Annotated in this window: 56 protein-coding genes and 1 riboswitch (1 of these 57 running past the window's edge); of the genes, 11 read left to right on the forward strand and 45 right to left on the reverse strand. The window is 40.9% G+C overall.

What is annotated here, in order from left to right; all coding sequences use genetic code 11:
* Positions 1-540: 540 nt before the first annotated feature.
* A complete protein-coding gene (locus B5G52_RS01530) occupies positions 541-1,398 on the reverse strand; it encodes a tetratricopeptide repeat protein (RefSeq protein ID WP_087530946.1) in 858 nt (285 codons plus the stop codon).
* Positions 1,399-1,483: 85 nt separating this feature from the next.
* Between B5G52_RS01530 and B5G52_RS01535 the strand changes: the two genes are divergently transcribed.
* Complete coding sequence (locus B5G52_RS01535) at positions 1,484-2,794, forward strand: M20 family metallopeptidase (RefSeq protein ID WP_087530947.1); 1,311 nt, start codon at positions 1,484-1,486, stop codon at positions 2,792-2,794.
* Between the two features lie 13 nt (positions 2,795-2,807).
* On the opposite strand, the gene B5G52_RS01540 is transcribed toward B5G52_RS01535, so the two are convergent.
* The 4 genes from B5G52_RS01540 to pomA all read right to left on the reverse strand — a co-directional run bounded on the left by B5G52_RS01540 (position 2,808) and on the right by pomA (position 7,097).
* The gene (locus B5G52_RS01540) at positions 2,808-4,718 is read right to left on the reverse strand and encodes a DNA topoisomerase III (RefSeq protein ID WP_087530948.1); all 1,911 of its coding nucleotides are present in this window, start codon (positions 4,716-4,718) and stop codon (positions 2,808-2,810) included.
* Between the two features lie 51 nt (positions 4,719-4,769).
* Complete coding sequence (locus B5G52_RS01545) at positions 4,770-5,255, reverse strand: hypothetical protein (protein ID WP_087530949.1); 486 nt, start codon at positions 5,253-5,255, stop codon at positions 4,770-4,772.
* Positions 5,256-5,406: 151 nt separating this feature from the next.
* A complete protein-coding gene (locus B5G52_RS01550; protein WP_087530950.1) occupies positions 5,407-6,327 on the reverse strand; it encodes a flagellar motor protein MotB in 921 nt (306 codons plus the stop codon).
* 2 nt (positions 6,328-6,329) lie between these two features.
* On the reverse strand, positions 6,330-7,097 hold the full coding sequence (gene pomA / locus B5G52_RS01555; protein ID WP_087530951.1) for a flagellar motor protein PomA: 768 nt from the start codon (positions 7,095-7,097) through the stop codon (positions 6,330-6,332).
* A gap of 302 nt (positions 7,098-7,399) precedes the next feature.
* Between pomA and B5G52_RS01560 the strand changes: the two genes are divergently transcribed.
* From B5G52_RS01560 to dxs, 3 genes are all read left to right on the forward strand, one after another.
* Positions 7,400-7,642 carry an exodeoxyribonuclease VII small subunit gene (locus tag B5G52_RS01560; protein WP_087530952.1) on the forward strand — a complete coding sequence of 81 codons (243 nt, stop codon included), beginning with the start codon at positions 7,400-7,402 and terminating at the stop codon, positions 7,640-7,642.
* Positions 7,643-7,645: 3 nt separating this feature from the next.
* The gene (gene ispA / locus B5G52_RS01565; protein ID WP_087530953.1) at positions 7,646-8,533 is read left to right on the forward strand and encodes a (2E,6E)-farnesyl diphosphate synthase; all 888 of its coding nucleotides are present in this window, start codon (positions 7,646-7,648) and stop codon (positions 8,531-8,533) included.
* Between the two features lie 104 nt (positions 8,534-8,637).
* Positions 8,638-10,500, forward strand: coding sequence for a 1-deoxy-D-xylulose-5-phosphate synthase (gene dxs / locus B5G52_RS01570; RefSeq protein ID WP_087530954.1), 1,863 nt, complete (start codon positions 8,638-8,640; stop codon positions 10,498-10,500).
* Between the two features lie 34 nt (positions 10,501-10,534).
* Here the strand turns inward: dxs and B5G52_RS01575 are convergent, their stop codons facing one another.
* The 14 genes from B5G52_RS01575 to yaaA form a co-directional block, all read right to left on the reverse strand.
* The gene (locus B5G52_RS01575) at positions 10,535-13,621 is read right to left on the reverse strand and encodes a ligand-binding sensor domain-containing diguanylate cyclase (protein WP_087530955.1); all 3,087 of its coding nucleotides are present in this window, start codon (positions 13,619-13,621) and stop codon (positions 10,535-10,537) included.
* A 30-nt stretch (positions 13,622-13,651) separates the two neighbouring features.
* A complete protein-coding gene (locus B5G52_RS01580) occupies positions 13,652-14,137 on the reverse strand; it encodes a phosphatidylglycerophosphatase A (protein WP_087530956.1) in 486 nt (161 codons plus the stop codon).
* Positions 14,134-15,108, reverse strand: coding sequence for a thiamine-phosphate kinase (thiL, locus tag B5G52_RS01585; protein WP_087530957.1), 975 nt, complete (start codon positions 15,106-15,108; stop codon positions 14,134-14,136). The genes B5G52_RS01580 and thiL overlap by 4 nt, the downstream gene beginning before the upstream one ends.
* Before the next feature lie 45 nt (positions 15,109-15,153).
* Positions 15,154-15,564 carry a transcription antitermination factor NusB gene (gene nusB / locus B5G52_RS01590; protein WP_087530958.1) on the reverse strand — a complete coding sequence of 137 codons (411 nt, stop codon included), beginning with the start codon at positions 15,562-15,564 and terminating at the stop codon, positions 15,154-15,156.
* A 15-nt stretch (positions 15,565-15,579) separates the two neighbouring features.
* Positions 15,580-16,044 (reverse strand): 6,7-dimethyl-8-ribityllumazine synthase, encoded by a 465-nt coding sequence (ribE, locus tag B5G52_RS01595; protein WP_087530959.1) that lies wholly within the window; start codon positions 16,042-16,044, stop codon positions 15,580-15,582.
* Positions 16,045-16,125: 81 nt separating this feature from the next.
* The gene (gene ribBA, locus B5G52_RS01600) at positions 16,126-17,238 is read right to left on the reverse strand and encodes a bifunctional 3,4-dihydroxy-2-butanone-4-phosphate synthase/GTP cyclohydrolase II (protein WP_087530960.1); all 1,113 of its coding nucleotides are present in this window, start codon (positions 17,236-17,238) and stop codon (positions 16,126-16,128) included.
* 69 nt (positions 17,239-17,307) lie between these two features.
* Complete coding sequence (locus B5G52_RS01605) at positions 17,308-17,961, reverse strand: riboflavin synthase (RefSeq protein ID WP_087530961.1); 654 nt, start codon at positions 17,959-17,961, stop codon at positions 17,308-17,310.
* 22 nt (positions 17,962-17,983) lie between these two features.
* Entirely contained in the window at positions 17,984-19,108 is a 1,125-nt protein-coding gene (ribD, locus tag B5G52_RS01610) for a bifunctional diaminohydroxyphosphoribosylaminopyrimidine deaminase/5-amino-6-(5-phosphoribosylamino)uracil reductase RibD (RefSeq protein WP_176372481.1), read from the reverse strand.
* Between the two features lies 1 nt (position 19,109).
* Positions 19,110-19,559 (reverse strand): transcriptional regulator NrdR, encoded by a 450-nt coding sequence (gene nrdR / locus B5G52_RS01615; RefSeq protein WP_054552576.1) that lies wholly within the window; start codon positions 19,557-19,559, stop codon positions 19,110-19,112.
* Positions 19,560-19,675: 116 nt separating this feature from the next.
* Positions 19,676-20,932, reverse strand: coding sequence for a serine hydroxymethyltransferase (glyA, locus tag B5G52_RS01620; protein ID WP_087530963.1), 1,257 nt, complete (start codon positions 20,930-20,932; stop codon positions 19,676-19,678).
* A gap of 773 nt (positions 20,933-21,705) precedes the next feature.
* Positions 21,706-23,007: an N-acetylglucosamine MFS transporter NagP gene (nagP, locus tag B5G52_RS01630; RefSeq protein WP_087530965.1), complete on the reverse strand. Its 1,302-nt coding sequence runs from the start codon at positions 23,005-23,007 to the stop codon at positions 21,706-21,708.
* A 317-nt stretch (positions 23,008-23,324) separates the two neighbouring features.
* The gene (locus B5G52_RS01635; RefSeq protein ID WP_087530966.1) at positions 23,325-23,513 is read right to left on the reverse strand and encodes a DUF1289 domain-containing protein; all 189 of its coding nucleotides are present in this window, start codon (positions 23,511-23,513) and stop codon (positions 23,325-23,327) included.
* Between the two features lie 167 nt (positions 23,514-23,680).
* Entirely contained in the window at positions 23,681-24,592 is a 912-nt protein-coding gene (locus B5G52_RS01640) for a mechanosensitive ion channel family protein (protein ID WP_087530967.1), read from the reverse strand.
* A gap of 104 nt (positions 24,593-24,696) precedes the next feature.
* Positions 24,697-25,476, reverse strand: a complete 780-nt coding sequence (yaaA, locus tag B5G52_RS01645; RefSeq protein ID WP_087530968.1) for a peroxide stress protein YaaA — start codon at positions 25,474-25,476, stop codon at positions 24,697-24,699.
* Between the two features lie 224 nt (positions 25,477-25,700).
* On the opposite strand from yaaA, the gene tal reads away from it, so the two are divergent.
* Complete coding sequence (gene tal, locus B5G52_RS01650; RefSeq protein WP_087530969.1) at positions 25,701-26,651, forward strand: transaldolase; 951 nt, start codon at positions 25,701-25,703, stop codon at positions 26,649-26,651.
* 190 nt (positions 26,652-26,841) lie between these two features.
* Entirely contained in the window at positions 26,842-27,030 is a 189-nt protein-coding gene (locus B5G52_RS01655; RefSeq protein WP_087530970.1) for a DUF3545 family protein, read from the forward strand.
* Between the two features lie 49 nt (positions 27,031-27,079).
* Here the strand turns inward: B5G52_RS01655 and ung are convergent, their stop codons facing one another.
* From ung to B5G52_RS01760, 21 genes are all read right to left on the reverse strand, one after another.
* Positions 27,080-27,742 (reverse strand): uracil-DNA glycosylase, encoded by a 663-nt coding sequence (gene ung / locus B5G52_RS01660; RefSeq protein WP_087530971.1) that lies wholly within the window; start codon positions 27,740-27,742, stop codon positions 27,080-27,082.
* Positions 27,739-28,596, reverse strand: a complete 858-nt coding sequence (locus B5G52_RS01665) for a cobalamin-binding protein (RefSeq protein WP_087530972.1) — start codon at positions 28,594-28,596, stop codon at positions 27,739-27,741. The genes ung and B5G52_RS01665 overlap by 4 nt, the downstream gene beginning before the upstream one ends.
* A complete protein-coding gene (gene cobO, locus B5G52_RS01670; protein ID WP_087530973.1) occupies positions 28,596-29,195 on the reverse strand; it encodes a cob(I)yrinic acid a,c-diamide adenosyltransferase in 600 nt (199 codons plus the stop codon). Before cobO ends, B5G52_RS01665 begins: the two co-directional genes overlap by 1 nt.
* An 11-nt stretch (positions 29,196-29,206) precedes the next feature.
* Positions 29,207-30,682 carry a cobyric acid synthase gene (locus B5G52_RS01675; protein ID WP_087530974.1) on the reverse strand — a complete coding sequence of 492 codons (1,476 nt, stop codon included), beginning with the start codon at positions 30,680-30,682 and terminating at the stop codon, positions 29,207-29,209.
* Positions 30,682-31,206, reverse strand: coding sequence for a bifunctional adenosylcobinamide kinase/adenosylcobinamide-phosphate guanylyltransferase (gene cobU / locus B5G52_RS01680; protein ID WP_087530975.1), 525 nt, complete (start codon positions 31,204-31,206; stop codon positions 30,682-30,684). The genes B5G52_RS01675 and cobU overlap by 1 nt, the downstream gene beginning before the upstream one ends.
* The gene (locus B5G52_RS01685; RefSeq protein ID WP_087530976.1) at positions 31,203-32,012 is read right to left on the reverse strand and encodes an adenosylcobinamide-GDP ribazoletransferase; all 810 of its coding nucleotides are present in this window, start codon (positions 32,010-32,012) and stop codon (positions 31,203-31,205) included. Before B5G52_RS01685 ends, cobU begins: the two co-directional genes overlap by 4 nt.
* A gap of 3 nt (positions 32,013-32,015) precedes the next feature.
* Complete coding sequence (gene cobT, locus B5G52_RS01690; RefSeq protein WP_087531181.1) at positions 32,016-33,077, reverse strand: nicotinate-nucleotide--dimethylbenzimidazole phosphoribosyltransferase; 1,062 nt, start codon at positions 33,075-33,077, stop codon at positions 32,016-32,018.
* Positions 33,077-34,087: an iron ABC transporter permease gene (locus B5G52_RS01695; RefSeq protein WP_087530977.1), complete on the reverse strand. Its 1,011-nt coding sequence runs from the start codon at positions 34,085-34,087 to the stop codon at positions 33,077-33,079. The genes cobT and B5G52_RS01695 overlap by 1 nt, the downstream gene beginning before the upstream one ends.
* Positions 34,071-34,892 (reverse strand): ABC transporter ATP-binding protein, encoded by an 822-nt coding sequence (locus tag B5G52_RS01700; protein WP_087530978.1) that lies wholly within the window; start codon positions 34,890-34,892, stop codon positions 34,071-34,073. Before B5G52_RS01700 ends, B5G52_RS01695 begins: the two co-directional genes overlap by 17 nt.
* 86 nt (positions 34,893-34,978) lie before the next feature.
* Positions 34,979-35,110, reverse strand: a riboswitch (cobalamin riboswitch).
* 27 nt (positions 35,111-35,137) lie between these two features.
* The gene (locus B5G52_RS01705; RefSeq protein ID WP_087530979.1) at positions 35,138-35,755 is read right to left on the reverse strand and encodes a histidine phosphatase family protein; all 618 of its coding nucleotides are present in this window, start codon (positions 35,753-35,755) and stop codon (positions 35,138-35,140) included.
* Between the two features lie 72 nt (positions 35,756-35,827).
* Positions 35,828-36,040, reverse strand: coding sequence for a (Na+)-NQR maturation NqrM (gene nqrM / locus B5G52_RS01710; protein ID WP_087530980.1), 213 nt, complete (start codon positions 36,038-36,040; stop codon positions 35,828-35,830).
* 84 nt (positions 36,041-36,124) lie between these two features.
* Positions 36,125-37,156, reverse strand: a complete 1,032-nt coding sequence (locus B5G52_RS01715; protein ID WP_087530981.1) for an FAD:protein FMN transferase — start codon at positions 37,154-37,156, stop codon at positions 36,125-36,127.
* Between the two features lie 97 nt (positions 37,157-37,253).
* The gene (gene nqrF / locus B5G52_RS01720; RefSeq protein ID WP_087530982.1) at positions 37,254-38,483 is read right to left on the reverse strand and encodes an NADH:ubiquinone reductase (Na(+)-transporting) subunit F; all 1,230 of its coding nucleotides are present in this window, start codon (positions 38,481-38,483) and stop codon (positions 37,254-37,256) included.
* A 19-nt stretch (positions 38,484-38,502) separates the two neighbouring features.
* Positions 38,503-39,111, reverse strand: coding sequence for an NADH:ubiquinone reductase (Na(+)-transporting) subunit E (gene nqrE, locus B5G52_RS01725; RefSeq protein WP_016708692.1), 609 nt, complete (start codon positions 39,109-39,111; stop codon positions 38,503-38,505).
* A gap of 10 nt (positions 39,112-39,121) precedes the next feature.
* The gene (locus B5G52_RS01730; protein ID WP_087530983.1) at positions 39,122-39,754 is read right to left on the reverse strand and encodes an NADH:ubiquinone reductase (Na(+)-transporting) subunit D; all 633 of its coding nucleotides are present in this window, start codon (positions 39,752-39,754) and stop codon (positions 39,122-39,124) included.
* Complete coding sequence (locus B5G52_RS01735; protein ID WP_087530984.1) at positions 39,754-40,503, reverse strand: Na(+)-translocating NADH-quinone reductase subunit C; 750 nt, start codon at positions 40,501-40,503, stop codon at positions 39,754-39,756. The genes B5G52_RS01730 and B5G52_RS01735 overlap by 1 nt, the downstream gene beginning before the upstream one ends.
* Complete coding sequence (locus tag B5G52_RS01740) at positions 40,496-41,698, reverse strand: NADH:ubiquinone reductase (Na(+)-transporting) subunit B (protein ID WP_087530985.1); 1,203 nt, start codon at positions 41,696-41,698, stop codon at positions 40,496-40,498. The genes B5G52_RS01735 and B5G52_RS01740 overlap by 8 nt, the downstream gene beginning before the upstream one ends.
* Positions 41,699-41,702: 4 nt before the next feature.
* A complete protein-coding gene (locus B5G52_RS01745; RefSeq protein WP_087530986.1) occupies positions 41,703-43,046 on the reverse strand; it encodes a Na(+)-translocating NADH-quinone reductase subunit A in 1,344 nt (447 codons plus the stop codon).
* Between the two features lie 381 nt (positions 43,047-43,427).
* Positions 43,428-44,621 (reverse strand): enoyl-ACP reductase FabV, encoded by a 1,194-nt coding sequence (fabV, locus tag B5G52_RS01750; protein WP_087530987.1) that lies wholly within the window; start codon positions 44,619-44,621, stop codon positions 43,428-43,430.
* A 100-nt stretch (positions 44,622-44,721) separates the two neighbouring features.
* The gene (locus tag B5G52_RS01755) at positions 44,722-45,033 is read right to left on the reverse strand and encodes a BolA family transcriptional regulator (protein ID WP_087530988.1); all 312 of its coding nucleotides are present in this window, start codon (positions 45,031-45,033) and stop codon (positions 44,722-44,724) included.
* Between the two features lie 60 nt (positions 45,034-45,093).
* A complete protein-coding gene (locus tag B5G52_RS01760; RefSeq protein ID WP_087530989.1) occupies positions 45,094-45,693 on the reverse strand; it encodes an alpha-ketoglutarate-dependent dioxygenase AlkB in 600 nt (199 codons plus the stop codon).
* Between the two features lie 43 nt (positions 45,694-45,736).
* Here B5G52_RS01760 and B5G52_RS01765 point away from each other — a divergent pair, with 43 nt between their 5' ends.
* From B5G52_RS01765 to B5G52_RS01780, 4 genes are read left to right on the forward strand one after another with little or no spacing between them, the layout of a single operon-like run.
* Complete coding sequence (locus B5G52_RS01765; RefSeq protein ID WP_087530990.1) at positions 45,737-46,885, forward strand: methyltransferase; 1,149 nt, start codon at positions 45,737-45,739, stop codon at positions 46,883-46,885.
* Between the two features lie 2 nt (positions 46,886-46,887).
* Positions 46,888-47,445: a YajG family lipoprotein gene (locus B5G52_RS01770; protein ID WP_087530991.1), complete on the forward strand. Its 558-nt coding sequence runs from the start codon at positions 46,888-46,890 to the stop codon at positions 47,443-47,445.
* Positions 47,446-47,447: 2 nt separating this feature from the next.
* A complete protein-coding gene (locus tag B5G52_RS01775; RefSeq protein WP_087530992.1) occupies positions 47,448-48,068 on the forward strand; it encodes a peptidylprolyl isomerase in 621 nt (206 codons plus the stop codon).
* A 58-nt stretch (positions 48,069-48,126) separates the two neighbouring features.
* Positions 48,127-49,512: an MFS transporter gene (locus tag B5G52_RS01780; protein WP_087530993.1), complete on the forward strand. Its 1,386-nt coding sequence runs from the start codon at positions 48,127-48,129 to the stop codon at positions 49,510-49,512.
* Between the two features lie 54 nt (positions 49,513-49,566).
* On the opposite strand, the gene B5G52_RS01785 is transcribed toward B5G52_RS01780, so the two are convergent.
* The 5 genes from B5G52_RS01785 to B5G52_RS01805 all read right to left on the reverse strand — a co-directional run bounded on the left by B5G52_RS01785 (position 49,567) and on the right by B5G52_RS01805 (position 56,210).
* Entirely contained in the window at positions 49,567-49,806 is a 240-nt protein-coding gene (locus B5G52_RS01785; protein ID WP_058560149.1) for a helix-turn-helix domain-containing protein, read from the reverse strand.
* A 508-nt stretch (positions 49,807-50,314) separates the two neighbouring features.
* Complete coding sequence (locus B5G52_RS01790) at positions 50,315-53,395, reverse strand: efflux RND transporter permease subunit (RefSeq protein WP_087530994.1); 3,081 nt, start codon at positions 53,393-53,395, stop codon at positions 50,315-50,317.
* A 3-nt stretch (positions 53,396-53,398) separates the two neighbouring features.
* Positions 53,399-54,490: an efflux RND transporter periplasmic adaptor subunit gene (locus B5G52_RS01795; RefSeq protein ID WP_087530995.1), complete on the reverse strand. Its 1,092-nt coding sequence runs from the start codon at positions 54,488-54,490 to the stop codon at positions 53,399-53,401.
* Positions 54,491-54,624: 134 nt separating this feature from the next.
* Positions 54,625-54,963, reverse strand: coding sequence for an iron-sulfur cluster insertion protein ErpA (erpA, locus tag B5G52_RS01800; protein WP_054205543.1), 339 nt, complete (start codon positions 54,961-54,963; stop codon positions 54,625-54,627).
* Positions 54,964-55,097: 134 nt separating this feature from the next.
* A complete protein-coding gene (locus B5G52_RS01805) occupies positions 55,098-56,210 on the reverse strand; it encodes a DKNYY domain-containing protein (protein ID WP_087530996.1) in 1,113 nt (370 codons plus the stop codon).
* 134 nt (positions 56,211-56,344) lie between these two features.
* Here B5G52_RS01805 and B5G52_RS01810 point away from each other — a divergent pair, with 134 nt between their 5' ends.
* Positions 56,345-57,671 carry the 5' portion of a chloride channel protein gene (locus B5G52_RS01810; protein ID WP_087530997.1) on the forward strand. 356 nt of this gene lie beyond the right edge of the window, so 1,327 of the gene's 1,683 nt are visible here — the first part of the coding sequence; the start codon lies at positions 56,345-56,347; its stop codon lies off the right edge, out of view.

The following is a 57,671-nucleotide window of genomic DNA, read 5'->3' on the forward strand; positions in this document are numbered from 1 at the left end:
GTTTCAATTGAGACTCTAAATTTTTTGCCTTGCTTAGCTATCTAAAAGAAAGTTAAGCTCGGCTGTTAGAACTCAATCTGTACGAGTGCCCACACAGATGATTGCTTTATATTGTTAAAGAACGTTGCGATTAAAGCGCTTTGCTTTACGTCGCTAGGGCTGCGCATGTTACGCCTTCCTATTTTTTTGTCAACACTTAATTTTAAACTTTTTTTTAAAAATCTAAACTCAAGTTTTACTCGACTTACTAAGTGACTTGCTTGCCTCGCTAAGCGTTGCCTGCTCTGCCGTCTCAGTGGGGTCGCATTATAGGGAGAACAGATTTTTACGCAAGCGTTTTTAGTCAGAAACTTAAAAAAAGAATCTATTCGTTTGAAAAACAAACTAAAACACCTAAAAGGTGTCATTAACTGATTAAAATATCAGCAAAGATTTCTAGAGAGGAATTTAAGTATTATCTAATTTTTGTATTTATCAAGTTTTAGATATAAAAAAGCGCCATTAATTAACAGCGCTTGAGTTTATGATGCTTAAAATTGATTAATACAGGATACTGTAGAGCTTTCTTCTATATTTAGCTGCTAAGCTATCACCATCAGGTAATGATGCTATAACTGCAAGATAGGTTGCTTTGGCATCTGCAAAGTTTAAGTCTTTCTTTAAAATACTAAACAATGTTTCTAATGCTTCTTCTTTGCGCCCTGCTGTGTCAAGTGCAGTAGCTAGCTCAACTTTAATTTCTAAATCATTCGGATGCTGCTCTGCTTTTAATTGCAATGCTTTTATCTCTGGCGAATCGGTCGCTTCAAGCGCTTGTTCGTACTTAGCACGAATATTTGTGTAATACGCATCACGCTCACTTTCACCAACTGTATCAAGTAAAGCTTGAGCATCATCTAGTTTATGAATTTGAATACAAATATCTGCTAGCACTAATTTAATACGTGCATTAGTCGTATCTAGTTCGTAAGCCTGCTTTGCAAAATTAAATGCACTATTTAAATCTTGCGCAACGAGAGCTTGCTTTGCTTGTTCCAATAATAACTCATGTTGTGCCGGTAAGTGCTTTGATAAAACGTCTCTAACTTGTTGCTCTGTTTGCGCACCAGGCAACATATCTACCGGAGCGGAGTCTTTTAAAAACACAAGTGTTGGTAGTGTTTGCAAGCCTATTTGCTGAGCTAATTGAGCTGCTAACTGTTGCTCTACATCGCAATCAAGTGTCGCAACAAGTAAATGCTCGCCATATTCACTAGCTATTTTATCTAAAATAGCAGCTTGCGACTGACACTCAGGGCTTTGTGCCGAATAGAAACTAAGCAGAACAAGCTTTTCTTGAGAAGTTTCACCTAATACTTGCTGAAGGTTTTGTGGATTAACATTTACCATATTATTCATTGCGATTGATTGCCATATCAGACTATTTAGGGTTTTATATGGTGTCGATAACAATAATTACAAGCCACCAGCCAAAAGGTCTTTTATGAAATTTCACAAAGTATATGCAGCCTTACTTTTTATTAGCCCGTTAACGGGTGCCACAACGTTAGATCTGAACCTAGATAAAACCATGCCCGCTCTCGAAAAGTTTTATTTAGATTTACACCAATCTCCTGAACTTTCATACCACGAGAAACAAACTGGTCTAAAAATTTCTCACCAACTAAAACAACTTGGTTTTAAGGTTACTGATAATGTAGGTGGTTTTGGTGTTGTCGGAGTTTATAAAAATGGTAATGGCCCAACAGTGATGATCCGCACTGACACTGATGGCTTGCCGATTATTGAACAAACAGGAAAATCCTATGCATCTAACGTCACGGTTACTAATGATGAAGGTGCAACAGTTGGTGTTATGCATGGCTGCGGCCATGATATTCATATGAGTTCATTTATTGGCACGGCACAACAGCTCGTTCAGCATAAAGATTCCTGGCAGGGAACATTAATGATGGTCGCGCAACCTGCTGAAGAAGTCGGTGGTGGTGCAAAAGCGATGCTAAAAGAAGGCTTATTCTCTAAGTTCCCTACACCTGATCACGTGATTGCCTTACATGTAAGCGCTAGTGTTCCGGCTGGTAAAGTGAGTATGAAAAACGAATACACTATGGCCAGTGTTGACTCTGTTGATATAACAGTAAAAGGGAAAGGCGGTCACGGCGCTTACCCACACACGACTATTGATCCTGTCGTTATAGCATCACGTATTGTATTAGCACTACAAACTGTGACTAGCCGAGAACTTTCTCCGCTAGAACCTTCTGTTATAACCGTTGGCTCTATTCATGGGGGTTCTAAGCACAATGTGATCTCTGACGAAGTAAAACTACAACTTACATTACGCAGCTATAACCCAGAAGTACGTTTACAGCAAATTGCCGCGATTAAACGAATCTCACAAGGAATTGCTTTAAGCGCAGGCTTAGACAAATCGCTCATGCCAGAAGTATATGTACATGAAGATGAGTCAATTCCATCAACATATAATAACCCTAAGCAAACTAATATTGTACGTAATGCGATTAGCTCAGCCATTGGCAAAGATAACGTGCTAGAAACGCAAGCGGTTATGGCTGGCGAAGATTTTGGTTTATATGGCCGAACCGAACAAAATATTCCTATCACGTTATTTTGGCTCGGTGGCGTAGAGCAATCTCAATATACTGCAGCACAAAAATCCGGGCAGACTCTACCGTCATTGCATTCGAGTAAGTTCGCCCCAGATTATAAGGTCGCTCTTCCTACTGGTATTAAAGCGATGAGTAATGCAGCCGTTGCGCTGTTTAATAACTAAATCGAGTTTGTAATTAGGCCGATTTTGTTTTTGGTTTAGCTTTTCTCTTAAAACGTCGCTTTTGCGGCGTTTTTGGTAATTGCGCAAAGGCTTGGCTATTACATTGGCCTGCTTGTCCAATAAAATGTGATAAATCATTTAATAACGGAGTTAAAAACTGTTGGTAGCTCATACGCTGTTCTGCAATGTCACCTAATGAGGCTTCCCATTTTGCCGTTAAATCTGGGCTTGCTAAACCTTCAGGTAATACTCCTATAAGAGCTTTTCCTGTTTCAGTGGCTAAAATAGTTTTACCTTGGCGTTGTAAAAACTGGCGCTTGAATAAAAGCTCCAAAATACCTGCACGGGTTGCTTCAGTCCCTAAGCCATCGGTGTCTTTAAGAATTCTTTTGATATCTGGATTTTTCACATAACGACTTATTCCCGTCATGGCACTTAACAAAGTTGCATCTGTAAAATGAGCTGGCGGGGTCGTCATTTTATCAACCACTTCGCCATGGCTACAGTTAAGCATTTGCCCTTTAACTAACGGCGGTAAAGTTTGCTGATCTTTTAGCTCTGATTTACCCATGAGTACTTTAAAACCTAAGCTGACCTCTTGCTTAGCATTTGCTTTAAATAAACCACCAGCAATAGTTACCTCAACCTTTGTTTCATTAAATATATAGTCAGGGTAGAACTGAATGAGGTAATGCCGACACACTAGGCTATATACCTTTGCTTCGTCTGAGTTTAAGCTTACCGACTTTAATTGTTTAGCGGTAGGAATGATGGCGTGATGCGCAGCTACCTTTGCATCATTAAAACATTTACTACGCTTACTGGTATCGGCCTGGTTACAATGAATTTCACTTTGACCACCATTACTGGCAATCGCTTTAACAATACTTGCAGCTTCTCGGTGGTGATCTTTTGGAAGATAACGGTTATCTGAGCGAGGATAGGTGATGAGCTTATGGCGTTCATATAACGTTTGGCAAATATCTAACACTTTTTGTGCAGGCATCGTAAACGCTTTCGCTGCATCTATTTGCAGGGCTGATAAATTATAAGGTAAAGGGGCTTGTTGTTTTTTCTGTTTTTGCTCAAGTGCCGTAACCTCGCCTTTTTGTCCTGCTATTCTTGATACTACATTCTCTGCAAGGCCTCGATGCAGTACTCGTCCTTCTTCATCTTGATAAGGTTCACACGCTTTGCTTGGTTGCCACTTAGCTGTAAATTTTTGTTGCTCCTGAGTATTTAAATGAGCAAACACTTCATAAAATGGCTTTGCTACAAAATTAGCAATTTCATTATCACGATTGACTACTAACCCTAAAATAGGTGTTTGTACGCGCCCAACAGAAAGCACATTACCAAATCCCGCTTTTTGCCCAGCTAAGGTATATGCACGGGTTAAATTCATACCAAATAACCAATCGGCACGGGAGCGGGCCAGTGCAGAGACACTTAGTGGAATAAAATCACGATTGATACGCATATTTGCCAAAGCTTTTTTTACCGCACTAATATTTAAATCGCTGATTAATAAACGTTGAATTTGTTGTTTTTTGGCTTGGCTAAGCTTAACTTGCTCAATCACCTCATCAACAAGTAATTGCCCTTCTCTATCGGGATCACCAGCATGCACTAGTTGATCTGCTTGTTTAATTAACTTTTTAAGTACCGTAAGCTGCTTACGAGTTTTTGTTTTAGCTTTTAATTGCCATTGCTCAGGGATGATAGGTAAATCATCAAAGCGCCACTTTTTATATTGCTCGCTATAGTCATCAGGTTCAGCTTGTTCTAGCAAATGGCCAATGCACCAAGAAACACAATCACCATTAGCAACTTCAATATAGCCATCATGCTTTTTATGTGGCTTGGGTAAAGCATCGGCAATAGCACGACCAAGGGAAGGTTTTTCAGCAATGTATAATTTCACACCTGGACCATAACAACTGTTTATATAAACAGTAGTTTAGCACAAAAAAATTTACTGGGAAATATTAACCTGAGGTTTGCGCAGTAATACATAAATCAGTGGTAAATAGCAGATGACTACTGTAGCAATGTTAATGATTGGTAGAAGGGTTTTGTACATCATAGTACTGTAAGAGAGATCCCAAAGATGACGATCTACTAAGCGAAATAGCTGTAATAAAGGTGCAGCTATAACTACAAGTTGGCCGAGCACACTTTGCCAAAGATAAACCTTATCTTTAATGCCTAAATAAGCAATCAAGGCCATCCACGCTAAATCGTTAAATGCCCAGACAACATAGCGCCAAATATATGGGTCATCAAACTCTCTTAAGCTTGAATAAATCACTGCGCCATACAAAAAGAACACTGCTGTAATCAAAGCGAAGCGAAATGCCAACCAATCCTTACGTAGATAGAATATAAAAATAGCTGGGAGCAAAAACAGCACCCAGCTATGTTCAAGTACAAAAATTAAATTGTTCACCCAATTAAGCATTCGCGTTACTTAACATTCTTTTCTTCATCATCGCCACCTGAACCATTACCGGGCATATAGCTATATTTATCAATCTTTTTCATAAGTCACTCCGTTACACTTGCTAAGGAGCATTTACTTTATGCTAAAATCGGTACTTTGCCAAGCATCATCACCTAACTTCGATTGGGTCGGACTCTTTCGCTTTACCCTGCATTATGGAAATTTCAACGCGGCGATTACGTCGTCTGTCGGCATCTGACTCATTTGGTACCAGAGGTCGCGTTTCAGCATGCCCTACAACGACCATTCTGCTCTTATCAAAACCCTGAGCTTTTTGCATTTCAGATGCAACCGCGACCGCTCGTTTTGAAGACAAATCCCAATTATTGGTGTATAGCTCATTAGATACTTGGAAATCATCGGTATGGCCTGAAACCGTAATTTCACCGGGTACATCTTTTAATAAAGTCGCTATGTCTTGAATAATAGGCTTAAATCGGGGCTGTAAAAAAGCACTCCCTGATGGAAATGAGCCATTTTCACGAATACGGATAATGATTTGCTGACCTAGCGATTCAAGTTCAATTGCGCCATCCATGATTTGTTGTTCTAATTGCTGAGCTATCTTTTTAACCAGTTCGTTGACTTGCTCTTGATCTGCAGAAGCTGAGGCTTGATCTAATGCTTGCTGTTGAGCGGTACTTTGTGACTCACCACCACGTTTATTACCACGCTGCTCTTGACGACCACCCGCTGAACTTTCATCCCCAGCTTGAAACTCAAGCATTTGCTGTGTCATTTCAACAGTTTGCTGTTGAATGGTCTCAATTGGTGTAGGCTCTGGTTTACCTGGGGTAAATTCCATTGCTATCACGGAGGTTCCTTTAGGAATATCTTTAACTTCTATTTTGTTTTGCACACCAAAAGCAAACTTCATCGAGCCAGCTATTTGTTTGAACTTAAGCACATCCATTTCTGAAAATGCGAGCAAGAGTACAAAGAAACACATTAATAATGACATCAAATCAGCAAATGTGCCCATCCAAGCAGGTAAACCTGGAGGTGGACATTTACACTCTTGCTCAGACATGCTTACTCCTCGGTATCCACATTGCGTTTAGACTCAGCAAGGTAGTTTTTCAAAATACCTTCTATTACTTTTGGATTTTGACCATCTTGAATTCCCAGTACGGCATCTAGAATAAGTCGCTGATTCATTGCTTCTTCTTCTTTACGCAGCTCTAATTTAACTTGGATAGGAATGGCGATAACATTAGCTAAAAAGGCGCCGTATAAAGTCGTTAATAATGCAACAGCCATTGCAGGACCTATCGCTTTAGGATCATCCATGTTTGAAAGCATAGCCACCAAACCGATTAATGTACCAATCATACCCATTGCGGGAGCAATATCTGCCAGTGCTTTAAATAAGCCCGCGCCGGATTCATGACGTGTGGTAGTAAGCGAAATATCTTTTTGTAAAGTCGCACGTACTACATCGGCATCATGTCCATCAACTAGCATATCAACCCCTTTGCGCATAAATGCATTGGGTATTTCAGCTTCTTCTAGGGCTAAAAAACCGCCTTTGCGCGCTGAATCTGCCAGCTCTACCGCTTTTTCAATCAACTCTTCTGGAGATTCAATTTTAAACATGAACGCTTTAGCGCACACTTTACCAATACCTAAAAATTGACCCATAGTGTAGTTTGACAATACGATAAAAATCGAGCCACCAAATACAATGACAACTGATGGCGTATTATAAAACATAGCAACTTCACCGTTACTACTTTGCACCATCGACATCACGATTAAGCCAATTGCTCCGAGAATACCTATAATGGTTGCTAAATCCACTTACCCCTCCAGAGGAATTGCTATTTTGCTACTTAAGGTAACAAACTTTTATTATTAACTGCTTATCGGCAAAACATTGAATTACTTAAATCATTTAGTTAAATAAATGATTTAAGTTTACTGCCTATTATAGTGTCATTCTAATCAAACTGCCCCAACCCGCAAGGGTTAACCCTAGGTTCAGCTAATTAAAATGTCGCCATAAAACGAAAATACATAAAAAAAATGCATCAGTCTTTGACCTAGTTTAGCATTCCCCCTAAAATTGGCCTCACATTTATCTCATCTAAGTAAAATCCACTATGGCGACTAAAAAACCTGAAAACTTGAGCTTCGAGCAAGCACTTGAAGAATTAACCGTAATCGTCACAGGCATGGAGCAAGGTGATTTATCGCTTGAACAATCATTAAAACAGTTTGAACGCGGAATAGCTTTAGCAAATGCATCGTCTAATAAGCTCCAACAAGCAGAACAAAAAGTGGCTATTTTAATGGGTAATGATCCCCAGGCAGCGTTAAGCAATTTTAATAATAATGTGGAATAGTCGGTGCTAATAAAACAACAGATAAAATCTGCTCGACAAGATGTTGAAGCAACACTAAATCGATATTTTTCGCAGCCTCTTGATACAGAAGATAGCATTAAAGAAGCCACTCATTATGGCATTTTAAATGGCGGTAAACGTATCCGTCCTTTTCTTGTTTATGCCACAGGAAAAATGCTTGGTGCAAACAAACAAGATTTAGACATCCTTGCGGCTGCAATTGAGTGCATTCATAGTTACTCATTGGTTCACGATGACTTACCCGCAATGGATGATGATGAACTTCGCCGAGGTAGACCTACTTGCCATATAGTTTATGGTGAAGCACACGCTATTTTAGCTGGTGATGCCTTACAAACACTAGCGTTTGATTTAATCGCGAACCATGAATTCAAAATACCTGCGAACCAACAAGTAAAAATGATTGCCGCATTAAGTAAAGCTTCAGGTATTGAAGGTATGGTAGGCGGACAAGCGTTGGATATAGCTGCCACTGATCAAGTAATTAATTTAGCTGCTCTTGAGAGAATCCATAAACTTAAAACAGGTGCATTATTAAACTGTGCAATAACGTTTGGAGCATTAAGCGCACCGAGTGTTAATGAGCAAACTCTGAAACAATTGACAATATTTGGCAATGCTATTGGCTTGGCTTTTCAGGTACAGGACGATATTCTTGATGTCGAAGGTGACACCTTCACTCTAGGAAAACCACAAGGTTCGGACATTGCAGCAAATAAAGCAACCTACCCGGCATTGCTAGGCCTTGCTGGGGCTAAACAAAAAGCACAACAACTATTAAATCAAGCACTCGAAGCTTTAGCAAAAATAGATGCAGATACTGAGCAACTAGAAAATTTAGCCAAATATATTGTTGAACGCGATTATTAAGCATAGCTCAATACCAAACAGCTAAAGACGTACAAAATAACTAATAAACCAGAGTAACATTGGGTTATAATAACTTCTGGTTAGCGAAGGATGTATTAAAAATCATGACACTTGATAGTAGCAAGTATCCATTATTAGGCTTGGTTGACGAACCAGCCCAGCTGCGTGATTTAGCGCAAGACAAACTACCTGCATTTAGCGATGAGCTACGTGATTATTTACTTAATTCAGTGTCGCAAAGTAGTGGTCATTTAGCATCAGGCCTAGGAACTGTCGAACTCACTGTAGCTTTACATTATGTCTATAATACACCTGAAGATCGATTAGTTTGGGATGTAGGCCATCAAGCCTACCCACATAAAATTCTTACCGGTCGTCGTGACCAAATGCACACAATTCGCCAAAAGGATGGCTTGCACCCTTTTCCATATCGTGATGAGAGTGCATACGACACCTTCAGTGTCGGTCATTCAAGCACTTCTATATCTGCAGCCCTTGGTATGTCTATTGCTGCGCAAAAAGAAGGCAAAGGACGCAAAACAGTAGCAGTGATTGGTGATGGCGCCATCACAGCTGGTATGGCGTTTGAAGCTATGAATCACTTAGGTGATGTCAAATCAGATATGCTGATCATTTTAAACGACAATGAAATGTCGATTTCTGAAAACGTGGGTGCTTTAACCAACCACTTTGCTCGCATTTTATCTGGCAGCTTTTATACCAATATCCGTGAAGGCGGTAAAAAGTTACTTTCAGGGGTCCCGCCAGTAAAAGAATTGGCCAGTCGCATGGAAGAGCATTTAAAAGGCATGGTGATCCCGGGTACTTTCTTTGAAGAGCTTGGGTTAAATTATATTGGCCCAATTGATGGCCACGACGTCACTATGTTGGTTGATACATTACGTAATATGCGTAATTTAAAAGGGCCACAGTTACTGCATATTAAAACGCAAAAAGGTAAAGGTTATAAGCCTGCTGAAGCTGACCCTATTGGTTACCATGGCGTACCAAAGTTTGATCCTGCCATTTCAAGCTTACCAAAATCAAAACCAGGAGCTGCAACTTTTTCAAAAGTGTTTGGTGACTGGCTTTGTGATATGGCAAGCCAAGATAGCAAGCTAATGGCAATTACCCCTGCCATGCGTGAAGGCTCCGGTATGGTGCGCTTTTCAAAAGAGCACCCTGAGCAGTACTTTGATGTCGCTATTGCAGAGCAACACGCAGTTACTTTAGCAGCTGGTTTTGCTTGTGAAGGCTTAAAACCTGTCGTTGCAATATATTCAAGCTTTTTACAACGCGCGTATGATCAGCTCATTCATGATGTGGCGCTGCAAAACTTACCGGTATTGTTTGCCATTGACCGTGCAGGAATAGTCGGCGCTGATGGCGAAACACACCAAGGTGCTTATGACTTAAGCTTTATGCGGTGTATTCCCAATATGATCATTATGGCACCTAGCGATACCAATGAGTGTCGTCAAATGCTGTATACTGGCTATCAATGCAATCAGCCCGTTGCTGTACGCTACCCTCGTGGCAGTGCCGGTAGTAGCGAAATCACTGAGCAAATGACCTCTCTTGAAATCGGTAAAGGCCGAGTGATTAAACAAGGTAGTAAAGTTGCAATCTTATCTTTTGGTACATTACTAGAAAATGCGCACATGGCAACTGAAAAGCTCACGGCAAGCCTTGTCGATATGCGTTTTGTTAAGCCTTTAGATACCGATTTGATTGATTCACTACTTAGCGACCACGATACCATTGTAACCCTTGAAGATAACGCCATTGTTGGTGGCGCTGGTTCTGCAGTTAATGAGTATTTAGCTGCAGTGAAAGCAAAGGTAAGCATTTTAAACCTAGGTATTCCGGATGAATTCATTAAGCATGGCACGCAAGAGCAAATGCATGACGAAATGGGGTTAAGTCCACAAGGTATACTCAACAGTATAAAAAGCTTTATTGCTTAAACAATCAAAAAGGAGCTTATTAAGCTCCTTTTTACTATCGCATCCACACTTTTATATCTGCCAAGCCATTAGCTTGTAATACACTAAGTTGCTGTTCAACATTATTGGTTTGCTCAAATTCAAACGCATCTAATTGGTCATCAAAGATAATATTGGCAACACCATCACCACCGCGCTTTTTAACTTGGTGCAGAGCCATATCCGCTAAATTAACAGATGTTTCCCAGCCAATCACTTGCCCACCAAGTAAAGGCAATGGGTAGAACGAAAAGCCAATCGAGGCTGTTAAGTTAATGCTTTCGCCATTAGGCAGCTTAAATGCATGTTCAGCAATGGCCTTGCAGAGCTCTGAAACATAGCTGCCTATCGCGCTTCGTTTAAAGTCACGTAGTAACAGTAAAAACTCATCACCACTCCAACGCGCTACATAATCAGACCCTTGCGTACGTGAATTTAATAATGCGGCCATTTGTTGTAAGCAGCTATCACCACCTATTGGTCCGTATGCATCATTAATTCGGCTAAAATTATCAAAGTTAATTATCAGTAGAACCAGTGATTTACCCTGAGCCTGAAGAGACTGAGAGTTACGTTGAAAATGTTCAATATCTTTTGGCAGTTGGTCAAACAAAAAGCGTCGGCTTCTAAGCCCTGTAAGCTCATCAGAGTGACTGACAAGCTTAAGCTGTGAATTCACCTGATTTAACTTATCATTTGCCTGACGTAGTTCACCTGTGCGTTCTGTGACTAAGCTCTCAAGTACCGCCTGTTTGCGCCGTTCTTGTTTTTTGAACACCCAAAACACTAAATAAAATAACAAGACAAAGGAACTTGTTATCAATAGTCTAAAATAAACGGTCTCATCAAAGCGTCGAGGTACCATAAAAGAATACTCTGTTCGCTGGGCATTTTGCCACCCTTCCCCTTGGCGTTTTGCTTCAAGCTGAAATAAAAATGCGCCCGGGGGTAAATTAGTATAAATAGCTTCTCTGCGAGTATTTGCATAACGCCAATCACTGTCCAAACCACTAAGGCGATAGCGGAATTCAATACTTGTTGGAGCATAATAATCTATAGCGGTGTACTTTAATGTTACATCGCGTTCATCAGTGTCTAATGCAGGACTACGCCCTAACGCTGCTGTGGCTAACTGACGTAAATTAGTTGTCAAACTTTCGACTTTAGGTTTTAACGGCTTAACGCCAAACAACTCAATATCTTTTGGAATTTCAACCACCCCTTGAAGGCTGGGGTACCATATTGAATTTCCCTGCTCAGCTACAGCATCATGACCCAAACCAGTACAACATTGACTTGCTTTACCATCTAACTGACGATCAAATGATGAAATCACTTGCTCTACTTTTAAGCTTTCAATATCAGCACTGAACTGCTCAACAGGCATTCGGTAAACGCCTTTCATGGTGCTTACCCAAATGCGTTTGAACTTTTCGTCGTAACGTAAACTAAAAATAGAGCCATAAGGTAAGCCATCGGTAGCATCAAGTTGGCGCCAATGCCCTGCAGTACTTCGATAAAATAAGCCATCGTTTAAAGACCCTATCAAAATACCCACACCATCAATATGCAAAATACTAGTAACATAGGCACTATCTAATGATGTTTGGTCGCCTATTTTTTCAATCCCTCGATCAGTAAAGTAATAAGCGCCTTTACTCGTTCCGATTAAACCAAAATTTGCTTTATCAAGAACATAAGTAATAAATTTACTACCTAAAAAAGCATTATAGGCGAATGGCGTTATGCCACCATAACTTAACCGATACATGCCTCGACCCGTACCGATCCACAATCCTCCTTTGCTTGAATTGCTAATAGCAAACACCGGGTTATCTCTTAAAGCGCGACCAGGAACTGCAAATAAACTGTTGTTTTCATAAAAGAACACCCCTCTCCCAGTGGCTATATATAAGCGCCCACCATCAAAATGTAAATCATGAACGGCAGCTCTACCATATTGATTACTTGGGATTTTATTGATGAAGTTTTTATCTAAATCGAAGTAACCTACACCACTGCGGTTAGCAACCCAAAGTCGTCCGTCTGGTGCTTGAGTAATAGCCATAACCGCTTCGGTCATTTGCGATATAGCAGAATGACGCTCTATTCGTCCTTCATGAGCAAGCCAAAGTCCTTCGCTAAAACTTGCAAGCCAAATATTGTTGTCATTATCTCTATATAAATCTGCAAACCAGATACTTTGATCTAACTGGCTCGGCTCAACCCACTGCCACTCACCTGAATTATCCCTAAATAATAGTCTGCCATAAGTCGAAATCCACAGTGCGCCATCTGAGTCACTCATGAATTTGTATACAGCAGTGCTGTTAGCATTCGGTAAAGGAAACGGTCTTAGCTCATCATCTAAATCAAGGAAGTAAGCGCCAAGCTCTGACGCCAAATAAAGATTACCCTCAAGCCAAGCTAGATCATGGATAATGGTTTGCGCTACACGCTCAGGTAATGACACTTTTGCGGTGAGCTCTAAACGCAGTTTTGCAAAGTCAGATGAAGAGTTAGTTAAACGAAGCAGTTGGCGCTCATTAACGAGCCAGATGCCTTCGGGTGATAAGGCTAATTGGCTGACAGAGCCCGCTATTTGTTTAACCGCAATCGCATTAACACTAGCTTTAAGTTGATTGTTATTGCTGCTTAGGTTGATTTGATTACGGGGAACAAAGTACAAACCATTTGCCGCAATCCAAATCCCACCGCGTGAGTCTTCTAGCACATCACGAACGGGGCCTTTAACAGTAAACTCTTGTGCAGCCATTGTTTGCGGATCTAATACTACAACGCCATTTTTAGTACCGACCCATAAATTACCATCACTATCAATAAGTAGCTTATTGATTCCATTACTAGGTAAGAAAGGACTGTTTAACGTATTGTAATTAGTAAAGGTATTTCCATCAAATCGACTCAAGCCGAACTGCGTACCTAGCCACATATAGCCTTGCTCATCTTGAACAACACTCTTTAAAGACTGCGAGGGTAAGCCGTTTTGAATATTCCATTGTTTTACTACATAGTCGGTAATTGACGCACTGCTTGGCATACTGCAAAACAGTAATACAACAACCAAAAAAAATCGCATCATAACGTCAATACCTCGTTGCAAAAACTAGGGTTAAAGGGGTAGGTAGCCTATTTTTAAAAGTGCTTGCACGCAAATTAACGAAAATATACCCGCTAAAACATCATCGGCCATTATACCAACACCACCATGCATTTTTTTATCTAGAATACGAATAGGACCTGGCTTGGCGATATCAAAAAAGCGGAACAATAAAAAACCAACAAGTAGAGATTGCCAGCTTAGTGCTGCCCCTATCATAGTAATATAAAACCCGGCGACTTCATCCCAAACAATAGCTGGATGATCATGAACGCCTAAATCGTCAGCCGTTTTGCCACAAGCCCAAATACCGAACACACTGATCACTATAGCAAAAACTACCTGTAACCAAAGTGGATAGTGCATGGTCATAAAAATAAACGGCAGGGCTGCAAAGGTGCCAAATGTACCAGGAGCTTTAGGTGCTAGTCCTAAACCAAAGCCCAAACCAAAAAATTGATGTGGGCGCTTTAAATTAAATTTTGCAGGGTTACTCAAACCGGCTCCTTGGAGAAGTGTTCAAAGCCTGTTTCTTGATATTCAAGCTTTTCACCATCAAGCATCAGCTCGATGTGCCCTTCACCACTTTTAATTTGGCCAATACAGCTTGCTTCAATTCCATATTGGCGCAGTTTTAATTCCAACATACTTTTATTGTTATCAGGAACGGTGAACAAGAGTTCATAGTCGTCACCATAATTTAAGATAAAAGGTAGTTGCTGTGTTTTATTTAGCGTATCACGCATTGCGTCTGAGGTCGGCACTTTATCCACGTTGATATGTGCGCTTACTTGAGACATTGCTAAGATATGACCTAAATCAGCCATAAGGCCATCTGAGATATCAATAGCAGCTGAAGCAGCTCCTCTTAAGACTTGCCCTGCTGCAACTCGTGGAGTCGGGTAGTCAAAGCGTTGATTGATATAGCGAAGGTGCTCTGGAGCAACATCAATGCCTTGCTTACGCGCTTCAATGGCTAGCCCCGCGTCTCCCAAGGGACCGGTAACATAAATCCAATCACCGACCTTTGCGCCGCCGCGTCTTAATGCGGTACCTTGTGGTATGGTGCCCTTTGCACAAATAGTGATTGATAGTGGACCTTGAGTGGTATCACCACCAATTATTTGTACATTAAAATATTCGGCAATTTCATGCATGCCTTCGGTGAACTCTTCGAGCCATTCAACATCAATATTAGGTAATGTTAGTGCAACAGATACCCAAGTAGGCTCAGCGCCCATTGCAGCTAAATCACTTAAGTTGACCGCTAAAACGCGATGCCCTAAAGCTCGGGGAGAAATATCATCAAAAAAGTGTACGCCACTCACTAAGGTATCAGTGGTTACTGCCAACTGGCAGTTCTCAGGGACAGTTACTAAAGCGCAGTCATCGCCAATTCCAAGGTTTACATCACGACGTGTAATGCCACGACCTTTAAAGTAGCGGTTAATTAATTCAAATTCCTTCATACACAAAAAAGCCGGCCTATGCCGGCTCTCCTTTTTGCAGTAAGATTACTTACGTAATTGCTTAACTGCTTTATCTAATACACCATTGACAAACTTATGGCTGTCTTCTGCGCCAAAAATTTTAGCAAGCTCAATACCTTCATTGATTGCTACTTTGTATGGTACATCTTCGCGGAATTTTAGCTCATAAGCGCTCAGACGTAAGATCGCCTTTTCAACCATATCTAACTCATCAAATGGACGGGTAAGGTGTGGAGAAACAGCTTCGTCAAGTTGCGTTTTATTTACAGCAACGCCACGAGCGAGGTCTTTAAAATATTCAACGTCGATTTTAGTCACGTCGTTTTCGATCAACATTTGTTGCTCGATATCGGCAATTGCATTGCCACTTAGTTGCCAAGAATAAACGGCTTGAAGTGCTAAGATACGTGCTTTACGTCTTGCTGCTGGTTTCACAAAAATTCCTTAAACTTAAATTTTATCTAACACATTAACCATTTCAAGCGCACCTAAAGCAGCTTCGCCACCTTTGTTGCCCATTTTGGTGCCAGCGCGTTCAATCGCTTGCTCAATGCTCTCTGTGGTTAATACGCCAAATGCAACCGGGATATCATACTCAAGCGACACTTGTGCCAAGCCTTTATTTGATTCGCCAGCAACGAGGTCAAAGTGTGGTGTACCACCTCTGATCACAACGCCTAAGGCGATGATTGCATCATACTCTTTTTTTGCTGCAACGCGTTTCGCTGCTAAAGGTAACTCAACCGCACCAGGTACATATACCACAGTGATATCGTCTTCTGATACACCACCAGTGCGCTTTAATTCATCAACAGCGCCTGCTAATAGGCTGCTACCAATAAAGTCATTGAAGCGTGAAATGACAATGGCAAATTTCTTGCCCGGAGCGTATTTATTACCTTCGATAATTTTCATTCGATAACCCTAAAAATAAGTTCAAGCGATTGCGCAAAAATTGCAGCGCATCATAGCATAAAAATAAAAAAATAGCCTAGCTTATTGCGGCTCTACATAGTCAACCACTTCAAGGTGGAAGCCAGAAAGTGCATGGTACTTTTTCGGTCGGCTCATCAAGCGCATTTGTTTAATACCTAAGTCAGCCAATATTTGTGATCCCACGCCAACAGTCCGCGATGTACCTTGGAATTTACGATGACTAACACTCTCACCCACATCTTCTGCAGCAAATGCTTTTACCGTCGCTTCTAACTCTTCTGTGCACTCTTGTTTACCAAGAATAACTAACGCACCTTGGTGCTTTGCAATATAAGCCATGGCTTCTGATAAACCCCAGCTTCGGTCGGCACTACGATCTGATAATAAAACATCATTAAAGGTGCTTTGTAAGTGAACACGTACTAGCGTTGGCTCATCGGCTTTAATTTCACCATTTAATAAAGCGTAATGGAGTTGACCATCAATTGTGTCTTTATACGTTACTAAGTCAAACTCACCATGTTGAGTCGGTAGCTTACATTTAGCAACTTGCTCAATTGTGGTTTCATTGATGTTACGGTATTCAATTAAATCAGCGATAGTACCAATTTTAATGTTGTGCTCTTTTGCGAATATTTCTAAATCTGGACGACGCGCCATAGTGCCATCTGCATTGAGAATTTCAACAATCACCGACGATGCCTCAAGACCTGCTAAACGCGCTAAATCACAACCAGCTTCTGTATGACCAGCACGCGTTAGGACGCCGCCAGGCTGAGCCATTATTGGGAAAATATGCCCAGGTTGTACGATATCTGATGGAACTGCACCTTTTGCAATGGCAGCTTGTACTGTACGCGCACGATCAGCGGCAGAAATACCTGTCGTCACGCCTTTCGATGCTTCAATCGACATAGTGAAATTAGTAGAAAATGCAGCACCATTATTTTTAACCATTAATGGTAAATCAAGCTGCTCACAGCGTTCTTGTGTCATCGTTAAACAGATAAGGCCTCGACCATGAGTCGCCATAAAGTTAATTGCTTCAGCACTAATATGCTCAGCAGCAATAATTAAATCGCCTTCATTCTCTCTGTCTTCGTCATCCATTAAAATAACCATTTTACCGGCTTTAATGTCATCAATAATTTCTTGTGCGCTGTGTAAATTCATAATCTACTCATAATTAAGTTGTGGAGTCTATTTAGCCAAACCAATTCGTATCTCGAGTTGGTTTGGTTATTACTTCATAAAACCGGCTTGAGCTAATAAGCTCATTGAAATATCTGAACCTGCAGGTAGTTCTGCACCTTTGATCAAGCGCTCTAAATAACGGGCTATTTGATCAACTTCTAAGTTTACTTGAGTGCCTACTTTAAAGTCAGCAATCGTTGTTTGTTCTGCTGTATGAGGAACGATAGTGAGCTTAAATTTATTCCCCTCAACAGCGTTAACCGTTAAGCTAATACCGTCAACACACACCGAGCCCTTATAAGGTATATACTTCATTAGCTCAGCATCTGTTGTAAGCCAATACTCTGTTGCACGTGCATTTGCTGTGATGCTGGTAATTGTAGCAATACCGTCAACATGCCCAGAAACTAGATGGCCGCCCAAACGAGATACTGGCTGCATGGCTTTTTCAAGATTAACTTTTTGCCCTTGTTGATAATGTGCAAACCCCGTTAGGCTGATTGTTTCATTAGATAAATCAGCATTAAAGCCATCTTGGTGTTTTTCAACTACGGTTAAACACACGCCATTGGTGGCAATGCTATCGCCGAGTTTAACATCCGACATATCTAAGTCATTGCTTTGAATTCGTATAGCTAAATCGCCTTGGGTTTTTCGCAAATTGCTAATGACCCCAGTTGCTTCAATAATACCAGTAAACATAGTGGTTACTCTCAATAATAAGTTAAGACGATTTCGTTGTCGCAATGTCGGCGATAATACGGATATCTTCGCCCACACATGCACATTCTTTGATAGCGAGGTTAATAGTATCTTGCATACTAGTCAGCGTTGCAAAGTTTAGTAAACTTTTCGCGTCATTTCCTAATAATTTAGGCGCAAGATAAACTACAAACTCATCAATTAAATTTTGTTCAGTCATCGCACCAGCAAGGGTTGCACCTGCTTCTAACCAAATAGAGTTTATTTGTTGTTGTGCTAATAATTTTAGTGCCACTAATAAATCTACTTTTTTTTCTTTTTCAGGCACTACAATATGCTTAACGTAATGTGGCCATTGTTTAGATTTATCAAGCTTTGTGGTGAGGATTAATATTTCACCTTCAATGCTAAAAAGCGCTAAGTCAGGGGTTAACCTGTTCTGTGAATCAACAATAACGCGAATAGGTTGACGCAGTGGAAGCGTTGTTGGTCGCTTTTGCGGTAATTCATTTTGACGTACGTTTAATTTCGCATCATCAATTATCACGGTGTCAGCGCCAGTTAAAATCGCGCAACTTTGTGCACGGAATAACTGCACATCTTGGCGCGCTTTAGTAGAGGTTATCCATTTACTTCGGCCATTTTGCAATGCCGTTTTACCATCAAGACTGGCTGCCATTTTGCACGTTACAAATGGCAGCCCCCGCTCCATACGTTTTAGAAAGCCACGATTTAATAACCGGGCTTGTGGTTCAAGTAAACCCGATGCGACCTCAATGCCTGCATCCGCTAAAATGGCTAATCCCTTCCCCGCTACTTGCGGGTTAGGATCGACCATTGCGGCGATCACTTTACGTACTCCAGCGTTTTTTAAACCTTCGGCACACGGTGGTGTTCGGCCAAAATGGCTACATGGTTCAAGCGTAACGTAGGCGATAGCCCCTTTTGCCTGCTCCCCTGCCATTGCTAAAGCATTTACTTCAGCATGGCCTTGCCCTGCTAATTGATGAAAACCTTCACCCACAATCTCCCCATTTTTAACTAATACACAACCAACGTTAGGATTGGGGGTTGTCGTAAAACGGCCACGCTTTGCCAGCTCAATAGCGCGGCTCATATAAAAGTGGTCTTGCTCTGTGAATTGCATACTAATCGCCTAAACGCGCTATTTCTTCGCCAAACTCACGTATATCTTCAAACGAGCGATACACAGATGCAAAGCGAACATAAGCTACTTTATCGAGTTTTTTTAATGACTCCATAATGCATTCACCAATTAAGTGACTCGAAATTTCACGTTCTCCGGTGGCACGTAGCTGGGATTTAATAATATTGACCACTTCATCTACTTGCTCAGTGCTAACAGGGCGTTTTTCTAGCGCTCGGTGTAAGCCATTGAGCAGTTTGTCTTCGTTGAATGGTTCGCGGCTGCCATCTTGCTTTATTACTCTTGGCATCACCAATTCAGCCCCTTCAAAAGTGGTAAAGCGCTCATGGCATTCATTGCATTCACGGCGACGGCGAACTTGGTGACCACCACCAACTAAACGTGAATCTATCACTTTGGTATCTTTTGCGGTGCAAAATGGACAATGCATAGGTGTCTGCTTCCGATTCAAAAAACTAAAAAGGCCGCTTATGGGCGGCCTTTATAATAACAAAAAACATCGCTCTTGTTATCTAAATTACTGTTTATATACTTAAACTAATTAGATTAAGCGTAAACAGGTAATTTTTTACAGATAGCTTGAACTTTCTCTTTTACTTGCGCTTGTACAGACTCATCATTGATGTTGTCTAGTACGTCACAAATCCAACCAGCAAGCTCTTTTGATTCAGCTTCTTTAAAGCCACGACGAGTGATTGCAGGTGAACCAATACGTAGGCCTGAAGTAACAAACGGTGAACGCGGATCGTTTGGTACCGAGTTTTTATTTACGGTGATATTAGCATTACCAAGCGCTGCGTCAGCATCTTTACCAGTGATGTCTTTATCGATTAAATCAAGTAAGAACAAGTGGTTCTCTGTTTTATCAGATACGATTTTATAGCCGCGCTCTTGCATTACTGCAACCATAGCTTGGGCATTTTTAACAACTTGTGTTTGGTATTCTTTAAATTCAGGTTGAAGTGCTTCTTTAAATGCCACTGCTTTTGCAGCAATGATATGGCATAAAGGACCACCTTGGCCACCAGGGAATACTGCGCTGTTAAGCTTTTTGTAGATAGCTTCATCGCCACATGCAGAAATGATCAAACCACCACGTGGGCCTGCTAATGTTTTGTGCGTCGTTGTTGTTACAACGTGAGCATGAGGAACTGGGCTTGGGTAAACACCTGCAGCGATTAAACCTGCAACGTGAGCCATATCTACAAATAAGTAGGCACCGACTTTATCAGCTATCTCACGGAATTTAGCCCAATCAACGATACCAGAGTATGCTGAGAAGCCACCGATAATCATTTTTGGTTTGTGTTCAAGTGCTAACGCTTCAACTTGAGCGTAATCGATTTCGCCAGTCGCTTCATCTAGTCCGTATTGGATTGCATTGTAAAGTTTACCTGAGAAACTTACATGTGAACCATGCGTTAAGTGACCACCATGAGCTAAGCTCATACCTAGCACTGTATCGCCAGCTTCTAAAAGCGCTAAAAAAACAGCTGCATTCGCTTGTGAACCCGCATGTGGTTGTACGTTTGCGTAATCAGAACCAAATAATTCGTTTGCACGGTCAATAGCCAATTGCTCAACCACGTCAACGTGCTCACAACCACCGTAGTAACGCTTGCCCGGGTAGCCTTCTGCATATTTATTTGTAAGCTGTGATCCCTGCGCTTCAAGTACGCGTGGGCTACAGTAGTTTTCAGAGGCAATTAACTCAATGTGCTCTTCTTGACGTGCAGTTTCTTTATTGATTGCTGCAAATAACTCTGGATCAAAATCCGAAATATTCATGCTACGTTCTAACATGGGGGCTCCTAGGGCAACGTGTATGGTATTTTTGAAAGGCTGAATTATACGCTGAAAACGTCAATTTGCCTATGCTCTTATCTTGAACATATTTAAACAGGGATTGAAATTAATTCACAGTGTTTTTGTAATGATATTTTTTTATAGAAACATAAAAATTACTAATAAACAAAACGATCAGACATTTATAATTTAAATATGTTAATAAATTGCTTTGGCTTCTACTTAAGGTACAATCAATAATTAAGTTACAGTCAAGGATGATGGTACGAAGTATTATGATCGCTAAACCTATATATGAATCAATTCCCTATTTAACCTTTCTCTTTGGTGCAGGTTGTTTACTTATCGGTAATTCTTTTATTAGCACTTTATTGGGCATTATGATGTTTTTTTATGGTGCGAATATCTGGCGTTTACGCTCAAACGCGCGCCGTGTTGATCATAAAGTAAATCGAATCAGAGTTAAAAAACACTATTACTACTATGAATTCAAACCTTTTATATTACTCACATTTGGTTTATTGATAATACGTTGGGTGCCACATCAATTAGCAACTATTGCTGGGGTAATCATTTGCTTAATTGCGCTATTAATTTTAGCTCTTCGAGTATTAAACAGGCGTTCCCGCTCTATGGTTTAATATGCTAGCTTTATAGACCAAGAAAAAGCGCGGAATAAACCGCGCTCTTGGGAGCTTACAAACTTTCTTAGCTAACTTTACTCTCGCTAAAACTTTACTCTCGCTAACCTTGCTGTCACCAGTTCCTCTCTATTTCCAACTTCTCATTTTATGACCCTTCAAAGCATAGAATAAGATGAATATATAACTTGGAATCATCACAACATAAGCACCTTGCGGGCCAAGACCAACGACATTTCCTAGACCAATCAATAATGGGCCTAACGCGCCACCAGCAATACCCATAATCAATAAGCCAGAAGCAGTGCCCGTTAAGCGCCCAAGCCCTGTCAGCGCTAAAGGCCAAATAGCAGGCCACACCATGGCATTCGCAAAGCCAAGTAATGCGATACATAAAAGTGGGTCTGGTAATTCAGGTCCGCCAAACGGTACTAATAATAAGTTAGCAATAATAAATGATTCATTACTACCTAGCACAACAGCAAGCACAGTGACAATACCTGCAACTCCAGACATAACAAGTGCATTTTGCTGCGACATAAAACGTGGAATAAGGGCTATACCAATGGCGTAACCAATTAACATACACGCCATAGTGTATGAGGTCATTACAGAGTAGTCGGCTACACCTATTTGTAACGCATAAGAACCAATGGTATCCGCGGCAATCACTTCCACAGCCACGTACAGTGCGATACCTATTACACCAAATACTAGGTGAGGATGTTGTAAGGCTTCTTTTACTTCTCCTTTGCCACTGCCTTCAGACTCTTCGAAGACTAAATCAGGTAATGGTGCAAATTTAGCAAAGAGTGCAAACAATAGAATAAAGCCAGCAATAGCTAGGTAAGGCAAGATTAAACTGTTCGCCATCGCATCTTTTTGTACTTGCGATAATTGCTCTCCGTCAGCGACAACACCACTTACTACCACGGCAGCAAAAATCACAGGTACAATTACACCTGCAAATTTATTTAATAAGCCCATAATACAAACACGTACGGCAGCTGATTTCTCAGAACCCATTTTTACCACATAAGGGTTAATCGCTGTTTGCAGGATTGTTTGTCCCACGCCAATCGTTAATTGAGCAAATAAGAATATTTCAATCATTTGCAGCTTTGCTGCAGGGATATACATTAATGCAGAAGCCGCCATAACGGCACAACCTATCGCCATCCCATTTTTATAGCCAACACGCTTAATAAGCATTGCAGATGGGATACCGGCAACCGTTACGGCAATATAAAATGAAGAGATAATAAACGAAGCTTGTAACGGAGATAACACCAACATTTGTTGTAAAAATGGAGTAATTGCACCATTAAGCCAGGTTATACACCCTAAAATAAAGAACATTGATCCTGCCAATGTCATTGGCAGCCAAATACTATGCTTCGTATTTGCTTCACACTCGACGGTTGCTTCCATAGTTTTATCTCACCAGTTTTTTAATTAATTATTTTAGCTTTGAACTCATTATATTTATCTAAAATCCAGCCACTGCAAACTAAAATCATTTTTTTCACAATAAATTAATCATACACCAACAAAAATGACAGCGCTATCATTTTACATTAAAGTTACTCATAAACGACTTCCACTGCAGCTTAAAACAGAAAATAAACAATTATTTACAATAATTCAGATGAATTCTGGAATTATATTTTTGAAAAGTTTATATCGTGCACAAAAGAATTTGCTCAAAGAATATGTTGATTAGCTCATCCTGAGCGTCGTTAGAGTCGTTATTTTTTTGCTGCAGCTTTACGCGCTTGGCATGTTGCAAGTATTTTTTTCTGTCGGCTGATTGAAGCGCTATGCCATTCAAGTATTTCCTCAAGGCTGCGAAAACAGCCAATACAAATATCTCTACTATCTAAGCAGCAACACCTAACGCAGGGATTTTTCGGATAAAATTCATTATCATCACGCAAACTAACCCCCCACTATTCACAATTAAGTTTACCTAACTTTAGTTTGAATTAAGTCATGTGTCAGTTAAATCGTCTGCATCAATGCGTGTAAATTAGTATTAAGGTTAAGTAAAAAGTACATTATACAAAGCGCATGCAGGCATACGCTTTGTATCTATTAAGCGAGTTTAATCTTGGCTATCCTGTTTGTGACTAATCATGGCATCGAGTTTTTCACCCCCTTTTATACCAAAATCAAGCGTGCGAATTGGGAATGGAATACTGATATCAGCTTCTGCTAATGCTTGTTTAACGGCAACAACCGCTTTGTGCCTTACGGTCATAAAATCAGCTTCGCCGGGGTATTTTATCCAAAACCATACTAATAAATTAACGCTGCTATCGCCAAATCCTTCAGCGTATACAGCCGTTTCGTCTTGCTTAATCACAAAATCGAACTCATTGATTTTTTTAACTATCGCTTCAGCAGCTTGCTCTGGGTCGTCGCCATACGAAATGCCTACCGGTACTTCGATTCGGCGAACACCTAAGGTGCTGTAATTACGTAACACATTGCGAAAAAGGATCTTGTTAGGCACTAGAATTAATTGGCCATAAAAATTTTCAATCAGGGTATTACGTAAGTTAATTGATTTAACCGTACCAAAAGCATTATCGGTTTTAATGACATCGCCCGTTTTAAAGGGTTTTCGAATACCCATGGCGATGCCAGCAATGAGATTTTCGGTCATATCCTGAAACGCAAAACCAATCGCTAAACCAACAATACCGGCACCTGCAAGCAATGAAGTAACCGTGCCTTTTAACCCCATAAAATCTAGAGCAATAAATACCCCAACACATAAGACGACCATCTTGAAGATGGAAGCCATTAAATCGGCTATTTGCTTGGAGTCTAACGATCTGCGTAAAACCTTACGCACCATGGAACCTAAAAAGCGCGCAAGAATTGAAAATACAATGGCAATCAGTACTGCGACGATAAAGTTAGGAATATGACTTATAACAATATCAAACCAGCCTCCGAGCTTTTCTTCGATAAGCTTTTCGGCTTCACTAATTGAAGGGATATTTAGCATGATTGATCCTGAAAACTATTATTTAATAATCAGGTCATTGCAAAATAAACGCCAAAAATAAAAAACCACGCATTTGCGTGGTTTATTTAAAGCTTAAATGTCGCTTAATTTTGCTCGTCGCGTAAAAATACAGGCTCAAGTTCTTTAGTTGTGGCTTCTTCACTAAAATAGTAACCATCCACTGTAAACTGTTTCAGTTGGCTCAATTGAGTTACTTTATTTTCGATAATATAACGAGCCATTAAGCCGCGCGCTTTTTTGGCGTAAAAGCTGATAATTTTGTATTGACCATTTTTACAGTCTTTGAAATGTGGTGTGATGATTTGCGCAGATAAGGTTTTTTTATCAACCGCTTTAAAATACTCATTAGATGCAAGGTTGACTAAGTATTGACTATCTTGCTGAGCTAAAACTGTATTTAACTTCTTGGCAATAATACTGCCCCAAAATTCATATAAGTTTTTACCACGGCTATTATCAAGCTTAGTACCCATTTCAAGACGATATGCTTGCATTAAATCTAGCGGCTTTAACAGCCCATAAAGGCCCGACAAAATACGTAAATGGTTTTGTGCGTAGTCAAGTTGCTCAGCAGTTAGTGTATCTGCCGCTAAACCGCCGTATACATCACCGTTAAAAGCGAGTACCGCTTGTTTAGCATTTTGTTCAGTAAACGGCTGCGCCCATTCACTAAAACGGGCAGCATTGAGCCCTGCTAGCTTATCGCTGATTTTCATTAAGCTACTAATTTGTGCAGGTGTAAGCTCACGGCACACGCTCATCAGCTCTTCACTGTGCTCTAGCAGCTCAGGATAACTGAATTTCTCTGTAGTAGGTTGGCTTTCAAAATCTAAATTTTTTGCAGGTGAAATAACAGTGATCATAGTTAGCTATTGACTTGTAAATTATTTAATGTCAATTTCAACATTAAATGAAACGAAATGCACGTTTTGTTTAGTCCTACCTTACTTTTGCGCGACAAAATTTGCGTTGCGCCTTCGTTCTTTACTGATACGGACATATGACCTATCAAGCGCTGTCACAGTGTTGCAGTATAAGGTAGTTACAGTAGATTTTCTTTTAACTTGCTTGGAATGAGGAAAAGCAAATGACTTCAGCTCTACAAAGGCTCAAACAACATTCTTCTATCGTAGCCGACACCGGCGATATTGAAGCGATAAAAAAACACCAACCAGAAGATGCGACTACAAACCCATCTTTACTTCTTAAAGCCAGCGAGATCGAAGCGTATAAGCCTTATTTAGATAAAGCATTTAGCTATGCTAAAGAAACCGAGCAAGATGCCGCCAAACAACTTGAACTCGCTTGCGATTACTTTGCCGTATTATTGGGTAAAGAAATCAGCGAAATTGTACCGGGTTACATCTCTACCGAAGTTGACGCGCGTTTATCATTTGATACCCAAGCAACTATCGATAAAGCCCATACTTTACTTAGCCTGTATGAAAAAGAAGGCGTGAGCAAAGATAAAATTTTAATTAAAGTAGCTTCAACATGGGAAGGTATTAAAGCCGCTGAGCAACTAGAAAAAGAAGGCACTAAATGTAACCTTACTTTATTGTTTAGCGATGCCCAAGCACGCGCCTGTGCCGATGCAAACGTATTTTTAATCTCGCCGTTTGTGGGCCGTATTTTAGATTGGCATGTTGCTAACGGCATGGAAAAACCTACTGATCCGCTACAAGATCCAGGTGTTCAATCTGTACGTAGCATTTTTGAATTTTACAAACGCCATGATTATAAAACCGTGGTTATGGGCGCAAGCTTCCGTAACACTGGCGAAATTATCGCGCTAACGGGTTGTGATAAGCTAACTATTAGCCCTAACCTGTTAGAAGACTTAGGCAACCTTGAAGGCGCGCAAGAATATTTACTAGAAAGTGATATTCCTAAAGAGCCAAAACCTGAGCCACTTACAGAATCGCAATTCCGCTGGTTGCATAACCAAGATGCCATGGCGACTGAAAAACTGGCTGAAGGTATTCGCTCATTTGCTGATGCGCAAGAGCAATTAGAGGCACGTTTTAAAGCGATGTAACTCTTTAAAGATAAGTAAATAAACACTTACTGTATAAAACGCCACTCATGTGGCGTTTTTTATTTTCCCCGCGTATAGAATTTAATCTAGCCATCACATTTATGTAACATTACCGTCACTTTTTTATTCTATTTTAGTTTGGCCTGTGATATAGGTATTTCCGAGGTTCAAAATTCAATAGGAGAAGTTCATGGATAGCCTAGACGATATTTTAGAAATATTAGAAGGTCCTAGTACAACAAAAAAGACCTCTCAGAAGAATAAAAAGAGAAAGTGGCGCGAAATCGAAGCTTTAAAAGATAAGCAACGTTTACGCAAAGAACTACAGGAGTTAGACTATTTTGCAGACAACATTGCAATTGATGAGCTAGATTTTTAACTTAAAAAAATAGGCCGCATGCTTCACAGCTAACGGCCTTTTTTAATTCTTACACTTGCCAATTTATAGCGGCTTTGCCTTGCTGCTGGAGTATCTCATTGGCTTTAGAAAAGTGCTGACAGCCAAAAAAGCCTCGATGCGCTGAAAGCGGTGATGGGTGAGGGCCGTTTAACACAAAGTGCTTGGTAGCATCTATGCCTTTGCCTTTCTTTTGCGCATGCGCACCCCACAAAATAAACACCACGCCAGTTGTGTGCTCATTAATATGATTAATCACGTTATCAGTAAATTGCTCCCAACCTAAATGCTTATGTGAGTGCGCTTGTCCTTGCTCCACGGTCAGTACGGTATTTAGTAAAAATACGCCCTGCTCAGCCCAGTTTTGCAAGTGACCATGTTGCGGTACCGCAAACCCTGCAATATCAGTGGCGAGCTCTTTATAAATATTTTTCAGTGATGGCGGCAATTTAGTAACTTCTGGCAGTACTGAAAAACACAAACCATGAGCTTGTCCCTCACCGTGGTAAGGATCTTGCCCTAAAATAACCACTTTAATATCGTCAAGCTCCGTTGCTTCAAAGGCACTAAAAACCTGCGACTCTGGTGGGTAAACTGCAACCCCTTCACTGCGCCTTTGAGCAACATAAGCAAGCGTGTCTTGCATATAAGGTTTGGCGCATTCGGTTTGTAAAAATGTTTGCCACTGACTCATTGTACATCCTTTAAAACAGCTCTTGATTGATCGATTTTATTACACATATCATCTAGCCCATCAAGCATCCGGGTGGTGAACCTGTGTAGTAAGTCGGCATTAATTTGAATAAACTGATTGTGTTTCACTGCAGGAACTTCGGGCCATTGTTGCCAATCGATAACTGGCTGTTTGTTTTTTGATTTCTCTTCTGGAAGAATAATCACCTCTGGTTTTGCAACGATCACGTTTTCAATACTTACAAGCGGATAGTCGGTGCGGCTATTGGCAAACACGTTGCTGCCATGGCAAATCTCAATAAGTTGATTAATCCAAGTATTTTTACTCACCGTCATCATCGGTTCTGGCCATAATTGATAAAACACAGCAACACTGGCTTTGCCCTGCTGTTTGGCTTTAATAGTGTCTAATTTTTGCTGAAATTCAGTCGCAGCATGCTTTGCCGCGTCCTCGCGGCCAGTTAATTTTCCTAGTCGTAGCAACTCATTAGGCACTTTTTCAACTTCATTGGCTTCACTGTATAAAACACTGATTCCCATACGCTCTATTTGTGCTAACTCATCAGCATGACTACTGCTATTCCATGCAAGTACCAAGTCAGGTTGAAGTGCTAACAGCTTTTCAGTTTGAATACCTTGGTGACCCCCTAAACGTGGGATTTTATTCGCCGCCTTTGGAAAATCAGCGTACTCAACTGTTCCCACAATTTGCTCGCCAGCGCCAATGGTATAAAGGTTTTCAACAATATGCGGAGCAAGCGCTACAATTCTCAGTTGTTGTTTATTAGTGCTAGCCTGTAGATTAGCACTGCCCAAGGCGAAACAAACAAATAATGCGAATCTTAACACCACCATTAGTAATCAAACCCTATTTGCGCTTTTACACCCGCATCAAATGCGTGTTTTACATTACGTACTTCGCTTACTGTGTCTGCAAGGTCTGTTAACTTACGGTGCGCACCACGCCCTGTAACAATCACTGACTGCATCGGCGGACGATTAGCAATCACCTCTAGCGCTTCTTCTAAATCAATGTAGCCATAAGTGATCATGTAAGTTATTTCATCAAGTAATACTAGGTTGATTGATTCGTCATTTAACATACGCTTTGCCTCTTGCCATGTAGCTTGCGCGGCGGCGGTATCTGATTCTTTATTTTGTGTTTCCCACGTGAAACCGGTGTTCATAATGGCAAACTCAACGCCCGCACCTTGTAATAAGTTACGCTCACCACACGGCCATGTGCCTTTTATAAATTGGCACACAGCGGCCTTCATACCATGGCCGACACAGCGAGTTACTGTGCCAAACCCTGATGTAGATTTACCTTTACCGTTGCCAGTGATCACTTGGAAAATGCCCTTTTCTGTTTGTGCCGCAGCAATGCGCTCATCCACTTTGTCTTTTACTTTTTGTTGCCGTTGTTGGTGTTTGTCGTTATTTGTGTCGCTCATCTGCTTGCTCCTTACCAGTTTTGGTAAATTTTAGTAATTTGTGGAATATCTAAATGCTGTTTACACATCTGGGCTAAACGCGTGAGTTGCTGTTCGCGATGTGTGTTTATATCTATATGCTGTTCAATACAGCTATTTGGTAACACCCAATCAAGTATCAGTTGGCTTGCTGCACTGCTATCAAACAAGCCATGTAAGTAAGTGCCTGCTATGCAGTTATCATCAGATATAAAACCATCATGAGTCACATTTTGTGGATGTGTGGTAAATTTTAGCAATGGTTGTTCAAGTGTAGGACCGTGACTTTGGCCTGCGTGAATTTCATACCCCACCATCTGAGCTTCACCGCCATTTAAATGCAAAATAGCCGATGCTTGCGTCAGTACTTTTTCAACCCCTAATTGAGTTGTAAAATCACCAAGTCCTAATCCTTTACAATGCTGAGCGCTTGACTCAACCCCCGCAGGGTCGTAAATATCGGTGCCTAACATTTGTAAGCCGCCGCAAATGCCGAGCACTTTACCGCCATAGCGAAGGTGGCGCTTAATTTGCTCCTCCCAGCCTTCATTTTTTAAAAAGGTTAAATCACTGATCACATTTTTACTGCCTGGGATAATAATTAGATCAACATTGGGAATAGACTGTGTGTGACGCACGTAGTTTATATCTATTTGTGGGTTTAACCGCAGCGCATCAAAGTCGGTATGATTACTAATGTGTGGTAAGAGTAAAACAGCTATTTTTATTTTCGCTTGGTTTACCTTATTATCAATAGCAACGGCGTCTTCTGCATCTAAGGTGAGATCATGCAGGTAAGGTAATACACCAAGTACAGGTTTGCCCGTGTACTCTTCGAGCCAATCAAGGCCACCTTGTAACAGTGCAATATCGCCACGAAAACGATTGATCACAAAACCTTTTACTCGCGCTTGCTCTGACTCGCTTAGCAATGCCAAGGTGCCCACTAAATGCGCAAATACCCCGCCTTTATCAATATCGGCAATAATAATGACAGGGCAATCCACCGCTTCAGCGTAACCCATATTGGCAATATCGCCGGCACGCAGGTTAATTTCTGCGGGGCTACCGGCCCCTTCTACAACCAATAGCTCAAATTCTTTACTTAATCTTTCTTGTGAGGTGAGCACAGCATCCATCGCGACTTTTTTATAGTCGTGGTAAGCACCCGCTTCCATATTGCTAATCGCTTTGCCATGAATGATCACTTGAGCGCCAGTATCACTATTAGGTTTGAGTAATACGGGATTAAAATCTATTCTTGGGGCAACCTTTGCTGCAATTGCTTGTAACGCCTGAGCACGGCCTATTTCACCGCCATCTTGTGTTACTGCGCTATTAAGTGCCATATTTTGTGGCTTAAAGGGAGCGACTTTAATACCTTGCTCTGCAAACACTCGGCACAAAGCTGCAACCAATGTACTTTTACCGGCATCTGATGTGGTGCCTTGGATCATTATTGTTTTCATCATTCACTACTTTTTAAAGTGAGCGGCAAGCCTGCCATTATAAATTCAACCCGAGCAACCTCTGCGGCAATTGCTTGATGTAGCCAGCCTGACTCATCAACAAAGTCACGGCTTAATTGCCCAAGCGGCACAATCCCGTGTCCGACTTCGTTACTGACAAAAATAACCTGTCCAGGGAGCTTACTCAGCGCTTCAAGCAATGCCTGTTTTTGCTGCGCCCAGCAGTTATTATCTTGGCATAAACAATTACTAAGCCACAGCGTAAGGCAATCAACTAAAATGCAGTTACCAGCTTTGCTATGGGCAAGTAAGGTATTTGCAAGCGTTATTGGCTCTTCAATTAGCTGCCAATGTGCTGGGCGCTGCTGTTGATGACGATAAATACGTGCTTGCATTTCATCATCATGGCCTTGTGCGGTAGCGATGTATATTACGGGTTTTTCAGTGCTTGTTGCTAATTGCTCTGCAAAGCGGCTTTTACCACTACGGGCACCACCGAGAATTAAAGTATGTTGAGGTTTCATTGTGCGCTACTCGTCATTATAACGATGAGAGTTATATAAATACTCACCTCACTAAGTTGCTGCGCTGCCCCTAAACAATCACCGGTATAACCGCCTAATTGGCGTTTAAACCAATGCATAACCATCAAACGTACGAATACTAAAGTCAGGGTTATTATTACTAATGCTTGCCAAGTAACAAGCTGGAAAATCAACGTAGCGGCAAATAAAAAAGCAGCTGTTAATAATAAAGTGACTAATCCGGTTTTAGATAAGTGCATAGCCAGTGGCTTTACTTTTGCGCTGGCACCTTCGCTCACATAATCCATACTAAAAATGATACTAGTCGCAACAACGCGGCTTAAGCATTGCCCAGCAATGATAGCAAATAACAACACACCGTTATCTTCACTTAATATCACCAAACTTTGATACTTCAGCATTAATATAATGATAAGTGCTGCAGCGCCGTATGTGCCTAAACGGCTATCTTTCATAATATTGAGCTTTTGTGATACCTGCCAGCCACCACCAAAGCCATCCCAGACATCGGCCCAGCCATCTTCATGAAAAGCACCAGTCATTAGTAGGCTCAGCGCCATCACTAACAGCACACATATTGAAACAGGTAATATAAATTGCAGGCAGTAAAACACCAAAGCATGGGCTAAACCAAGTCCTAATCCTACTAACGCAAAGTAGCGACTGGCTTGATTTAAGTGTTCGCCCGTCACCTCAAAACGAAGCTTTACCGGAATGCGGGTTAAAAAACTAACCGCTAATTGTAGCAACTGCCATTGCGTGATGCTTGCTTGCGCTTGTGTCATCACTTACACCACATTATCAACTGCAGCGTCGGCAAAGCTTGCCATTTGATTATAAAAACCGAGCGCACTTTGTAGCAAAGGCAAACTTAATGCAGCGCCAGTCCCCTCCCCTAAGCGCAAATCTAATTGCAGTAATGGTTTAACCTCTAAGTGGGCGAGCATTTTACTATGGCCTTGCTCATTTGAACTATGGGCAAAAATAAAATACGCTTTTACATTGGGGTTAATTGCAATCGCGACTAAAGCTGCAGCGGTACAAATAAAGCCATCAACCAGTACTACCATTTGTTGCTCAGCAGCGCTGAGCATGGCACCCACAATATGCACAATTTCGAAGCCACCAAGTGCTGCAAGCAAGGAGATAGGATCATCTAGTTGAGTTTTATGTAAGATCAGTGCTTGCTCTACAACTTTTACTTTACGCGCAACCACCCCATCACTTACGCCAGTACCTTTGCCCACACATTCACTGGCAGGGAGTTTAAGCATTGCCGCCATAATAGCGGCTGCACTGGTGGTATTACCTATGCCCATTTCACCCAAGGCTAGAGTATTACAGCCACTACTTTTAAGCGCTAATACAAGTTGTTTAGCATTATTAAACCCTTGTTGTACCTGCTCGGTACTCATAGCCGTGTGTTGATTAAGCGGCTCGGTGATATCCCCTAAACGACAATCACGAATGTCCGTGCTGGGTACTTTCGTTAAAATACCGCAATCGGCTATTTCAAGCTGCCAGCCTAGCTGATTGCAAAACACATTAATTGCCGCGCCGCCAGCAGCAAAATTAGCAACCATTTGCGCGGTAACGTCGCTGGGGGCAATTGATACTCCTTGCGCTGCAACACCATGATCGCCAGCAAACACGATTAATGTAGGCTGTTTTATAGCTGGCTGAAAATCTAAAAATGCACTCTGTATATCAATATCTTGACTAAAAATACTCACCAATTGCTGTGCCAGTGGTTCAAGTAGCCCCAGTGCTCCAAGCGGTTTAGTTTTGTGATTAATTTTATCACTGATCAGCGTATCAAATTGCCTGTTAAGGGGTTTAATAGAATACATCATTGATACACCTTTTTACGAAAACACAGCAAAGATAAAAAGAATACACTACCAATGGCCGAGGTGATCACCCCGATTGGTAGCTCTTGGTTACTCATCACAATACGCGAGAGCACATCCACCCATACCATAAATGTACCACCAACGAGTGCTGTCATCGCAAGCCCTGTTAAGGTTCCTTGGGATACGAAAAAACGCACTATATGAGGTATCATCAGGCCCACAAAGCCAATCCCCCCACATAACGCCACCAAGAGCGCCGTTATTAACGAACTTAACACTAACATTAGCAAGCGAAAGCGTTGCACAGGAATACCTAAGGTCGTGGCACTTTCATCACCCAATAACATGGCATTGAGTTGACGCCTAAAACTCATTAATAAAATAATACAACTGAAGATAACTAAAGCGGGTAGCCAAAGTGCTTGCCACTGCGCTCTTGCAAAGCTGCCTAAGGTCCAAAATAAAATCGCGGTGATTGCTTGAGGGTCGCTAAAATAAAGTAGTAAGCTGGTAAATGCGCTGAATAAAAACGACAATGCAACCCCTGCTAATAGCATTGTTTCAACCTGAGCAGACGATCTACGCCCTGCAATAAATACCAATAAGCACATGGTCAGCATACTACCCACAAAGGCGGCCAGCGACATTGAAAACCCAGCACTGATACCGGTAAAAGTAATAAAACACACCACACCAAATGAAGCCCCAGATGAAATACCAAATAAATAAGGGTCAGCTAATGGATTACGGGTCACGGTTTGTAAAATCAGCCCTGCAATGGCTAACCCTGAGCCTGCTAAGAACGCCAACAATGTACGTGGCAAACGTAGTTGCCAAATTATTCGCTCAATAAACGAATCACTACCTTGGCCAAACCACTGTCCAATTACACTGTAGTAAACATCAACAAACTTACTGGGGGCAGCACCAAAGCTCAATGCTGCAAAAATGCTCAGCACACTTAATACCATGGTTAGCGGCAGTAATAGGTTATTTTTCAGTTGCATGAAGCGCTCCTGATTGATAACCATAAAAATACGTTATATGTGGAATGGATTGCGCTTTACTTTGCGGGTGGCTAGATACTTGAGCGCACACGCCAAATACATCGCTTAGCATTTTCTCTGTTATAACCTGCTGCGGCGTGCCCGATGCAACAATTTCACCGTGATCGATTACCAATAGCTCATCACATAGGCTGGCTGCTAAATTTAAATCATGAAACGATGCCAACACAGTTACCCCGAGTGATTTGGCTAATTCCATTAATTGAATTTGATATTTTACGTCAAGGTGGCTGGTAGGTTCATCCATAAACAAAAGCTGTGGCTTTTGCACTATGGCACGGGCAATTAAAGCACGCTGCTTTTCGCCACCTGAGAGCGAATCAAACGCTTGGTTTGTGTGCTCAATTAAGCCTACTTGTTTTATCGCTTGGTGAATTAGCTGCTTATCACTTTGTGTGGTGCCACTAAAAAGACGTTTATGCGGGGTAAGCCCTAGGCTCACCACATCATACAAAGATAGATTAAATTGCGAAGGCGTTTCTTGCAAAACCACAGCAACTTGCTTGGCAAAATCATCAGCACTTAGTTGCCAAATATCATCTGAGCCAAGGAGCACTTGACCACATGTTGGTTTATTAAACCGATATAGACAACGCAATAAACTCGACTTACCCGCACCATTAGGCCCAAGCAAGCCAATAAACTGGCCTTGCTCAATGCTGATGTTTATTTTTTTTAGAATAGATGTATTAGCAACAGTCCACGATAAATCGTCGACGGTAAGAAGCGCTGTTGGTGTCTGCAATGTTTATCTCTGCTAGCACGCGAAAACCCAATGCAGTAAACACAAGCAAATGCTTATGAAAAAGATGAGTTTACCCGCTCAGTTATTTAAGTTGATTGTAACGTATTTAGTATCTGGCTTATCACTAATGTGGCTTACAGTTGCGGGAACAGCTGAGGACTTGCACCTCATTCCTAAATACCCCTCTATTATGAGCAGGTGAGTTTATATTTCAATTAATATCTTTCTAGATGGCTAAAAACAGCTTAGAAAACAATTTTAGGCCAAGCTTCACCTTGTTCATCAATGTAAACATCAACACAAATAAGAGCAGCATAAGAGATTGAAAACACATTTTGGCTAATGAGCGACTCACGAGGGAGCTGACATACTATCGCTAACAGCTGTTTGATAACGCCAGCGTGGGTTATGACCAAGTGGGGTCCTGTGTTCTGTGCGCTGATCATCATTAAAAATTGCTGCCACCACGTTTCAACTCGGCTATAAAACGCGTTCATGGATTCGCCATTAGGGGGAGTGATTTGCCAAGGCTTTTGCCAAAAGTCTCCGATTGTCGGTGAGCTGCCTTGTTGCCAAAGTACTTCATAGCTTTGCCCATCCCAATCGCCAAAATCATACTCAGCGATTGCACTGTCTATATTGAGCGGGAGTTGTCGAGTATTGGCAAGCTGTTGAGCAAATAATTTACAACGTTTTAAAGGAGAACTGTTTATTGTAGTGATATCGTTCAGCCCTGCAACTGCATCTTCTAACTGCTGAACACCCTTTTTGCTCAACTCAAAGTCGCTACGCCCAGCTAATACATTTTGCTGCTCAAGCTCACCGTGACGTAAAAAATACACTTTAGTTGTAAATGGTTTCATTAATTACCACTTTAAAGCCACAAAAAAAGCGCCAATTTTAAACAAGGCGCTTTTTAATCTAGTTTATCGAGATTATAAAATTTGGTTTTCTTTCCAAACTTGCTCTTTTTCCATGCGCTTTTTACGTTTGTCACATGGGTCATCACAATCACAAGCTTTATCAATACCTACTGAGCCTAGACCACCACAGCTACTCGCCATAGATTTTTTCTGCATAATCATGCCAATGGCCATTGCTGCGACAATTAAAATAAGTAAACCAAAAGTAAGAAGAAAAAGTGACATTGCTTAGCCCCTATTGTTCAGCAATTAAAAGGTGCTTGGCTAACGTAGCCAAGCTGAGTGTATTATAAACCGCTTTGTGCTCTGCTACAAATAGGGTTTAAATGCTGGGCTCGAATAAGTCACTAAACCATCCTTCGATTTAGCTATTAGATAGACCGCTAAGTCATTTTTTTCTGCATAGGCTTGAGCTTTATCCATGCCCATAATAGTCAATGCAGTAGCAAGACCATCGGCTGTCATTGCTGATGGATGTAATACGGTTACTGACACGAGATCATGACGACTTGGCATACCGGTAACTGGATCAATCAAATGACTGTAAGTCACACCATCCATTTCATAAAATATACGGTAATCCCCCGATGTTGCCATGCCATTATTACCTGGCGCTAAAATATGGTGTACTTTGCGTGTGCCTGGCTCTGCATCAGGTTGCTCAATCGCTATGCGCCAATCCTGATCGTTAGGCTTTTTACCTGCAATGCGCAGCTCACCACCAATTTCGACCATATAATTAGTTAGACCGTGACTTTCTAGCAGCTCAGCTACTTTATCAATGCCATAGCCTTTTGCTGTTGATGAAAACGAAAGTTCTAAGCCGTCAACCGTTTTTGCTAAACCCTGCTCAGTCAGTTTTAATTTATCAACCCCAATTTTAGCAATCATGTTAGCTAATGCTTCGTCTGTTGGGCGCTTAGTTGGTTTTTTATCTGGACCAAAGCCCCATAAATCAATCAAGGGTCCCATTGTCACATCGAGGGTTTTAGTTGACTCCCCTAGGCGAATTGATTCGCTCACCACCGCTCTAAAGTCACTACTAATTGGCATGACTTCATCGACAGCTAAGCGGTTAAATTGATTAATCTCAGACTCTTTAATATAAGTCGACATTGATAAGTTAATGCCTTTTAACAGCTCAGTGATTTCTGGCAATAAATTAAGTGTGTCGAGCTTTTCTTGCTTAGCAAATACTTTAATGTGATAAGTAGTGCCCATGGTTTTACCTTCAAGGTAAAGCTCTTTAGGTTCATCACTTTGGCCACAGCCCGTTATGAGTAAAGTGAAGGTAAGAAAAAATAAGGCAATTAATGCCTGCGGGTGAAAAACTTTATTCATGGCAGCCTACTTTAAATTTTGAAATAAAAAAGCCTCGTAACAAGCATTGCTACGAGGCTGATATTCTAACCAAAACTAAACTGTTTTGGTATCAGTGTTAGCCACCGAAATCATCTAGTAAGATATTTTCGTCTTCAACACCTAAGTCTTTCAACATTGTGATAACAGCTGCGTTCATCATTGGAGGACCACACATGTAGAACTCACAATCTTCCGGCGCTTCGTGGTCTTTAAGATAGTTCTCAAATAACACGTTATGGATAAAGCCAGTGTAGCCTTCCCAGTTATCTTCAGGTTGTGGATCTGAAAGTGCTGTATGCCATACGAAGTTATCATTTTCAGCCGCTAGGCCGTCAAAATCTTCAACGTAGAACATTTCACGTTTAGAACGTGCACCATACCAGAAGCTCATCTTACGCTTAGAGTTTAAGCGTTTAAGTTGGTCAAAGATATGTGAACGCATTGGCGCCATACCAGCACCACCACCTACGAATACCATTTCAGCGTCAGTTTCTTTCGCGAAGAACTCACCAAATGGACCAGAGATAGTTACTTTATCACCTTCTTTAAGTGACCAAATGTACGATGACATTTTACCACAAGGCAAGCTTAAATCTCTTGGCGGCGGCGTAGCAATACGCACGTTAAGCATGATGATGCCTTCTTCTTCTGGGTAGTTAGCCATTGAGTAAGCACGAATTGTTTCTTCGTCTACTTTTGACTCCAGTTTGAAGAAACCAAAATGGTTCCAGTCGCCACGGTATTCCTCTGGTACATCGAAATCAGCGTATTTAACGTGGTGCGCAGGGGCTTCAATTTGAATATAACCACCGGCACGGAACGGTACTGACTCGCCATCAGGAATTTGTAGCTTAAGCTCTTTGATGAAGGTTGCTTTGTTATCGTTAGAAATAACTTCACAATCCCACTTTTTAACACCGAAAATTGACTCTTCAAGTTCAATTTCCATGTCGTTTTTAACATTTACCTGACACGCTAAACGACAGCCTTCACGGGCTTCACCTTTAGAGATGTGATCAAGTTCTGTTGGTAAGATATCGCCGCCACCTTCTTTGATGTGTACACGACACTGACCACAAGAGCCACCGCCACCACATGCAGATGATACGAAAATACCTGACTCAGATAGCGCACCTAATAGTTTACTACCTGCTGATGTTTTAATGGCTTTATCTGGATCGCCATTTACGCCGATGATGATGTCACCGCTTGCAACTAACTGAGATTTAGCACCAATGATGACTAAAACTAGTAGTACAACGATAGCGATGAAAACACCAACGCCTAAGAAAATCTCATAACTCATGATTTATCCTCGCTACCTATTAAAGTGAAATACCAGAGAATGACATAAAGCCAAGACCCATCAAACCAACTGTGATGAAGGTAATACCTAAACCACGTAGGCCGTCTGGCACGTCTGAATATTTCATTTTTTCACGAATACCAGCAAGTAATGTAATTGCTAGCGCCCAACCTACACCAGAACCGATACCATAAACCACAGACTCGCCGAAGTTATAGTTACGCTCTACCATGAAAGATACCGCACCAAAGATTGCACAGTTAACTGTGATCAATGGTAGGAAGATACCTAACGCGTTATATAGTGCAGGGAAGAACTTATCTAATGCCATTTCAAGAATTTGTACCAGTGCTGCAATAACACCGATGAAAGTCAAGAAACGTAAGAAGCTAAGGTCTGCTTCAGGGTAGCCAAGCCACTCAAGTGCACCAGGTGCAAGAACCGCATGATAAACCAAGTTGTTAACTGGTACTGAGATACCCAATACCACGATAACTGCAACACCTAGGCCGATAGACGTAGTTACTTTCTTTGATACTGCAAGGAAAGTACACATACCTAGGAAGAAAGCTAGCGCTAAGTTTTCAATGAAAACCGCTTTTACGAATAAACTAATATAATGTTCCATTGTCTGCCCCTTACCCTTTCGCTTCTACTTGGTCTTTCTTATAAGTACGAAGTACCCAAATGAATAAACCAATGATGAAGAAAGCACTAGGTGGTAAAATCAATAGACCCATAGGTTGATACCAGCCACCATCTTGCACAAGCGGGATGATTTCAGCACCAAATAATGAGCCTTTACCAAATAGCTCACGAATAAAGCCAACAGTTAGTAACACTACTGAATAACCTAAACCATTACCGATACCGTCAAGGAATGACATAAGCGGTGGCGACTTCATCGCATACGCTTCTGCACGACCCATTACGATACAGTTTGTAATGATCAGACCAACAAATACTGACAACTCTTTCGCCGTAGCATAAGAGAAGGCTTGTAATACTTGGTCAACAACGATTACCAATGACGCAATGATGGTCATTTGCACGATAATACGTACAGATGACGGGATCTGGTTACGAATAATTGAGATAAAGAAGCTTGAAAAAGCAGTAACCAACGTCAATGCGATTGACATGATTAACGCATTTTTTAAGCTAGACGTTACCGCAAGCGCTGAACAAATACCAAGTACTTGTAGTGCGATTGGGTTATTTGCCAGTACCGGACCAAATAGGACCGACTTCATTTCTTTAGTATCAGCCATTATTTCAACGCTCCTTCACGTACTCTCGCAAGGAAAGGACCAAAGCCGTTTTCGCCAGTCCAAAAGTCAACTGCGTGATCAACACCATTAGACGTTAAAGTTGCACCTGATAAGCCATCAATTTGATGCTCATTCTTAGCGCCACTTTTTACAATATTGATTGGTAACTCTTTACCATTCCAACTTGCAGTCCACTGTGGGTTTTGGATTTCTCCACCCAAGCCAGGTGTTTCGTTGTGCTTATAAAAGTTAATATCTTTAACAGTTTCGCCATCGCTTTCAAGTGCTAAGAAACCATACATCACACCCCAAAGGCCATAACCTTGGATTGGTAAAATAATAGCGTCTGTAGAACCATCTGCTTTTTTAGAGATGTAAACCGGTGACTCTTTAGTCATACGCTGAATACCGGCGATATCTTTGATATCGTTTTCTTTCAGTGCAATACTAATTTTTTGGTCAAATTTACTTTTCTCAAAGTCAAAACTGTTAGGGTCAGTTTCAACAAACTCACCTGTACTCATATCTACTACACGTGCTTCGATTTTAGAGTTGAACGTATCAGAGATATTTTCAACTGCATCGATACCCGCTGCTGCTAAGATATTTTTCTGAATATCTTGCGTTTTGTTAGCTTGCTGTAATGGGCGAAGCTGAACTGAAGCAAACGATACGATGATTGCACACACTAAACATAGTGCAACAACAACGGTTAGCGTTTTGCCGATTGATTCGTTATTACTAGACATTACGTGCCAACCTCCGCTTGATATTAGCCTGCACTACAAAGTGATCGAATAATGGTGCAAATAAGTTAGCAAATAAGATTGCTAGCATCATACCCTCAGGGAATGCAGGATTGATTACACGGATCATTACTACCATCACACCAATTAGTGCGCCGTATGCGAATTTTGCTTTATCGGTAAATGCAGCAGACACTGGGTCTGTCGCCATAAAGAACATACCAAAAGCAAAACCACCTAATACTAAGTGCCAATGCCAAGGCATTGCAAATACTGGGTTAGTATCAGAACCAATTGCATTTAATAAGAATGCAGTTGCAACCATACCCAAAAACACACCTAGCACGATACGCCAAGAAGCGATACGAACATAGATAAGGAATAAACCACCCACTAACAATGCAAGTGTAGATGTTTCACCTACAGAACCTTGAATGAAACCATAAAACGCATTCCACCATAGCTCCATGTTGCTAAAGTCTAGTGAACCAACAAACGCTTGACCTAGCATAGTTGCACCAGAGAATGAATCTACTGCGGTCCATACTGTGTCACCTGAAATTTGTGCAGGGTATGCAAAGAATAAAAATGCACGGCCCGCTAATGCAGGGTTTAAGAAGTTACGGCCAGTACCACCAAAGATTTCTTTAGCGATTACTACACCAAACGTGATACCTAACGCTACTTGCCATAAAGGAATCGTTGCTGGAAGGATCAAAGCGAATAACACTGACGTTACGAAGAAACCTTCGTTAACTTCATGCTTACGCACTGAAGCAAATAATACTTCCCAAAAACCACCCACAGCAAAGGTTACTGCGTAGATTGGTAAGAAGAAGCATGCCCCGTAAAACATTTTAGCGCCCCAGCCTGAGCTAGCGGTTAATTCACCACCAAATAACTGGAACAAACCAACTTGCCAAGAGTTTGCTAGTTCAAAACCTTGTGCTAATGCACCGGCGGCCTGATGACCAATATTGAACATACCAAAAAACATGGCAGGGAACGTCGCCATCCACACTAAAATCATCATACGTTTTAGGTCGATGTTGTCACGAACGTGTGTCGCGCCTTTATTTACATAGCCTGGTGTATAAAAAATAGTTGCTGCTGCTTCATACAGGGCATACCACTTTTCATGTTTACCACCGGCTTCAAAATGCGGCTCGATATCTTCTAGAAATTTCTTTAAACCCATCTCTCTAGCCTTCCTTCTCGATCGTAGTCAAGCAATCGCGTAGGATTGAACCATACTCGTATTTACCTGGACAAACGAAGGTACATAACGCTAAATCTTCTTCATCAAGTTCAAGTGCGCCTAATGAGATAGCACCATCTAAATCACGTGAGATTAAGTCACGTAATAAAAGCGTTGGTAAAATATCTAACGGCATAACACGCTCATAATTACCAATTGGCACCATGGCACGTTTTGAACCACCTGTTGACGTTGTCATTTTAAATAAACGACTTGGCGCAAGGTGAGATAAGAAAGTACGTGTCACTGAGAATTTATCGCTACCTGGACGGATCCAACCAAACAATTCTTTTTCGCGACCTTCAAGTAATACTGATACTTGAACATGGTAACGACCTAAGAATGCTTGAGGACCTGCAGAAATAGCACCTGCTAAAACAGAACCAGAAATTACACGGTTATCACCGTCTTCTAATTCGCCCGCAACTAAATCATCCAGTGCAGCACCTAGTTGAGTTTTCACTAAACGAGGGTTTTTAACACGTGGACCGGCAAGAGAAATAACACGATCAGTGCTGATTTCACCAGTAAGGAATAAGTGACCAAACGCAATAACGTCTTGGTAACCAATATGCCAAACTTGCTTACTTGCAGATACTGGGTCTAAGTGATGGATATGTGTGCCAACAAGGCCAGCCGGATGTACGCCACCAAACTCATGTACTTCTACTTGAGGGATTGATGAGCTAGGTACTTGGCTACCTGCTTGTTTACAAACAAATACTTTACCGTCAGTTAAACGAGATACCACAGCTAAACCTGCTTCGAATGCTTGCGCATTTTCGGCAATAATAACCGCAGGATCTGCAGCTAATGGATTAGTGTCGATAGCCGTCACAAAAATAGAGCTAGGATTTGCATCCACTGCCGCTACCTTGCTGAATGGGCGAACACGAAGTGCTGTCCATTGACCTGACTGAATTAGTACTTCTTTGGCTTTTTCACGGTCTAAGCTTGAAAGCTCATCGGCCTTGAAAGAGTCAAAGGTGATTTGCTCACTGCCATTTACTTCAATAACGACAGATTGCAGCACACGTTTTGCACCACGATTAATTTCTTTTACTGTACCAGCAGCTGGGGCAGTAAATAATACACCTGGGTTCTTTTTGTCTTCAAAAAGTACCTGGCCTTTTTTAACTTGGTCATCCACACGAACATGCATGGTTGGACGCATACCAATAAACTCTTCACCTAGCACTGCTACACGTTTGACGGCTGAGCCATCATGAATAACTTGCTGAGGTGCGCCCTCTATGGGTAAATCCAGACCTTTTTTTATGTTGATCATACGCACTTGCACTACATTAACGGAAAGAAACTGAAAAATCGTACCAACCACGTCGCTTTTTGACTATTCAAGCAAATTCAAGATATCAAAGAACTGCCTGTTTAAGATACAAAGCAAGCAACGCAGTAAAACTCCTCACATATATTGCCCGAATTTTAACACCAATCAGGGTCACTATGCGAGTGTAAATATGAAATTTATACGACAGGAGCAGTAATTTAGCTCAATAGCTACATTTGAATAAAATTCAATATAGACCAAAGTGTAATTGCCCGCGAGTAAGGATGAAAGTTAAACAGAAAATATCCGTAAATAACTCAAACAATATATTGCAGGCAATAAAAAAGTCGCCGTAGCGACTTTTTCAATTAACGAACAGAATTAGTCAATCATGTTTGCAATGTGTGCAACAGGTTCTACATCTTGTTCGTAATCAACGCTGTCGATACCAAAACCAAACAAGCGCAAAAACTCATTGTGATAACCCACATAATCAGTTAGTTCATCAATTGTTTCTGTGGTTACGCTGTCCCACACAGTTTGAATACGCGCTTGAACATCATCTTCCAATTCTTTGTAGTTTTGGAATAAATGGCCACCGTCATCAAAGCGTGGAGAATCACCATATAAATTCTCGGTAAATAAACTATGAATTTGCTCAATCGTGCCTTCATAGGTGCCATCCGCTTTCATCACTTTAAATAGTGCAGAAATGTAAAGTGGCATAATTGGAATAGCAGAACTTGCTTGCGTAACTACCGCATTAAGTGAAGATACATACGCTTCACCGTTAAGTGCTTTAGTAGATTCTTTAATTGCTACAGTTGCACGGTCTAAGTCTTCTTTTGCTTTACCAATTGTGGCATGACCGTAAATTGGCCACGTTAGCTCTTTACCAATATAGGTGTAAGCACTGGTTTTAAAGTTATCAGCCAATACGTCGGCTTCTTTAAGTGCATCAATCCACATTTCCCAATCTTCACCGCCCATCACTTTAATGGTGTTGTCGATATCGTCTTGGCTTGCTGCTTCTACTGTTATTTCATCAATTTCACGCTTTGACGTATTAAGATTTTTAGTCGTCACAGCATCGCCAATCGGCTTAAGTGTAGAAGAGTAAGTTTCACCAGTATTTGGATCAGTACGACGAGGAGATGCAAGGCTATAGATAACTAAATCAACTTTACCTAAGTCAGCTTTAATTGTATCAATCGCTTTTTGCTTGATTTCGTTAGAAAACGCATCGCCATTGATATTTTTAGACCAGAGGCCTGCTTCATCAGCTGCATTTTGAAATGCCGCCGTGTTATACCAACCTGCAGAACCCGTTTTACGCTCAGTGCCTTCTTTTTCAAAGAAAATACCTAAAGTCTTAGCACCGCCACCAAATGCGGCAGTAATACGCGATGCAAGGCCATAGCCTGTAGACGCACCAATAACTAGTACATTTTTAGGCGCATCTTTTAGCTCGCCTTGTTGTTTTACATAGTTAATTTGTTCTTGTACGTGCTCTGCACAGCCAACTGGATGGGCGTTAGTACAGATGAATCCGCGAATTTTAGGCTTAATGACCATTGATCATCCTATATCTATTTCAATAAAAATTAGCGCTAGTTTAAAGGCTAATTGTAAAAATACAGGTCTGATCAGTATTCAATACTCTCAGACCTGGCCGTTAATCTAATTTAGAGCCACCCAAACACATTGGCGAATCAGCAACATTGCCTTCTTGCTCGCTAAACTCATCGGGGGTAAAGGTATGAATAGCCAACGCATGAATATGATTAGCTAATTCATCTTTTAAAACTTCGTTAATTTGACGGTGACGTTGTAATAAACGTTTGCCGCTAAACTCTTCACTGACGACAATAACTTTAAAGTGAGAATCTTCACCACGGCTGTGCATATGGCTTTCGTTAACTACATTAAGGTGTTTACAAGCAATTGCATCGGCAATTTTACTTTGTATTTGTTGCTGCATAGACATAAAACGATCACTTTAAAACAGATTTATTGCTCTACTATAACAACTAAGCTTGTAAATTGGCTAGTTGGGTTTTGGTAAAATATACCTAAACGTCAAACTGATACGCGGATGAGCCAAGGTAGTTTGCTTTGCTATAGCATGCTGAAAATCACGTTGACTATGGCCATGCATCACTAAACAACTACCGCTGTGTAGTTTTACCTCACTCACTTTATGGCTGGTTTTATGCTTTAACTTTAATGCGCGCTCTGCGCCAAGTGATATACACACTATAGTGGGCTCAGAGCCAAGCTCTATTTCATCATCGCTGTGCCAGCCCATGGTGTCATTACCATCGCGGTAATAATTAACCAATAGAGAGTTAAAAGGTTGCTGTAAATGCTGCTCTAGCCGTTTTCGCATAGCCAATAATACAGCAGGCCAAGGTTCGACAATTAATTTACTCTGCGAATAACCATATTCAATGTCATTATCACTGATAAAACATTGCAGCCGCGGAATAGCCCCTGTTCGGCCATACACTGTAGTGATGGGTTGTTGCCAAGGCAAGTTTTGCTGTAAATGATAAAACAAATCGAGGCTTTTTTGCGCACTAAGGGCGGTTCTTTGGTAAGAAAAGCCATTTGGTAACTGTTGGGGGTTGGCGTTTGGCCGTTGCATGTTAGAATTTACCTATCATTTGATTACTGATCACTAAACTATTATGACCACGCAAGCACAGCTCGGCGATACATCCTTTACTCTTGAACGTTTTCCGCTAGATCAAAAAAACCGTAGCCTACAAGCATGGGACTCTGCTGATCAGTACCTTGTTGACTATGTTACTGAACATTATCCTGATTGTCGCTCATTGCTAATTTTTAATGACAGCTTCGGGGCTTTATCTTGCTATTTTAGTAAACAAGGATTAACAGTTTGTTCAGTCAATGATTCTTATATTAGCCATCAAGCTGCTGCGTATAACTTAGCTGAAAACAAAATTGCCACAGCAAATTTCAGTCAACTGGACAGTTTATCTGCACTACCTGAAAACGTAGATTTAGTGCTTATGAAGGTGCCACGTACTCTCGGGTTTATGCAATATCAGTTATCAGAGCTCAGCGAAGTGCTTGCACCGGGCACTCCCGTCATTGGCGCAGGTAAAACAAAAGATATTCACAATTCGACCATTAAAGCGTTTGAACACTATATTGGTGAAACTAAAACAAGTTTAGCAGTTAAAAAATCACGCTTAATTATAAGTCAAGCTACAGGGGGCTATAAAGCGGCTGACTTTCCAGTAAACTGGCCACTTGAAGGCACTGACTTTAGTATTAGCAACCACGCGAATGTGTTTTCACGTGACTCGCTAGACATTGGTGCACGGTTCTTTTTTAATTACTTACCGCAATCGAGCAAAGCAAAGCGAATTATTGATTTAGGCTGTGGTAATGGTGTAGTAGGATTAATGACATTATCACGCTGCCCTAATGCTGAAATCACCTTTGTTGATGAATCTTATATGGCAGTCGAATCTTCACGACTAAACGTTGAACTCAATATGGAAGATAAGTTTGAACAGTGTTCATTTATCGAAAACGATTGTTTAACTGGGTTTGAACGTGAAAGTGCTGATATTGTTTTATGTAATCCGCCTTTTCATCAGGCACAAGCTGTGACCGACCATATTGCATGGCAAATGTTTAAACAAGCAAAAGACACCTTAAAAAATGGCGGCGAATTACGTATTATTGGCAATCGTCATCTTGATTATCATGACAAGTTAAAGCGCATGTTTGGTAATTGCCAATTACTTGGCTCAAATAAGAAGTTCGTCGTTTTAAGCGCAACTAAAAATAATGGAATGCTATAGCAATGAAAAACTACATTTTACCTTGTTGTATTTTATTAGCCCTAGGTGGCTGCAGTAGTAGCCAACCCAATCAATTGATCTTAAATCCGGTTTACCAAAGTGGTAAAGTTAGTTCAATTAACCAAAGCCTTAGTACCAGTGTTATTGATTTACGTGGCGATCCTGCAACACTTAAATTAATCAAATCAGATAAAACACAAACCATTGCCAGCCAGGGCATAACTGAATCAATTAAAAGTATTTTAGATAGCGCTTTAAGTCGTAATGGTGCCAGTATTTCTAATCTAGCTACCACACGTTTTGAGGTAGACATACATACGTTGCAAGCCGTTGTTACCGAACAAATGGTGACTCATATCAGTAATGCTAAAATAGAGCTAGGGGTGCGAGTCATCCGAAGCTCAAGCAACTTTAGTAAAATTTACCGCGGTAATGCGAATCTTGAAGGCCCGCTTGGTCACGACAGAGCAAAAATAGAAGGTCAGCTGAATAAGTTGACTGAACAATTAATTACCCGCATGGTATCAGATCCTGAATTACTAGCATTTTTAGAAGGTTAAACATGAAACGTCTTTTTATATTCTGCGCATTTTTATTAATTAGCCAAAACTTAATGGCCGCCACAGAAGGCCGCTTTGTACAAAAGAACAATATGTTCCCACGCGTTGAAATTACAACGACGATGGGGAAAATCGTCATTGAAATGGACCGCTCTAAAGCCCCTATCACTGTTAATAACTTTTTGACCTATGTGATGGATGGCAGCTATAAAGGCACTGTATTTCATCGTGTAGAACGTGATATGGAAAACGATCGTGACTTTGTCATTCAAGGTGGTGGCTACGATAAAGACTATGAGGGTGTTTACGAAGGTGACCCTATCTTTAACGAGAGCGGTAACGGCTCTAAAAACGATATGTATAGTATCGCAATGGCTTACCAAGATAGACAACCTCACTCAGGCACGCGCCAATTCTTTTTTAATATGGATGATAACGACCACTTAAACCCTGGCCGTGAATGGGGCTTTGCAGTCTTTGGTACTGTGATGGACGGCTATGAAACACTAGATAAAATCATGCAAGTAGAAACCGGTTTCAACGATAAAATTGGTTATGACTTTGTACCCAAAACCCCAGTGGTGATTTTAAATATGGCTGTATTAGAGCCAACCCCTTTATAAAATTAATGGGGCTGACAAATTAAAGCCCCTTGTATCCCTCTTAGCCAATGAAGGCGCTATGAAAAACAACTTATCTATTACTGAATATTTTTCTTACTTTAAAGACAAGCGATTAATTAACGTTTTCATATTTGGTATGAGTAGCGGTTTTCCATGGGTATTAATTGGCTCTGTAATGTCTGCATGGCTAAAAGATGAAGGTTTGAGTCGCAGCATGATAGGCTTATTCGGTATCGTCTTTGGCGCTTATAGTATTAACTTTTTATGGTCACCCTTGATTGATCGCATCAAACTCCCTCTATTATATAATTGGCTCGGTCAGCGCCGTAGCTGGATCCTCTTTTGCCAAAGCTTTATTTTAATTGGTGTACTGTTATTAGCAGGGCTTAATATAACAGACCACTTAGCCATCGCTGCTGCATTATGCTTATTAATTGCTATCGCATCAGCCACGCAAGATATTGCCATCGATGCGTTCCGAATTGATACACTCGAGGAAAACGAAAGTCATAAAGCCACAGCTGCTGCGGCAATGGCAACTTCAGGTTGGTGGAGCGGTTATGCATTACTCGGCGCAATCCCCTTTTATATGGCGGATATTCCGAGCATTGATTGGCCACAAGTTTATTACTTTTTAGCTGCTTTAATGCTCTTACTGATGAGCTGTGTATTTTGGGCAAAAGAGCCTAAATCAAACCGTGAAGCAGTCCATGCTGAACTTGAGCGCATTTACCAAGCAAAGCTTGCAAGTAACAATCAATATTCGCAATCAGCCAAGATAGTGGCATGGTTAGCCGTGACGGTGATAGACCCTTTTAGAACCTTTTTTTCCCGTAACGGAGTTAAAACAGCTTTAGCACTGCTTGCCTTTATATTCTTATTTAAAATTGGCGAAGCTTTTTTAGCCCGTATGTCTATTGTGTTTTATAAAGAGGTCGGTTTTTCAAACACCCAAATTGCCAATTATTCAAAACTGGGCACTGGGCTAATCACCATTGTGTTTGCCTTTTTAGGCAGTATTTTTAACCATAAATACGGCATAGTTAAAGGCCTATTTATAAGTGGTGTAGCAATGGCTGCATCAAATTTAATGTTTTCATGGATTGCAGTTGCAGGCCCCCAAGAGCATTTATATGCTATGGCTATTGTTGTTGATGGTTTCACTCAAGCATGGTCTCTAGTGGCTATGGTGGCATTTATATCAATGCTCTGCGACCGTGCTTTTAGTGCGACGCACTATGCACTGTTAGCATCTTTAGGTAATTTAGGTAGAACTTTGCTTTCGAGTTACAGTGGCGTGGTAATTGATGATTGGCTAGGCGGGAACTGGTCGTTATTCTTTATTTTAACAGCATTAATGGTGTTGCCGTCGTTAGTGTTTTTATATCTTATTAGGCATAAATTGTATGAGCTTGAAAATAGCTATCACAACAATAATAAATAAAGTGTGAAAGCGCTTCCTTGCACTCACCGAAAAATTAATAAAAGAGACTAATAATTAATCTTCTTTTAGTAATCCTAACCCTTCATATGGGTCAACTTCTAACGCGTCACAATAGCGTAAAAATTCAATCACATCTAAACGACGCTCTTGGTTTTCAATTTTACCGATAAAAGAGTGCGGCGTACCAAGAACTTGTGCAAGGCTGCGCATTGTGTGACCCTTTTCATGGCGCTTAACTTTAAGCCATTTGGTCAACTTTGAGTTTTCTTCTGAAGAAACTGTTTTACCCATCATAAAAAACATCTCCTACTTAGATGATTTAAAATTAAATTAAGAATGAAATTTGCCCGTCTCACTCTTGGATACATTATATACTATAACTACTACTGCTAAATAAAAAATTACGAGCCGACTCCATTTCAAGCTTCGTATTTTTATCCCCATTCAATTATTGTAAAACAAACAATAAAGTAAATACTCGATTATTCGTTCCTCTTTAATGTATCAAATAATTTATGTAAATGAACCTATTTTACGACAAATTATTTTTACTTTTAAAATTAGTGGTTTATGATGTAAATATGTAAAAATAAAGCGAAGAGAAAGAAATATGTTCCGGTTACTTTTTTTATTACCCATTATACTTTGCTTAGTTTGGTACTTTTTTCTTAAGAAAAATGGAGTCCCAATTAAACAAGGTAAAAAAGGCTTTATATACATTTTAAGCTTTTCAGCCTTAGTTTTAGGTTTTTTTGTTCTAATGATCCAAGTCACTCATCAATAGTGAGTGACTTAATTTGAGCTAATTAGTACTTTTTCGCTCACGTAGCATTAATAGACATGGGGTTAAAACAAGCGTCAGTACCGTTGCAAATGAGAGTCCTCCTGCAACAGCTGTAGCAAGTTGTACCCACCACTGAGTCGATGGCGCACCAAAATCGATAGTCCGATTAAATAAATCGATATTGATTTGTAACACCATCGGCATTAATCCTAAAATCGTCGTAACAGTCGTCAGTAACACGGGTCTTAAACGTTGTGCTCCAGTTCTTAAAATTGCATCTTCTATTGCCAGCCCCTGCTTACGTAAAACATTATAAGTATCTATTAATACAATATTATTATTAACAACAATACCTGCTAATGAAATCACCCCAATGCCTGACATTACAATACCAAATGGCTGCTGCAATACAAATAAGCCAAGAAAGACCCCAACTGTTGAAAATAACACAGCACTGAGAATTAAAAATGCTTGATAAAAGCTATTAAATTGAGTGACCAGGATGATCCCCATAACAAACAACGCAACTAAAAATGCATTTTTTAAGAAAGCTTCAGACTCATCTTGATCTTCAGTTTCGCCGCGTACCTTTATTTTAACCCTAGGATCTAATCCCTGCTCTTTTAACTGTATTTGTAATCTTGGTAATGCCTTTGCTAACTGTTCACCAACCTTCATATCAGCGTTAATAGTGACTACGCGATGGGCATCTACCCGACGAATAGTATCTACTTTTGGTGCAGCCTTGCGCTCAACAAAATGAGTTATGGGTACTTGCCCATGAATTGTTTTAACACGTAATGTTTCTAAACGCCCTAAATCACGTTTATCATGAGGAAAACGCACTCGAATATCAATTTCATCATCTACATCATCTGGGCGGTACTCACCAAGTTTTAAACCATTTGTGATCAATTGTACATTTGCCCCGAGCATCGCCGCATCGGCACCAAAGCGTGCAGCATCAGCACGATTAAGCTTTAGTTGCCACTCAATGCCTGGCTTTGATGCGGTGTCGTCAACATTTCTAAAAGCCCCATCATTTTCAATTACTTGACGGATAACTTTAGCTTGTTGATTTAACACTTCAGGAAATTTCGAACTTAACTCAATACTCAGCGCCTTACCACCACCGGGGCCATTTTCATCTTTGCGCAGTTCAATCTCAACGCCAGCAAAGCTTGCGGTGATCTCATTTACCTGACTAATAATGTCTTCGGCAGGAGCACGCTCATCCCAATCTTTTAGGCTCATTCTGAATGTACCAATCTGATCTTTACCACCTGTACGGGCATAGAGCGTTTTAATACCTTGCACATCCAAAATACGCGTTTCGATCTCTTTCATAATCACGTCTTTTTCATAAATAGACAGATCACTGTAAGAGCGTACTTTTATGTTCACGCCGTTTGGTTCAACATCAGGGAAAAACTCAACACCTAACTTAGAAGCACCAAAAGCAAAAAACACTGCGATAGAGAACACAATAGCCGCCAACAATGTCCACCAAGGGCTATTTATCGCTCGATTAAGTAATCGGACATAGCGCCCAGAAAACCCTGACAATTGAGTTAAGTCGCCTGATTCAGCTAATGCTAAATCCCTTTTTTGCTGCGCCGTTAATGGTCGTGTTTTACCTATTAAGCCACCAATTGTAGGCACAAACACTAAAGCCATTAATAATGAGGCAGTTAATGTCGCGATTAATGTAATTGGCAAGTACTTCATAAACTCCCCCATCATGCCAGGCCAGAATATCAGCGGTGCAAAGGCAGCTAAGGTGGTTGCCGTTGAAGCGATAATAGGCCATGCCATACGCTCTGCGGCTATTTTATAAGCTTGCTTGCGGGACTTTCCTTCACTCATAGCTCGATCAGCGAATTCAGTAACAACGATGGCACCATCAACCAACATACCAACCGCCATAATAAGTGCGAATAACACCACAATGTTCACAGTTAGACCAAATAGAGATATGACTAAAATGCCCGTTAAAAAAGAGCCAGGTATCGCAATTCCAACTAAGAATGCAGTACGCGCCCCCAGTACAGCCACAATCACAATAACCACCAACAGAACTGCTGATAACACATTATTTTGTAAGTCAGAAAGCATCATTTCAACATCTTTTGACATATCACCGGTGTAATCAACACGAATATGATCTGGCCATATTTTTTGAGCTTGAGTAACGACCTGTTTGACTTGTGCGACTGTGTCGATGATGTTTTCACCAGCACGCTTTTTCACTTCTAACGACACAGCTTGGCGCCCATTGATGCGTGCTATGGAGCTAGGATCTTTATATGCGCGACGAATTTTCGCGACATCCATAAAGCGAACAACTCTATCGCCAACGACTTTAACTGGTTGCTCCATTACATCTTGAATAGTCTCAAATACTGAGGGTATTTTTACTGCAAAACGCCCTTTACCTGTATCCAATGTGCCCGCAGCAACCAAACGATTATTATTAGATAACAACTGAATAATATCGTTTGGTTCTAGTCCATAGGAGATCATCGCAAGTGGATCAACTTCAATTTCGACCATATCTTCACGATCGCCTCCCACATCAACCTCTAATACACTCGAGATACTTTCAAGTTCATCTTTTAAGTTTCGCGCAAGCGTCAATAAACCTCGTTCTGGTGAATCGCCAGAGAGTGTTAGAGTAATTGTAGGTTGCTCATCTTCCATGAGAATTTCGTGAACTTCTGGCTCTTCTGATTCCGAAGGCAATTTAGCTTTGGCTAAGCTTACTTTATCACGCACATCGGCAAGCGCCTCTTTGGGGTCCATACCGGCTATAAATTCTAATGTTACCGACGCATGACCTTCGCTGGCCACCGCAGTCATTTCTTTTACGCCCTCAATAGAACGTAATTCAATCTCCATTGGCCGAACCAATAAACGTTCCGCGTCTTCTGGAGAAATACCATCATGAATAATAGACACATAGATAAACGGGATGGTTACATCAGGGTTCGCTTCTTTAGGAATATTTTGATACGTCACCCAGCCTGAAATTAATAACAGTATGAATATAGATAGTACTGTACGAGTATGGTTGAGCGACGCTTCTATTAAGTTCTTCATCGGTTACTCGCCAGCTTTATCGTCTACGTTCATATATACAGGCTCAACAATATCGCCCTCTCGAACAAAGCCTTGACCAAGGGTTATCACATTTGCTGTTTCACCTAACCCCCAAAGCCAAACCCCTTCTGCTGTCGATTTGGCGAGTTCAACACTTTTAAATACCACTTTATTTTTATCATCAATGATTTTTACGCCAATGTTTCCCTCATCATCGAGCGCCATATACGCAGGACTAAGTAACATGGCCGGTGCTGATTGCAATTCAATATCAAGCTGAGTTGAAAAGCCGGCTTTAAAGGTCATATTTGGGTTTGAAAATGCAGCTTCAACTCTAAACGTATTAGTACTTTCGTCGGCGACTGAGGCGATATAGCGAATTTTACCAGGGTAAGTTTTATCATTTAACACATGGGCATGCACGCCTTGACCAACTTCTAAACCGAGTATTTCTTTTTGTGTTGCATTTGCTCTTACCACTAATGGGTCAAGATCCGCTAATTCTAAAATTGGGTCACCAATGCCAACATAGTCACCTATTTGCACAACGCGTTTATTAATTATGCCACTAAATGGGGCACGAACTTCTGTCCGCTGAAGTTGTAATTTGAGCCCAGCTAACCGCGCCTTTCCTTGTGCAAGTATCGCTTCGCTGCGCATAGTTTGCACGCGATCTTGCAGCCCTTGATCACGTAGTGACAGCGCCCCTTCGTACTCTGCGGTATATTGCTTTAAAAGTGCTGTTGCAGAGCCTATTTGCGCTGCCAAATCTGATTTATCCAATTCTAAGATTAGCTGACCTTGCTCGACAAACTGACCTTCTTCAACATAGATTTTCTCAACTTCACCTGCTTGGCGGGCGCTCACTTTGGCTAATTTATCCGGTTGTGATTTACCATAAAACGACAATGTTTTTTTAATATCCTGCGCAACAAGTTTAACAACTTGTACTTTGGCAACCTTTTCCACAGCTTTAATTGTTTCTTCGTCATTTGCCTGAGAGCTTCCTGAGCTCATCCAGATAACAATAAAAACGATAATAGATAAAGCTAAAATGTAGGGTTTTTGTTCGAGTTGCTTGGCGAGCTTTTTCAACGCAGTGTTTCCTTATTAGAAATTAATTTATCGATGCGCAAACTGGTTTAATAATAGGTAAGGGGGAGTCTTAGAGCAATATAAAATAATGCAGACACAAAAAAGCCGCTCTACAGCGGCTTTCTTATGATTTGTTAAACGCTAAAACTAGCGCCACACCCGCAGGTAGTGGTTGCGTTAGGGTTTGAGACAAAGAACCGAGCACCTTCTAAGCCTTCAGTGTAGTCAACAACACCATCGACTAAATATTGAATACTCATAGGATCAACTACGAGAGTTACGCCATTTTTTACGATTTCTAAATCGCCCGGGTTAGCTTTTTCGTCAAAAGTAAAACCATATTGGAAACCAGAACACCCACCACCGGTAACATATACACGTAGTTTAAGTTCTGGATTTTCTTCTTCATCAATTAATTGTTTAACACGAACAGCCGCAGCATCGCTAAATTTAATCGGTAATTCTTCTGACATACCCAACCCCTCAATTCCTCTAATGGCGCGATTATCTAATACCCTAGTGTTTTAATCAAGTATAGTAAACAACTGCTGATTACTTTTATAAATAGATTATCATCAGTAGAATCCCTCACCTTAGCGAGGATTTGTTAAAAGTCAGTTTTTGCAGCGACAATTTCGCCACGCATATAGTAATAGTTTTTATCACCCGCGTCTGAATGTGTTGTTTCATCATAATCTGTGACTACAAAACTTGTGACATCAGCTTCACTGATACGTTGTACACCATCACTATAGCTATGGTAATAGACCGCGCTTTTATCTTTAATGTAACTGCGTTTCAATTCTTTGAAAGTGTTAGGATCTAGCCCTTCAACAGCGTGGGTTTCACTGCCAGATAAATAGTAAATATTATTTATATCACGTGCGAATTCATAGTGTGTGGTGAGTATTTCGAACGTTTTTAAGTCAGCCTCAGGGGCAATAATATCCGCACCATAATAAAGGTGACTTTTATCTTTAGCGTATGCCCTAAAAAGCACTTTGAAAGAATCAAACTCAGCAGGTTTTAATCTTTCATCACCATAATAAATGATATATTCACCATCAGTTTCTGAGTAACTCCAGTTTTCATCAATACTTGCAAAGGTGTGCGGATTTGCCGCTTCAATTATTTGATTTCTTAAAATCACTTGCGTGTCATTAAACCAATACAACGTATGACCAATTAATCGCCCTGTTATATTGCGAGAATCAACATTTCCTACCCGCTTACCAAAATAATAAAAGCTATGTTTATCGCTGGCATACAGTGATGCTGAGTGTTCATTTTCATAATCTTGTCGGTCATAAGTAGTAAAACTATCAGGGTCTGCTTCTGTGAGCTCGTTACCACTAAAATACACAGTGTCATTCACAACTGCATAGCCACTATTAGGCACCCCTTTGACCATATTAATAAACAAACTGGAATAGCCAAAAACCACAAAAATAACACACACAACGACCGCGCTAATTTTTGCTAACAAAAAGCCATTAAAGCCTAAATAGTTAACTTCAAACAAACCCAGTAAAATAAAGATAGCGACGGGGTAGAGCAAAAATAACATAGCACTTAACACAGCCGTTTTACTATCTTGTGCACCAGGAGCTGCTAGCATCATTGGCGACATCATTACTATTAGTGGCCAAGCCATTAGCGCGAATGTAGTTATAATACTCATTACGGTGTGCATAGAGTCTTTCCAAATTTGAATATCCATTTCGGTGATTTTGCAAACTACCTTAAGCTATACCCAAAATCAATTTGCATTAAGTGAAAAACCAGTAAAAATCTCAAGGACTTCACCTTACTATTTTGATAAACTCTCGTTAAATAAATGGCGAGGAAGAATGCATGTGGCTTGAAACGCTTAGGCGTCGCTTGGCAAAGCCAAAAACATCGGTGCAACTGTGCTTACTCGGCGTATGCGCAGGATTAATTGCAGCGTTTTTAATCATTCTATTTCGTTTAACTATTTTATTTTTTCAGGGGTTATTTCTCGAAACACCTGATGATTTTAGCACTCTGCCCCCCCTAGAACGTTTATTAATGCCGGTTGGCGCCGCTTTTTTGATAGCCTTGTTTGCCGCATTTACAGGTTTTAAACACTATCGCCTTGGTATTCCTTTTGTAATTCACAGAATCAAACATTACTACGGCCAAATGCCGCTTTATAATACGGTAAACCAATTTGTGGGTGGGGCACTGGCTTTAATAAGCGGCTTTTCAGTGGGGCGTGAAGGCCCATCAGTGCATATGGGAGCAACAGGCGCGAGTTTGCTAGCAGATAAACTCCACCTCCCGCATAATGCCATGCGTACTCTAAGTGGGTGTGGTGTTGCAGCAGGTATTGCAGCATCTTTTAACACCCCTTTGGCCGCCGTTATTTTTGTTATGGAAGTGGTATTACGTGAATATAAAGTTCACATCTTCGTACCTATAATGCTTGCAGCTACAACTGGCGCCTTGGCGACTCAATTCGTTTTTGGTGACGCCTCTGAGCTTGAACTAATAACCGTCACGGCATTGAGTGGCTGGCACTATCCGTTCTTAATTTTATTCGGTATGACACTAGGCGCAGTCGCATTTGCATTTAATCAAAATCTAATGTTAATTATTCGAACATTTAAACCGCTAAGCATGTTTCCACGCCTACTTTTAGCGGGGTTAATCGCGGGTCTAATTGCCTATATGGTTCCCCATTCTATGGGTTCAGGGATGAGCGCAATCGCCATAGCCGTTGAATCTCCGGATGATGTACAATTGCTCACCACTATTTTAATAGCTAAGTTGTTTGCAACGCTGTTTGCAATTGGATTAGGTATTCCTGGTGGGATCATCGGCCCGGTTATTGGGTTAGGTGTATTGATGGGCACATTAATGGCATTTTTCGCCCAGTTTATTAGCCCTGGGATAGATATATCAGGCACTTACAGTGTACTGGGCATGGCAGGATTACTTGCTGCAACACTACACGCACCACTTGCAGCCCTTACAACCGTTATGGAGTTGACCTCTAGTCCAGAAATAATAGTGCCCGCAATGTTAGTGATCTCAACTGCTTATGTCACCGCGCTGCAGTTTTTTGGTAATCGTTCTATTTTCTTACAGCAGCTAGATTTTCAAGGACTGAACTACCATGTATCCCCTGCCACTGAAGCCTTGCAAAAAGTAGGGGTGA

This window comes from Pseudoalteromonas sp. A601, from assembly GCF_002165575.1.
GTDB lineage: Bacteria > Pseudomonadota > Gammaproteobacteria > Enterobacterales > Alteromonadaceae > Pseudoalteromonas.

Bases quoted from the DNA above. Each gene is read 5' to 3' on its own strand.
- glyA (WP_087530963.1), bottom strand. From the start codon at position 20,932: ATGTTAGAACGTAGCATGAATATTTCGGATTTTGATCCAGAGTTATTT.
- B5G52_RS01790 (WP_087530994.1), bottom strand. From the start codon at position 53,395: ATGAAGAACTTAATAGAAGCGTCGCTCAACCATACTCGTACAGTACTA.
- B5G52_RS01765 (WP_087530990.1), top strand. From the start codon at position 45,737: ATGACCACGCAAGCACAGCTCGGCGATACATCCTTTACTCTTGAACGT.
- B5G52_RS01775 (WP_087530992.1), top strand. From the start codon at position 47,448: ATGAAACGTCTTTTTATATTCTGCGCATTTTTATTAATTAGCCAAAAC.
- cobU (WP_087530975.1), bottom strand. From the start codon at position 31,206: ATGAAACCTCAACATACTTTAATTCTCGGTGGTGCCCGTAGTGGTAAA.
- nagP (WP_087530965.1), bottom strand. From the start codon at position 23,007: ATGGAAGCAACCGTCGAGTGTGAAGCAAATACGAAGCATAGTATTTGG.
- B5G52_RS01605 (WP_087530961.1), bottom strand. From the start codon at position 17,961: ATGTTTACTGGTATTATTGAAGCAACTGGGGTCATTAGCAATTTGCGA.
- ribD (WP_176372481.1), bottom strand. From the start codon at position 19,108: ATGCAATTCACAGAGCAAGACCACTTTTATATGAGCCGCGCTATTGAG.
- nqrF (WP_087530982.1), bottom strand. From the start codon at position 38,483: ATGAGTTATGAGATTTTCTTAGGCGTTGGTGTTTTCATCGCTATCGTT.
- cobT (WP_087531181.1), bottom strand. From the start codon at position 33,077: ATGTATTCTATTAAACCCCTTAACAGGCAATTTGATACGCTGATCAGT.
- B5G52_RS01535 (WP_087530947.1), top strand. From the start codon at position 1,484: ATGAAATTTCACAAAGTATATGCAGCCTTACTTTTTATTAGCCCGTTA.
- B5G52_RS01545 (WP_087530949.1), bottom strand. From the start codon at position 5,255: ATGCTTAATTGGGTGAACAATTTAATTTTTGTACTTGAACATAGCTGG.
- cobO (WP_087530973.1), bottom strand. From the start codon at position 29,195: ATGAGCGACACAAATAACGACAAACACCAACAACGGCAACAAAAAGTA.
- B5G52_RS01640 (WP_087530967.1), bottom strand. From the start codon at position 24,592: ATGCTAAATATCCCTTCAATTAGTGAAGCCGAAAAGCTTATCGAAGAA.
- B5G52_RS01755 (WP_087530988.1), bottom strand. From the start codon at position 45,033: ATGTCTATGCAGCAACAAATACAAAGTAAAATTGCCGATGCAATTGCT.
- ung (WP_087530971.1), bottom strand. From the start codon at position 27,742: ATGAGTCAGTGGCAAACATTTTTACAAACCGAATGCGCCAAACCTTAT.
- B5G52_RS01675 (WP_087530974.1), bottom strand. From the start codon at position 30,682: ATGAAAACAATAATGATCCAAGGCACCACATCAGATGCCGGTAAAAGT.
- B5G52_RS01530 (WP_087530946.1), bottom strand. From the start codon at position 1,398: ATGAATAATATGGTAAATGTTAATCCACAAAACCTTCAGCAAGTATTA.
- B5G52_RS01780 (WP_087530993.1), top strand. From the start codon at position 48,127: ATGAAAAACAACTTATCTATTACTGAATATTTTTCTTACTTTAAAGAC.
- ribBA (WP_087530960.1), bottom strand. From the start codon at position 17,238: ATGAATTTACACAGCGCACAAGAAATTATTGATGACATTAAAGCCGGT.
- B5G52_RS01770 (WP_087530991.1), top strand. From the start codon at position 46,888: ATGAAAAACTACATTTTACCTTGTTGTATTTTATTAGCCCTAGGTGGC.
- dxs (WP_087530954.1), top strand. From the start codon at position 8,638: ATGACACTTGATAGTAGCAAGTATCCATTATTAGGCTTGGTTGACGAA.
- B5G52_RS01760 (WP_087530989.1), bottom strand. From the start codon at position 45,693: ATGCAACGGCCAAACGCCAACCCCCAACAGTTACCAAATGGCTTTTCT.
- B5G52_RS01695 (WP_087530977.1), bottom strand. From the start codon at position 34,087: ATGCAACTGAAAAATAACCTATTACTGCCGCTAACCATGGTATTAAGT.
- B5G52_RS01550 (WP_087530950.1), bottom strand. From the start codon at position 6,327: ATGTCTGAGCAAGAGTGTAAATGTCCACCTCCAGGTTTACCTGCTTGG.
- erpA (WP_054205543.1), bottom strand. From the start codon at position 54,963: ATGTCAGAAGAATTACCGATTAAATTTAGCGATGCTGCGGCTGTTCGT.
- B5G52_RS01560 (WP_087530952.1), top strand. From the start codon at position 7,400: ATGGCGACTAAAAAACCTGAAAACTTGAGCTTCGAGCAAGCACTTGAA.
- fabV (WP_087530987.1), bottom strand. From the start codon at position 44,621: ATGGTCATTAAGCCTAAAATTCGCGGATTCATCTGTACTAACGCCCAT.
- B5G52_RS01785 (WP_058560149.1), bottom strand. From the start codon at position 49,806: ATGATGGGTAAAACAGTTTCTTCAGAAGAAAACTCAAAGTTGACCAAA.
- B5G52_RS01745 (WP_087530986.1), bottom strand. From the start codon at position 43,046: ATGATCAACATAAAAAAAGGTCTGGATTTACCCATAGAGGGCGCACCT.
- nqrE (WP_016708692.1), bottom strand. From the start codon at position 39,111: ATGGAACATTATATTAGTTTATTCGTAAAAGCGGTTTTCATTGAAAAC.
- nrdR (WP_054552576.1), bottom strand. From the start codon at position 19,559: ATGCATTGTCCATTTTGCACCGCAAAAGATACCAAAGTGATAGATTCA.
- B5G52_RS01730 (WP_087530983.1), bottom strand. From the start codon at position 39,754: ATGGCTGATACTAAAGAAATGAAGTCGGTCCTATTTGGTCCGGTACTG.
- B5G52_RS01735 (WP_087530984.1), bottom strand. From the start codon at position 40,503: ATGTCTAGTAATAACGAATCAATCGGCAAAACGCTAACCGTTGTTGTT.
- B5G52_RS01715 (WP_087530981.1), bottom strand. From the start codon at position 37,156: ATGAATAAAGTTTTTCACCCGCAGGCATTAATTGCCTTATTTTTTCTT.
- B5G52_RS01805 (WP_087530996.1), bottom strand. From the start codon at position 56,210: ATGGATATTCAAATTTGGAAAGACTCTATGCACACCGTAATGAGTATT.
- B5G52_RS01655 (WP_087530970.1), top strand. From the start codon at position 26,842: ATGGATAGCCTAGACGATATTTTAGAAATATTAGAAGGTCCTAGTACA.
- B5G52_RS01705 (WP_087530979.1), bottom strand. From the start codon at position 35,755: ATGAAACCATTTACAACTAAAGTGTATTTTTTACGTCACGGTGAGCTT.
- thiL (WP_087530957.1), bottom strand. From the start codon at position 15,108: ATGAAGGAATTTGAATTAATTAACCGCTACTTTAAAGGTCGTGGCATT.
- B5G52_RS01740 (WP_087530985.1), bottom strand. From the start codon at position 41,698: ATGGGTTTAAAGAAATTTCTAGAAGATATCGAGCCGCATTTTGAAGCC.
- nqrM (WP_087530980.1), bottom strand. From the start codon at position 36,040: ATGTCACTTTTTCTTCTTACTTTTGGTTTACTTATTTTAATTGTCGCA.
- B5G52_RS01665 (WP_087530972.1), bottom strand. From the start codon at position 28,596: ATGGTGGTGTTAAGATTCGCATTATTTGTTTGTTTCGCCTTGGGCAGT.
- B5G52_RS01685 (WP_087530976.1), bottom strand. From the start codon at position 32,012: ATGACACAAGCGCAAGCAAGCATCACGCAATGGCAGTTGCTACAATTA.
- tal (WP_087530969.1), top strand. From the start codon at position 25,701: ATGACTTCAGCTCTACAAAGGCTCAAACAACATTCTTCTATCGTAGCC.
- B5G52_RS01575 (WP_087530955.1), bottom strand. From the start codon at position 13,621: ATGATGCGATTTTTTTTGGTTGTTGTATTACTGTTTTGCAGTATGCCA.
- ribE (WP_087530959.1), bottom strand. From the start codon at position 16,044: ATGAAAATTATCGAAGGTAATAAATACGCTCCGGGCAAGAAATTTGCC.
- yaaA (WP_087530968.1), bottom strand. From the start codon at position 25,476: ATGATCACTGTTATTTCACCTGCAAAAAATTTAGATTTTGAAAGCCAA.